Below are 46,567 nucleotides of genomic sequence, written 5' to 3'. Positions count from 1 at the left end.
CTATCATTAATATTGCGGAAAATCGGAAAAAGCCTCCTAAAATAATTAAAAAAATTAAAAATACTTTTTTGAGTTAATTTTACAATTTCATTATAACTCAAATGCGTCCTTTTATCAATCTGATTTCCCTGTTTTTGCCGTCTGAATTTCCACTCCAATCTTCATGAAAATCAAAACTCTTCCCGCCTTGTTTTAGTCTGAAACTTTACAAATTAAGCCAAAAAAAGGCGTTGTGTGTTAAGCACAAACGCCTGCTTATAAATATCAAAAATGAACTAATTCAATATTTCGCACCTGCAGCGCTTCTTTCAGTCTGAGATCGCAAAGTCCGGCCAGTTCCTGAACTCGTTCCAAACTATACGAGCTTTTCTGATAAAGTTCTAAATCGCACCATCCCGGATGAACCATAAACTCCAGTTTTTCGGCATCGGCGTGCTCGTCCAGCATTTTTATGAAATGCTCAGGCGTTGCCTGTTCGCCATGGTAAGAGCTCAGCCACAGGTATTCGCAATGACGCCGCAGCGGAAGGTGATATTCTTTAGCCAGATCCAGCGTCACGGCCAGAATTTCCTCGGTATTGTGTTCCTCGCCGATGCCTCCGACACGGGCCATTGTCAATGTCTGTCCGTCATAGCAGCCCTGATGGCAATCCAGATGCGTCGGCTGGCGGCCAAATAACTCCATAAACTTCTCAATCTGGGCCCGAAATTCGGCTTCCACCTCAGCGGGATCGACATAAACTTTATAAAACTGCGTGTTTTTCAGGAAATCACCATGCTGATCCGTCAACGTTTTCGCTCTCGTCAGCGGACGGCCGCAGGTCAGCGTTAAATGAACGCCGGTTCCAAGACCCGGAACTGATCGTAATCGTTGAGCTGCCTGCGCAGCATTCGGCATATTGCACATGACGGTGGTTGAAGTAACGATTCCTTTTTCATATCCTTCGATAATTCCTTCTGTTACGCCGCAGGTATACCCCATGTCATCAGCGTTGACGATAATTTTCATTTTAAGGCACCAAAATGCCAAGGAAGGAACAGAGAATGGCAAGCGCCATAATCATCAGGATCAGCCGTGAAGATTTCATCCCGATCTTGCCTAAAATCCAATAGCACAAAGCGACAACCAGCACTGCGCCGAACTTCGGCATGATCGCATCGAATAATTTAGTTTGCAGATCAAATTCCGTCCCCATGATCGTCAAGGTACCAAATTTGACTTTTACTAAGGAAGCGACCATCGAGCCGACTACCATAATTCCCAAAACGCTGGCAGCCTGCGTAATCTGATTCAATTTTCCACTGAGCGTTGTGACCAGCTTAATGCCTTGCGTATAACCCAGCTGCATCAGATAAGGCCGTAACCCGAACATCACGAAGAATAACCAGATCTCCCACAATACAATTCCAAAATAGCTGCCGTCCAGAGCGGTCGTAACCGCGATTGAACCGAAGATTGTCGCTAAGACGCTGGTAAACAACGTATCTCCGATCCCCGCAAACGGCCCCATTAAGCTGGCTTTAATCCCCGCGACAGTTTCCAGCCCTTCCGCGCCCATTTCTTCTTCGATTGCGATATCCATTCCCAGAATGATATTGGTCAGATTAGGTTCGCAGTTGAAGAACACACTGTGCGTTTCAAAGGCTTTCTTCCGGCCTTCCGGATCATCCTGATATAGCTTGTCAATAACCGGAAGCATCGTCGTCATATAGCCGGCTGTCATCATTTTTTCATAGTTCCAGGCTAATGAACGATTCCATGACCAGCGATAGGATAACCTGCGGATTTCTTTTTTTGTGAACTGCTTACTCATCGACTTCACCCCCTGCATTGGATTTATCGGTCTTTCCCGTCTGATAATAAACAGCGATCGCGGCCGCTGCGCCAAACGTCGCTACGGCCAGCGTCGGCATTCCCGCCCACGCCGTTAACGCAAAGCCCAGGATCAGGAAATGAAGATTAGAGCGAATCGGCAGGTATTTCAATAAGATTGCGAATCCGACAGCCGGGAACATACCCGCGGCGATCGACAGCCCGGAGCTGAGCCATGGCGGCATGATCGCATTTAACATATCGACGAAAGTTGGACCTAAGCACAAGGCGACAAAGACCGGAATCATTCGCGATAAAGACCAGCTTAAAACACCCAAATAATTACTGTATGCGACTTGCCGGGAATTTCCCAGCGCTGCGTATTTATCCGCGCGGTGTTGAAAGAATGTGTTTAAGAAACGTCCGAAAACGTCAATTTGAACCGTCAGCGTCGCGACTGGAATGCCGATCAAAGCGATCGTTGCCGGCACATCCGCCGCCGAAGCTGATAAAGCAACAACGATAATCGCCGTAACCGGGTAATTCGGTATGGAAGCACCGCCGAACATCCCCAAGCCCAAGGCATAGGATTGCAGCGTGCCGCCGACAAGCAGCCCCAATTCTGGTTTTCCAACCACAAGTCCGGTAAAAATTGCCGTCGGGATAATACCGCTGGGCAGCAGATTGAACGTCATCTGATCAACCTGCGATAAGCCTGCCCACAGAGTAAGTAACAAAATCTGGAAGATTGTCATAAGTCTGCCCCTTTCATTATGATGGATTGCTTCTTGTCGTAATACTGAACAGCCCCGATCCTCCTTTCTATTTATTAACGTCCTGTTTTCTCGATGAAGTATTATTCATTAAAAAATGATTACTTTTCCTTACTTCATCAGGTTTGTTATGATTTCATTATAAATAAAATTTGCAGTTATGCAATACATTTTTATAAACTTGTATATATTTTTATTCCATTTTAAAATGCAGTGGTATATAATTTGTTTATCAGATAAGCAGTCAAGTGCTGAGCTCTTCGCCTCAGCAGAAAGGAGAATCGTTCATGACCTTTATCAGCAGTCAGCGCGTCTGGATTGACGAGCAATTTATTCCTGCCACCTTAAAACTGGAAGATGGAAAAATCACAGAAATTCACAATGGCATCCTGGAAAATTCTCAATTCTATGAGAATGCCCGGATTATCCCCGGTTTAATTGATGTGCATACCCACGGTTACGCGGGCGGCGACGCTTCTGACGGAGACCCGGAAACCCTTCGGGTCTGGCAGCGATATTTGCCGCAGGAAGGGGTTACTTCTTTTCTGCCAGGTACAGTAACCCGTTCAGAACCTCGAATTATTCAGGCGCTTCAGGCCATCCGCACCGTCATTGAGGAAAAAAATGAAGACGGCGCTCACATCCCGGGTATTTTCCTGCAGGGTCCCTATACCTCTCACGAATATCCCGGCGCCTATGATAAATACTTGATCCAAAAACCGGAGATTGCACAATTTGACCGTTTCATGGAAGCCTCCGGCGGCCACATTCTCCGCGTGGGCCTCGCTGTGGAAAAAGATGAAGGGCATCAGGTATTAAAACATTGCGCAGAGCTTGGTCTGGAAGTTGCGGTTGGCTTCTCCGGCGTCAGCTATGAGGAAATGATGCAGGCCGTCGAGGAGGGCGCCTCGTCTGTCGTCCATTGCTTCAACAGTATGAATCCGCTGCATCATCGCAAACCGGGATTGCCGGGAGCCGCATTATCCTGCGATGCTTTGTACTCTGAGGTCATCGCCGACGGCATTCACGTCCATCCCTCCGTTATCAATATCATTGGCCGATGCAAAGGCAGTGACCGTCTGGTTGTCATTACTGATTCCTCTCGTTATAAAGGATTAAAACCGGGCTATTATGAGTCCGTCGACCGCAAGGTCACAATCGGAGAAGACGGCGTCGGTCGGCTTTCAGACGGCCGGCTGGCCGGTTCCTGCATCACGATGATTCAGTCGGTCCGCAATCTTCAAACTCTGGGAAAGCTCAGCGAAGCCTGCGCCATCAACGCGGCGACGATCAATCCGGCGCGGATGTTAAAGCTGGACGATCATTTAGGTCTGATCAAAACCGGTTATCAGGCGGATCTTACGGTTTATGACGAGGATTATCAGATTCTTCAGACATTTGTTTCCGGTATTCCCATGTTGAAGCAGGAGGAAATACGATGACCGAGATTACGATGTACGATTATATTCTGGAAGAAAAAGACGTGTTATTGAATATTCTCCAGAAACGAAAAACGATCACCCGTCCATTCTGCACAATGCTTCATGAAAAAAACGTGGATGAGCTTGTTCTGTGCGGATCAGGAACTTCTTATCACGCGGCGCTGGCAGCCCGGCGGGTTATGGAAAATCTGCTTCAGATCCGGGTTCGGGCAGAATTGCCTTCTCTATTTACAACCCAGCAGAAGATCTATTCAAAAAATACGCTGGTTCTGGGAATTTCCCAGGGTGGAAACAGCTACTCTACCGCCGACGCCCTGGAAAAAGCGAAGACACATCAATGCATGACCGCCGGTTTAAGCGAAAATCCCAAAAGTCTGATCTTCCAGCTTTCCGATGTGCATCTGCTTATGGAATGCGGCGCGGAGCTGAGCATCGCCAAAACCAAGGGATATACCGCTACTGTTTTAATTTTATGGCTGCTTGGAATTGAAGGTGCGTTGTGCTTGAACCGGATCAGCCACGCGGAAGTCAATGATCTGCTCACACGGCTGAAAACTGTGATTGTAAATTATGACGCAATTATCCCGGCAGCGACCGCCTGGGTAGATGCAATTCAGGAAGAATTGATTGAAGGCCGGCGAATCCTGGTTTTAGGTTATGGAAATAACTATGCCAATGTTTTAGAAGGCGCGCTGAAAATGTTGGAAACTCTCCGCTTCGGGATTGTCGGCTATGAACTGGAAGAGTTCTGTCATGGGATTTATAATTCCGTTCAGAAAGAGACCCGCCTGATCTATCTGGCCAGTCCGGATCCTTATGAAAAAGACAGACTGGTCCAAATCCATTCTGTGATCCGGGAAACGACTTCCCATCAATTTATCATCGGTCCTGACCAGCACTCGTCGATGACAACGGAAAAAGACTGTCTGCTGCCAATGATTGACGATCCGGACTTTCATGTTCTGGAGTATATCCTGCCGCTGCAGATTATTTCATCACGAATTCCCTACCGGCTGGGCATCAATCCCTTCCTCGCCGCAGATCCGCTTTTCCATAAAAAAGCAGGAAGCAAATTCGTCGCTTCGTAATTGTGCGGAAGAATGATGATTTGCTGGATATTTATGGTAAAATAATTTCAAATAGAGAGTTGAGGGACACCATGGCGAAAAAACAGCTTCAATATCAGAAGATCGAAGATTATATCATAAAACAGATTAAACACGGAAAAGTGCATCGTGGAGATAAGCTTCCTTCTGAAAACGAGCTGTGCGCCCAGTTTAACGTCAGCCGCATGACCGTGAATAAAGCGCTGACTCACCTTTCCGATCAGGAATACATTGAACGAATTCCAGGCAAGGGGAGTTTTGTACGAGGACCGCGGATCGAGCGGAAAATTCCGGAGATGCTTTCCTTTTCTGAAGAACATCGGCGTGTCGGTATTAAAACGGAAGCAAAATTGCTTCATTATTCCGTGATCTGCGCTAAAGAGGTTCCCGAGATCATGGAGAAGCTTGGTCTGAAAGAGAATGATTTTATCCATTATTTTATTCGATTGCGCTTAGGAGATGGCAAGCCGATGGCCGTCAGCTACAATTACATTTCTGTTCTTAAAGTGCCCTATCTGGATATTACCTATCTGGAAAAATCACTTTATCAGTATCTGGAAGAAAAATTAAATTTACAGCTGGCTTATAATGATACGACAATCAGCGTCGTCATGCCAAGCAGGGAAATTCAAAAAGCTCTGGAAATGGCTGAAAAGCGGGACGTAGTCCTGAGCACGCATATTTCCTATCTGACGGACAACACCCCGTTTGAATATACGGAAACCTATTATCATGCGGATCAGTATTCATTCCGCTATCAGTGTTACCGTCAGGAAAAATAAAAAAAGGCCAAAAAAATCGGGAACTTCTTCATTCCCGATTTTTTAATGATTACACTTCAAAGGACTTCAGTCCAGCCAGTCTGTTTCTGTTTTTCGATTTCTCCCTTAATCAATTCCGATAGACCTGCCGCGCGTCGATCAGCTGATTATTGAGCCGGTAGTACACATGCCACGTCCCATCCAGCCCTTCCGCGCTGATCGTCTGAATTAACGTTGAGACATCCGGCGATTTCGGCTGGTTGAAAACCGCCACGCACATTCCCGGCTGGGTGTCCGTCTGTACCGGATAAATCCTCAGCCCTTCCTCATTCGCTAAAATGAGATCAAGATTATCATGTTTATTTAACGTCGCCGTCACCATCAGGCGGTCTTGTTCATGTGTCAGCGTCAGCTTTTCCGCCAGTTTCTCATCAATCGGCCGAGCTTCGCTGAATTTCAGTCTGGCATCCAGATCATCTTCCGTTTGATATGCCGTGACACCCAGACTTCCTAATAATCTTCCGGATTCCAGCGGTGTCATCGTCGTCTTGGAAACGTCGATCATCTCAGCCCGGTAGATATTCGCCGGGATTTTCATCTCAAACTGTTCCTGATCTCCGTCGATCACGGTTACATACGCCTCCATCTGATCGAAAGCTGTCAATGATCCCGGCATATTGTTGATCTTGCCATCCAGCCAGGAAATTCCGCCCGAAGTCACCAGCCACCGGTCATTTCCCAGGAAATCAACGTCGCTGATATAGGGGGAATAATAAGCATATCCCCGCTCCTTGCCATATTCCCTGACCTGCCGGATCGTCTTGCCTTCCAGATCCACCGCATAAACGACCAGCCGGGAATAATTATCCTCCGCTTTGACCGCGTTCTCTTCGGTCTTCGACCGGTACATCCCGTTGTCAAACATCATAATGTGCTGATCGTCCAGCCAGGTCGCGGCATGCTGCGCCCACTGCCATTCAAAGTCCCCGCCTTCCGGCGTCAGAAAATAATCCTGCATTTCTTCCGACCATCCCTCTGGCGAGCCGATGATCGCGATCAATTTCTGAGTGTCGTAGTCGATCACAGCCACAGCGTCCTGATGCCTGCCGGACACCGTCAGCGTATTCTGCGCCGGGTTATAATCGACGCTGTTATTGTGGAACCAGTCCTTTGCCGTCCAGTTCAAGCTCTTTCCCTGATCCTGCGGCAGAATTGTTTTCAAATCAAAGGATTTCACTACGGCCCCAGTTTGCCGATCAATCTCAACGATCACATCCTCCACGGTCGATCCGCTGAAGTCATCGGAAGCGATCAGGAAATTACCGTCAGGCAGCTGATCCAGATCATGATGATACCCGCCCGGCACACTGTATTCCGCGTCGATATGCCCCAGCAAATCCATCGTCAGAAATCCTGTCGTGTAATATGGACTGTCCAGCAGGCGGTTGGTGCTCAGCGTAATCCGGCCGTCTTCCAGTAAATTCAGATCCCATAACATCATCACATTTAAAATCCAGCGGATCTCGCCCTGACTGTCATACCCGGTGGCATAACCGGTGCTGGAAGGGGTTGTAAAGATCAGCTGATTCGGCTGCGGGTTCTGATCGGCAACCGTCACCTCCGCCCTGAAAGCATCCTCCGGCAGCGCCTGACCTTCAATCTCCAGCTCCTTCACCTGATCATCGACGATCAGCTGAACCGTCGTTTTCTGCTGCGGATACAAACCGATGATCGGCAGGCAATGCGCGGTTGATGGTTCATAAGTCCAGCTCAGATCCGCCTGCGCCTGTTTGCCTTTGACAATGACCGTGACCGGTTCCGCGGTTTCGGTATCGAATTGAATCAACGCGCTCAGCGGACTTAATCCATAGGGATTGACGAGAACAACAGGATTGTCCAGAGTTCCGCCCACCGCCTGCGCGGCGATTTGTTCGGTCTGTTGGTTCTGAGTTTCCAACAATGTTTCCTGATAAGCGACGGCGCTCTTCCCGTCTTCGCTGAATGTTCGTTTTTCCGCAGCCGGCGTACAGCCGGCGCATAGCAGCAGCCCGCAGGCCAAGATGAATGATAATCCTTTTCGCATAGTTGTCCTCCTTTTTGATGGTCGCCGCAGAGAATGAGAATGGTTTTCTTGTGAAATGAAGCCAAAGACGTTCTAAATCCTCAGGCATGGCCCCGGCATCTTCAATAAAAAGAAAACCTCTGAGTTTATGATACCACAACTCAGAGGGATTGTTTATTTTGCGGAACACTTTTTTATTTCTTTGCCAGCATGCTTTCGTTCCAGCCTTCCGGAACTTCCAGACCCATCAGCTCGACTGCCGTTGCCGCAACGTTGCTTAAGCCGAACTCGCCGTCTTTCAATTCGACGTCCGCCCCGCGGATGATGAACGGAACCGGATTGAGCGTATGCGAAGTCTTCGGTTTCGCCTTGTCTTCCGGATTCTTCTTCTTTTCTTCCATCTCGTCGGCATTGCCGTGGTCGGCGGTAACGATCATGATCGCCCCGGCTTTATCGCAGGCATCCATCAGCCGCTTCAGGCACAGATCGACGGTTTCCATACCGATGATCGTCGCTTCATAGTTGCCCGTATGCCCTACCATGTCGCCGTTCGGATAATTAACGCGGTAGAAGTCATAGTCGCCGGATTCAATCGCTTTGATCAATTCGTCACTGATTTCCGCGCCCTTCATCCAAGGCCGCTGCTCAAATGGAACGACGTCGGAAGGGATTTCAACCCAGGTTTCCAGCTTTTCATCGAATTTCTCAGAACGGTTGCCATTCCAGAAATACGTGACGTGACCGAATTTCTGCGTTTCCGAGATCGCGTAGGAACGAATGCCTTTCTTTACCAGATATTCAGATAACGTGTTGGTGATGTGCGGCGGGGTAACCAGGAATTTTTCCGGGATGTGCAGATCGCCGTCATACTGAAGCATGCCTGCGTAAACCACCTTCGGGAAGCGCACGCGGTCAAACGCGTCGAAGTTCGCCATTTCAAACGCTTTGGAGATTTCAATCGCACGGTCGCCGCGGAAGTTGAACAGGATCACGCTGTCGCCATCTTCGATTGTACCGACCGGCTGGCCATTTTCTGCGATGACAAAGCCCGGCAGATCCTGATCGGAACAATGCAGCTCATCGCGATAGGTTTCAATCGCTTCCTTGGTCGAAGCAAACTGACGGCCTTCGCCCAGGACATGGATATGCCAGCCCTTTTCGACCATATTCCAGTTGGCTTCGTAACGGTCCATCGTAATGACCATGCGTCCGCCGCCGCTGGCAATCTTCGCATCGAAGGTGCCGTCGCTCAGCTCCGCCAACAGGTTTTCAATTTCTTCAACATAGATTAACGCCGAGGTTTCCGGAACATCGCGGCCGTCCAGCAGGACGTGCAGGCGGACCCGTTCCACGCCTTCCTTCTTCGCTTCGCGGATCATCGCCTTCAGATGATCAATATGCGAATGGACGTTGCCGTCCGACAACAGACCTAAGAAATGCAGCGTGTGACCCTTGGCGTTGGCGATCAGTTCTTTCCAGGTATCCGAAGTATAGATCGCGCCGGTTTCAATCGACTCGTTGACCAGCTTCGCGCCCTGGCTGTAAATCTGGCCGCAGCCTAACGCGTTATGACCGACTTCAGAGTTTCCCATATCGGCGTCGCTCGGCAGACCGACCGCGGTCCCGTGCGCTTTGATTTTCGTATTTGGGCAGGTTGCCATCAAGGCGTCCAGGTTTGGAGTGTAGGCATGCTTGACCGCATTGCCGTTGTCCTTATCGGTTAATCCGACGCCGTCCATGACAACAAGAACTAAAGGTTTTCTGTTCATGATATTTCCTCCTGTTTTCACATCAATAATATACCACGAAGCGGACGCAAAAGCATTAAAATGTCTTGTGATTTCCTGGATTATTCATGATTTCAGCCGGAGCTTCTTTGGTCCTTGCGAAAAAACGGATAGAAAAAGGCAAGGCCCGGTTATTTCCCCGTTCCTTGCCAGCAGCCCCATTTCTGATTGTGACAAAACGCGGCTCAGCGCAGCAGCGGCAGATCGCCCGTCAGCTTGTTGACGCGTTTTTTCGAACCGTAAATTCCGATGCCAAAGTATGTGATCTCTTCTTCGGTTACCGCCGCGGCCTTTTCAATGTATTCCGGATAGTTCTTGCAGCTCTGGGCGACGTCGGAGAAATCGACGACGATCAGGTCGGAGAACTCCGGCTGATACAGCTGTTCACGAATCATTTTCAGCTTCTCCCTGGATACGCTGAGAATCGGAATCGGGATTGCGACGACGCCCCGATGGGAATTTCCGCTTTGATCGACAACATCTTCGCCGACGATCTGCGGCGCCAGCTTGCCTAAGGTGACGCCTAAAATTCCGGCAGTGTTTGCGATTAAGCCCAAGGGCAATTCTGCATTGATCACCATCACGCATTTTTCATTCGAGTGTTCCATAGTTTTCTTCTTTCTCCTTTTCCTGATTGGTATTCTGCGACAGCACCAGGCCGCCCAGCGTTAAAGCCAGCCCCAGGATCACCTTCGCCGTCAGCGGTTCATGAAGAACCAGAGCCGAAGCCACCGCGGTGATCACCGGGACGATATAAATGGTAACGCTGGTCTTCACCGAGCCCAAAATCCCGACTGCCAGATTCCAGGTGACAAAGCACAGCGCGGAAGCGCCCAGCCCTAAAAAGACTAAATTGAACAGGACCTCCGGGCTGAGAATCGTCTGGATCCGGATTGGGAATTGTGTGTAAACTAACGGAAGCATGAAGAGTAAGCCATAAAAAAAGGTTCTTCGCGTCGCTAACAGCACGTTATAGCCCAGCTCGGAAATTCGCCGGCTTAACAAGCAATAGACCGCCCAGATCATCGCGGCGATCACCGCCAGCCCATCGCCTAAAGGATGAAGCTCAACCGCATCCTGATGGAAGCTGATCAACATGATGCCCGCCATCGCGATCACAAAGCCCAGAAAAAACCGCAGGCCCGGCCGTTTCTCTTTTAAGAAAGCACTGCTGAACAGAACGGTGAAGAAGGGTGCGATGGAAATGATCACGCCGACGTTCGATGCCCGGGTTGCGCTCAGCGCCAGATTTTCAAAGCCATAATACAAGGTAACGCCGCACAGTCCAGCCAATGCGAATAAGCCTTCCTGCCGCCCCTCTGTTAACCGCAGCCTTCGCGGAGCGGCCAGCCACAAAGCCAGATAGCCGATGCCAAACCGTAAAAACAGAATTTCCACCGGGGAGAGCGTGTTCAGCAGGACCTTAGTGGAAATGAACGTCGTGCCCCAGATTAAAATTGTCACCAGCGCCGCAGCCTGACCTGACCGCAGCGATTTGTTATTCCTCATCCGTTTTTGCGCTTTCCTGCGGCGGGGTAAAAATCCGCTGATACTGCTTCGGTGTCAGACCGATAAACTCTTTAAAATAATTAGTGAAGTGACTCTGGTCCGCAAATCCCGTCATTCCTGCCGCCTCCACCGGCGCTGCGCCTTGTTCCAACAGTTTCTTTGCCCGATCAATCCGGATGGTCTGCAAATAGCGGTACGGAGACACGCCAATCTGCTGGGTAAAACAGCGCAGCAGATACGACTTGCCAAACCCGGCCCGAGCGGCCAGTTCTTCCAGTGTGATATTCTCCGCAAAGTGTTCCTCAATATATTGGCATAACGCCTGAATCAGCGGATTGGGCTGCGGAATTGGACTTTGATCATAATCCACCGCACACTCCTGCAGCACCTGTTCGATCAGAAAGTAAAAAGCTTCGGCTTTTTTCAGCTTCGGCGCACGGCTTAAGATTGCGTCGTACAAATCCCCGATCAGTGCGGCGATTTCACTTTGCGGCACGACATTCCGCGTAAACCGCGGCAGCTGATCGTGTCCGGTAATTTCCCTGACGGCTTTGCGCATAACGTCCGGATTGATGTTCACTGCCCGGTAATCCAGAATCTCGCCGTTGATCGGCGCGCAGTAATGGTTATCCCGCGGATTGAACAGAATCAGATCCCCGGCACTCACGTCATATTCCTCGCCCCGGCACCACAGATGCCGTTTTCCCCCTTCGATAAAACCAAGGACATAAAATTCATGAAAATGATTGGGAAACTTCTGAACAATCCCGCCCAGATTGTACGCTTCGATTTCCAAATCGCGGTCATAGTAGACATGCCGCTGTTCCTGTGTCGATGGCATGGACTTCCCCCTTTTTTCTTCTGGCTTTATTGTACGCCGTTTCCTTCCTTTTTTCTTGTAGGATCTGACACTTGCGAACAGGAAAAGTTAAGATTAACGCCGCTAACCTCATCCCGCCTCCGCCGAATTCTAAAAGCCAGGAAAAAAGGCGGGCTGTTTTGTTACAGACCGCGCCTTCCATATTTTTCTCTGATTTTCCTTTTTTCTTCTAGAATTCTTCTTCAATTCCTTTGCCTGTCAAGTCAGTCGGAACCGGGATCGGTTTAGAAAGGGAGGTTCATTCGCCGATCCCGGATTGACCGCTTGATCGTTCCCTTCAGGAACCGGATGTCAGCAGTTTCCGGGTTTTCCACTTCCCGCTGCAGTAATAGCCGATACAGATCAGACATGGAATAATCCGCGAACAGGCGACGCCCCACCACAAGCCCTGATAATCCATCTGGAAGAGATTGACGAAGATCAGGCTGAGACCGATCTTGCAGACAACGCCGTCAAGGATACCGATCGCAAATCCCAGCTCGACGAAACCGCAGCCGGTAACCATGGCCTGAAACGCTCCGATCACCGCGGAAACGAAGAAATGCAGGATGAAGATGCGTAAGAAGGTCACGCCCAGATCCAGCACTAGCGGATCCTTAGTAAACAGACCGAAGATCACCTTTGGACAGAACAGGCATAACAGACTGGTCACCGTCGCGCAGACTAACGTGCAGCCCAGCGTATAGATCGTCGTTTTGCCAGCCCTTTCCACCTGATGCGCCCCCAGATTCTGCCCCACCATTGAAGCGGATGCGGTATCGACGCCCTGAACGAAGACTTCCAGGAACTTCTGCAGCTTGTTGCCGATGGAGTTAGTGCTGGAAACGATGACGCCGTAGGAATTGGCCGTCGAATTGACCCACAACATGGAGAACCGGACTAACAGACTGCGCACTACTTGCGGAATACCGAGCTTAATAATAATTTTCATGACTTCGCCATCCAGTTTAAAATAGGACAGCTTGGCTTCAAAATCAAACTTTTCCCGGTTTCTGAGCATGAAAATCAACGCCGCGCCGAACGATCCGATCTGGGCTAGCACGGTCGCGATGGCCGTCCCGGCCGCTTCCATGTGGAAGCCCGCGACCAGTACAAGATCCAGAATGATATTGATCGCCGCCGCTACGATAATGAAAATCAGCGGACGCTTGGATTCACCCATCCCCCGCAAGATTCCGCAGACGGCATAATAACCGAAGATAAACGGAAATCCGATTGCCGTGATCACCATGTAGGCGCTCGCCTGATCCATCGCTTCCTTCGGACAGTTGATCAGATTCAGAATCGGTGTATGAAAGAAAATCGCCACGATTGCCAGCACGATTGAAATGAGAATCATGAAGCTCAGCAACGTACCGACGGTTTTCTTGATCTTCCCCTCTTCCCCAGCCCCGAACAGCTGGGAAATGTAAATCTGCCCCGCTGTGGAAAACCCCATCGCAACCGGCGCAACCAGATCGGCGATCTCGCCGCCGGTATTGACGCCGATCGTTCCCAGCGTGCCGACATACTGACCGATGACCGCCAGATCGACCATCGAATACAGCTGCTGGACCAGATTGGTCAGCACGATCGGAATCGCAAAAATCAACAGGCAGCGCAGAATGGAACCTTCCGTCAGGTTCATTCCGACTTGGCCTTTTTTTATCACTTGTGTCACAAATGAAACACCTCCCATAAACAGGCTTATTTTAACAAGGATCTGTTCGACTAAAATTTCAATAAGTAATTCATCATGACCATGAAATTAGAAATTTTCATCATCCCCTGAAAGGAATCGAAGGGGAGTACGGCATTTTCCTGATTTGATTTCAACGATGTTCGTTTTCAGAACTCATCCATTCGTTAGAAAGTCCGCCGAAATCTGGCGTTTTCATCCGATACTCCTTCCCATTTCAGAACAAGACCATCGCTTCAGGTCCGTAAGCTTCTGGAATTAAAGTGTATTTCATCCGATTTTTAAAATGCTTATAATTTGGATAACAAACAGGATTAAAACAGAAGCTGCAGCGCCGCTGTTTTGCCTGGTTAAAGGAGGAAAAGAAATGCAGATCAGCAGCAGCCGCACCCGCATCACGCCGGAAGGTCCGTTTTTCCCATGTTATCTTCTCGGCCATGCGATCCGAACAGAAAAAGCCACCGGCGTCGCGGACGATCTCTGGGCTACCGCCCTCGTCTTAAAGATCGAAGAAACGACCCTGATCTGGGTCACCGTCGATCTGGCCGGCTTCAGCAAAACCGCCAGTGATCACCTTCGCGCCGAGCTTTCCCATCAGTATTCCGTGGCGAAAGAAGCGATCACGATCAGCTTCACCCACACCCATTCCGGACCGGAATATGATTCGGTCTCCCCGTTTTTCGGAACGGAAAAAGCCGGGATTCCCGGATATATGGAATTCGTCCAGTCTCAGATTCTCAAAGCAGTTGCCCAATGCTTTGAAAAGGGCTTTGAGGAAGTTCAGGCTTATGCGTCCACCCTCCAGATTGAAGGGTGTTACGGCAACCGCAACGGTAAGGACAAGCCGGCGGATAAAAACCTGACGACGATTGAATTCCGATCTGGCGAGCGGATTGTCGGCGGCATTCTCAGCTTCACCTGCCATCCGACGGTGTTAGGACCGCAGAATTGTTTTGTCAGCGGCGATCTGGCCGGCAGTCTGGCGCGTTCTCTGCAGCAGCGCTGGGGCGTGTATCCTTTAGTGATGCAGGGCGCGGCCGGCGATATGTCCAACCGGTTATACCGCCAGGGTAACGATTTTCATGAATTGCAGCGAATCAGCGAGGCGATCATGGCGCAATGGGACGCCCATCCGGAGCGAACGTCGCTGAACCTCGCGCCGGTAACGATGCGAACTGGGCGATTCCAACGCACGTTCAGAAAAGATCCGCAGAAGCAGAAAGCCTTGATCGCGGAGGTGGAAAAAAGAATTGCCGAAGCGAAGACCTTCGATGAAAAGAAAGTTTATACCTCCAGTCTGGCGGTTCTTTGCCATCAGACAGGGGAAGAGGAAACGGATTTCGACTTGGAATACACGTTATATAAAATGAATGATTTATTTATCCTGACGATCCCGGCCGAGCTGTTTTCTCGCTTCGGTTTGGAAATGAAACAGGCGATGGCCGCCGTGTGTCCGATCGTCTGGGGATATTCCAATTATTCCGTCGGTTATCTGGTCGACCGCGCCGAATATGGGCGATCATTTGAAAGCGCTGCGGGATCCATCCCGGAAGGCACAACTGAGGAAATCGTCGCTGAAATTCTCAATGAAATCGCGGCCCTGCGCTGATCGCTGCGCCTTCATACCATTATTTCTTACAAAACAGAAATGTTCCGCAATCCTTCAGCTCTGTTGAGAAGCCCTTCGCTGACGCTCCCGATAAGAATTGATTCATAAAATCCCGGTTATAAAAAATAATTGCCCCTGATCGGCAGAGTTACGATTGACCGGCGAAGTCATCATCAGAGTTCCAATCAGAAAAACCAACGGAGATCTCCGTTAGTTCAAGGAGGAAAAAAAATCATGTTAGAAGTCGCAAAAAGTTCCCGCGCCATCACCCCTGCCGGCTCTGTGCCAATCGCCGGCCACGCAATGCGGACGGAAAGTTCCACCGGCGTCCACGATGAATTGGAAGTTCATGTCCTGCTTCTCAATCTTGAAGATACAAAATGTTGCTTCATCAATGCCGATGTGATCGGCGTCGGCTTTGACTTTGCCCGCCGTGTTCAGGCGACCGTCCATGAATTATTGGGTATTGATCCGGCCCTGACCATCTTCAGCGTCACCCATACCCACACTGGGCCTTATTTCGGACTTTCCGCAATGACGGGAACCAAAACCGAAGCGGAAGCTCAATATGAAGACGAAGTGCTGGATAAAACGATTGAAGCGGTGCTGGACGCCGCGAAACACTTCGTGCCCTTTAGCGATGTCGTCGTGCGTCAGGGTGAAGTTAAAGGATTCTATGGCAACCGCAACGGGTTGGATAAACCGGGCGACGAAGTCATCACCGTTCTGGAATTCCGCGATGAAAACGGCAAGACCGTCGCGGCCTTCGTCAACATGTCGTGCCACTCCACCATCATGAATCCGCTGGAAACCCGATTAAGCGCCGATATGCTGGGGAATGTCCGGCGGGAATTAGCGCCGTATCTGGGCGTCGTTCCGCTCATGAGCAACGGCAATGCGGGCGATCTGTCCAACCGGCTGTACCGGCATGGCAATGATTTTAACGAACTGAAGCGCGTGACCTCCGGGATTGCGGCGCATATCGCTGGTTTCCATGACGGCGCCTCCCTGTGCCTGACGCCGGTCCGATACCATGAAGTCGGCTTTGAAGTCGACTATGATACTGATAAAGAAGCGCTGACGGAGGCGCTGGCAAAGCTTGAGCGGCAGCTTTCTTTCGCCACGGAATTCGACGCCCGCAAATGGCTGCTTTCGGAAATTTCCGGTACCCGGCGCAAGTTGGCTCAGGATCATGTGCACGTCTGCCTCAACAGTACAATCCTGCGGTTAGGTGATCTGGAGCTGGTGATCGTTCCCTGTGAGCTGGCCAGCGCCTTCGGCCGTCAGATCAAGCGCAGCTCCAACGCCAAACTCTGCTTAGTCTGGGGTTACGCCAATGGCTGCAGCACCTATGTCGTTGAAGCGAGCGAGTTTAACGGTGGTCACGACGGCATCTCCACCCGACTTCTGCGCGGACAGGCCGAGGAATACGTCGCCAGACTGATCCAGAATCTGTTCTGATTTCTTTTTCCCTGACGCTTCCTGACAATCAAGTTCTGAAAGGATCCCATCCCGGTGTCCTTCCGGAACTTTTTTGTTCTGGATCTTGCCGTTTTCGTTGATCCCGATTCCATTCCTGCGCCTTTTTAGTGTCTTTGTAAGTCTCTTTGTAAGTCTCTTTATAAGTCTCTTTGTAAGAGTCTCTTTGTAAGTCTCTTCCAAAGACTAGCCCGTTTGATCGCCGCCGTCATCCTTTTTGAAACACTGCTGGAGGGATTTCCCCTTGTGCTTCTGACCCTGTTATCCATGAAACCGAATCGACCGCGCAGTGCTGCCGTGAGCTTGTTTCTGCCGCAAAATCGCAGTCTTCCGCCTTTGCAGCTTCTTGCGGCTTGCGATGAACGGATAGCGCATGGATATCCCGATACGCTCACCCTCAGATTTTCATGGTCTCTGAACATCCATGACAAAGTGCGCGGACTGACTTTCCCGACAACTTCGACAAAAAGGAACGATATCCCGCTTCCCCCTTTTCAGGGAAACGACACATTCCGCCATCCGTTTTCCCGCAATTTGCCGCTTGATCAGTCCAAGATCACAACGGTGCGGAACTTTTCTGTCCGAATGGAAATGTTTTCCATTATTTGGCATCAGACGCTTAAAAACAAGCTTGGAAAAGGCTAAATCCTAGTGGAACTTGATATCCTATAATTAGAAAATGTAAGCGTTTATAATTAACCTATCAGATAAATATGCATATTTGATTGATACGAAAGGAGATTATTTATGAACGAATATCTACAGAGCAGCGGTATTGTAGACGTCCGTGTCGACGACCGGATGGTTCACGGTATCGTCGCTACCATGTGGATTCCAGAGAATCACTGCACCCGGGTCATGGTTGTGAATGAAGATGCTTCCAACAATCAGGTGATTCGCAGCACGCTGAAAATGTCCGTGCCGGCCGGCGTCAGCCTGTCGGTCTTAGCTCCGGAAAAAGCCGCGGGCAACATTAAAAACGGCAATTACGCCGATCAGCGCGTGTTTATTGTCGGTCGTGAAATTCAGGATGTTTACGCCTTATATAAGGCCGGCGTCCAATTTGCCCGGGTCAATCTCGGCAACGTCACCCAGAATACCGGGGAAACATTGATCCTTGACAAAACCGTGCGGGTCAACGCCGAAGAAAAAGCGATGCTTCGCGAAATGCGCGATGCCGGAATTCAGATCACCTGTCAATTCCGCACCGACGATCCGGTAAAAGTCTGCAAGGAAGTTCTGGACTCTTAGCTTCAATTTATCTCGGTTTCATTTACAACTCAATCAATAAACTGGATTAAGAAAGGATGAGAGAAATGTTTACTCCAATTCAAATCATTCTGGTCTGCGCGTGGATGTGGGGATTCACCGTGATCGGAATGAGCGTTCAGCTTTTCAGCTACGGCGTGGCGGTTCTGCATGGCTTCGTTACCGGCTTGATCATGGGCGACGTTGCGACCGGCCTGACCGTCGGCGGCACGTTATGCTTAATGGGTCTGGGGGTCGGCGGTTACGGCGGATCCTCCGTTCCGGATTACGCGATGGGTACTGTCGTCGGTACCGTCTTCGCGATTGCGACCGGCGGCGGGGTCGAAGCGGGCCTGGCGACCGGAATTCCGGTTGCGACCTTAGGCACGCAGTTTGATATCCTTGCGAAAATGTGCGGTTCCTTCTTCATTCACAAACAGATGGACTGCGTTGAAAAACACCAGTTCGATAAAATGGGTATCTGGGCGCACGGCTGGAATATTTTCCGCGCTACGCTCTACACGCTGCCGATCTTACTGGTTATGACCGTCGGCTCCGGGATTATTACCACCCTGTTGGCGAACATGCCAGTCTGGCTGACCAAGGGCCTGAATACCGCCGCCGGGATGCTTCCGGCCGTGGGCTTCGCGATCCTGATGAAATATCTGCCGATCCGCGAATACGGCGTCTTTATGATCTTCGGCTTCGCCGCCGCCTCCTACCTGGGACTGTCGATGGTCGCGATTTCAATGTTCGCGTTCGTCGCCGCCTACATGGTCTATAAAGGCTTGGAAAAGGGCAATACCGCCGCAGCGGCCGGAAACGGAGGGAACTACGATGAGTAATGTATTAACCAAAAAAGATCTCCGGCGCTGCTTAAACCGTTATATTTTCACACGTCAGTCGCCGTTTAACTATGAAACGATGCAGTCGGGCGGCTGGGTCTACTCCATCCATCCGGCGATGGAAAAGATCTATGACGGCGACGCCGATCTGTTAGCGGAAAAGTACAAGGATCATTTCAAATTCTATAATACACATCCGTGGATGGGCAACATCATCCTCGGCGCATGCATCGCGATCGAATCCACGAAGGATCCGGACGCAACCAAACAGGCCGTTGAAATGCGGACCGCGCTGATGGGACCGCTGGCCGGCATCGGCGATGCGATCATCTGGATCATGTTTATGACAATCCTGGGCGCGATTGCCGCGTATATGGCGTTGGAAGGCAGCATTGTCGGCTGGGTCATCGCCGAAGTGATTCAGCTGGTCATCTGGTTTGCCTTCTACAAATTGTTCTTCGTCGCCTATGAACAAGGCGTTACCTTCGTCACCACCCGCAGCGCGCAGCTGCAGCACATCACGGAAGCGGCGTCTGTACTCGGCCTGTCCGTTGTCGGCGCGCTGGTCGCTTCGACCGTCAACGTCAAATTCGGCATTACGATGAGCTATGGCGAAGTCGTCCAGCCGGTCAACGATCTGTTGGATTCGATCATTCCGCATTTCGGCAACGTGGTCACCGTCGCCCTGATCTACTGGGGGTTAGGCCGCAAGAGCATGACGTCCGGCAAGATGATCGTCATCGTGCTGGTGGCCGCCATCGTTCTTTCGGCGATCGGCATTCTTGCCTGAGCCGCAAAATCAGGATGAACAGGAAGCACGCAGGACTCTTGCGTGCTTCCTTTCTTAAAGGAGAACCCGATGATTCGATTAAAAGAAAACGTTGCACAATTTATGGACGAATTCGTCCAGAAGCATGACCGCTTTGAACGCCTGATCGGCCAGGGGCGATTTGAAGAGGTGAACCCGGAGCTGCTGCAAATGATGGAACGGGTGCTGCCCGGCTTTGCATTCCGATTGTTCCAACCGCAGAACAGCCGGGAAATTCATCTGGAACTGACAACGACGCTGGATCCGGTGCGCAGGATTCTGGCCTATTATTTTTGTTCCCGGCTGCCTGACAGTCTGAAATCCCGCTGGTGTTTCGACGCCAGCCACCCGGCGCTCAAAGGCAATTTCACATACAACGGCCGGACCTGGAGACCAGAAGAAATTCAGGTTATCCCCACGCTGGACAACAAGCGTCACCGGCTGAACCTCAAAGTCGAAAAACATCCGAAATTTAAAGACCTCCGTGAGGAAGACTGCTTCATGATATTATATATGATGCTTTCTGACGCGTTGGGGGAAATTGCGGTCGAAGCTTATCTTGGCTCCCTTCAGTTTCTGAACGGGGTCGGGAAGCTGACAAGCCGGGGGAAAAAACGGGTGTCGCTGCTCGAATTGGAAGCCGTGCTGCATGAAGAATGGGAAAAACGTGGCTGGATTGATCCTCGCGATATCGTCTTTATCGCTGAGAATTACACCCGCCGGACAAAGAAGCTGCAGCTGCGGCAGGATATCATCGAAGGCATCAGCTTCTGCCTGCCGCTGTTAAACGAAGAAGGCGAAGCGACTGAAAAACAAGAATCAACAAACCTTGTCCGGGCGTGTCAGGCAGGCTATTGCAGCGTTGTCGTCAACGAGGCGCCTGCGCTGGCGAAAAAGGAAAAGATCGCGCATCGGGAACAGGTGGAAAAAGAAGTCAGCCGGATATTGAGCGAGGGACAAAGCGGGATGTTGATCAACGCCGCGCTGGGCAACGCGCATAGTTACGTTGATTTTCTGGTCTATGATCCCCCGGCCCTGGATGCCATAAAGACCTGGGCCGCGGCGCATGCGCAGCTGGAAGTCCTTGAACTGGATTGATTGAACAACAGGAGGTGAACGGATGAAGGAAAAACTGCTTCCGATTCAAATACAGCTGCTCGACCGGCTGAACCGGACTAAGGAACCCGTCAGTTCCCAATTTCTTGCCAACAGTCTGGGCGTTTCCAGCAAGACAATCCGTAAAAACCTCAGCCAGCTGAATCTTGCGCTGAGCGATCAGGGTGCGGCGATCGCCTCCAAAACGGGCAGCGGGTACTGGCTGATCATTGAAGATCGGGAACGCTTCGAGCAGTTTATGCAGAACACATCCGTTCGCCCTTCGCAGCATATCCTCAATCCGATTCAGGTTGACCGCGCGCATTTCATTATCCGCACGCTGCTCTGCCGGCAGGATTACACCCGCATTGAGGAGCTGGAAGATCTGCTTTTCATGAACCTGACCAGTGTCAAACAGATTCTGAACCGGGCTCGTGAAATTCTGAAGCTGTTCGATTTAAAGATCGTTTCCAAAAGCCGCCACGGAATGAAAATCAGCGGCCGGGAACATGATCTCCGGCTGTGCCTGAATTATGAATACGGCAATTATTCCACGACCTCACTGCACCTGGCCCAACCGGAAGAATATGGCCGGCTTTACCGATTTGATCCGCAGATTCAGCAGCGGATTGAGCGGATCATCCGGTCGCTGCAGGAAATGTTCATCAGCTACAACCTGTCGGTCTCCAGTCTGGCTTCCCTGAGCCGGCTGATTCTGATCTCCGCCGTCCGCAGCAAGAACGGTCATCCGCTGGACTATCCCGAATCGACCATTATCCGGTTCACGAACCGGAATTCGTATTACGTCGCCAAGCTGGTGCTGAACCAGTGCGCCGAATTACTTCAATGCACCTTTATCCGCGAAGATATCATTTTACTGGCAATCGGTTTCGTCGGTTTCCGGATCGCGCTGAGTCCGGACGAAATGTTTCGCGACGGGTTTCTGGAAAGCAAGGATATCGCATTCGATCTCGTTCAGCATCTGGCGCAGACCAATCAGTTCAGCTCGATTAACAAGGATATCAAACTGGTCGACGACATCGCGCTGCACCTTGACGGTTTGTTTACCCGTTCCCGCTATCATCTGCGCACGACGCAGTTTGCCAGCGAGGTGCAGGTGGAAAGCTCGCTGATGTCGCGGAAAATGGCGATGCAGGCGATGGTGTATCTGCATGAGAAATATGAAATCGAAATCAGCGCGGAGGAAATCACGCGGCTGGCGCTGGTAATCCACCCGGTCTTCGGCCGCTTCCCATGGAAGTTTAAAAAGATCCGCGCCTGCTGCGTATCCAACATCGACAAAAGCGTCGGCCGCGGAATCGCGGAACGATTGATGCGCAATTTCGGCCGGTTCATGGAACAGATCGACGTTTTGGAATTGTATGAATTAAAAGACGCTGACTTAAGCCTGTATGAATTGTTATTTACCTCGTACAACCCTGAAGAATTAACGTTTCTTCCCAAGTCGCTGACGGTTTTCCAGCTGGATCTGTTCTTTGATGAAAGCACCAAGCGCAAGATCCGTTCCTTATTCGTCAACGGCAATCATCACAGCAATTTCAAGATTCGCAGTGATCTGCGGCCGGAGTTGATCTTTACCGGGGTAGAGGCGGCCAGCGAGGACGCCTGTCTGAAAAGAATCAGTGAATCGCTGAAGCCGGTTCTGTTGGACAGCCCTCAGGCGTTAGAAGAGGACTTGCGTACCTGCGAGGAAATCATGGCGTCACAGCCACGGGATAACGTCGTCATTCTCAGCGGCCTGCATTCTCACACCGCCAACGTCATCATCGGCGTCTTTGTCCTGAAACGGCCGATCCCTTGGAATCACAGCCTGCATAAAGCGCAGATCATCGTGTATTGGGATCGCGGACAGGTCGCGAAGGATGCGGAACGGTTTGAAAATGAATACGTGCCGCATCTGTTGGAAACGGTGTTTCACGACCGGCTTGTGATCGACGAACTGGTTAAAAATCCGGATTATGAGCATCTGATGGATGTAATTCTGGAATATCATTTCGCGGTGCTGACGCTGGGAAGCAGCTTCCGGTAAATGATTTCCATTCATTTCCGATCATCGGTCTTCATCGGATCCAGACCCCAAACCGGCATCGGCGAGCTGCGGCTGCGCGGCCTTGCGGGCTTCAGCTCACAAAACTGAAAAAATGAAAGAAAGAAGGAAGAATGATGCGTAAAATTGTACTCTTAAGTCACGGCGGGATGGCGAAGGGCCTCCTGAACACCTTAAGTATTTTCACAGCCAATATCGACCAGATCACAGCGATCAGTGCTTATGTTGACGATTGTGATCCCAAAGCGGAACTGGAATCGTTCTGGGCAAGTGTTAACGATGACGATCAGGTCATCCTGTGCACCGATATTCTGGGCGGCAGCGTCAATCAGCTGGCTCTGCCCTACCTTTCCCGGCCGAACACTTATCTGTTTACCGGAATGAATTTTCCCATGTTGCTGCAGCTGACCTGCCTGGATGAAAATGCAACGGAGGCTGAGATCAAAGCGCTGGCCGACGTCGGCAGAGAAGCGGTCGTCTGCATGAATGATTATCAGTTCCCGCAGTTTGACGACGAAGACGAATAAGCTGCATACTGAAGCGGAAACGGCGACGGATAAGCGGAAATCTCAACTTCCGTTCAGGCCCGATTTCAGAGTAAAATAAGAAGCAAAGAGAAAAAAAACAGGGGGGGGAGAAGGAGCGATTATGATTAAATGGATTGTCAGCGATCTTGACGGCACATTATTTGAAGGGCATGGAGAAACGGTCTTTGATTTATGTCCGGCCAATGAAGCGGCGCTGAAAGCACTTCAGCGTCAGGGGATCGAGTTTTGCGTTGCCAGCGGACGGATGATCGGCTACGGTATTCATTTGTTAGAAAAATATGGGTTTCGCGCCATCCGGGCCGCGGGATTTAACGGCGCCGTTTGTTATGATCAGGGACAGTTCGTCGTCACTGATCCGCTGCAGGTCCGCCAGCTTCGCGAAATCGTCGCCATCCTTGACGGCGAGTTTCCGCAATGGACTATGATTCAGGTTCAGGGCATGAATTCCGAACGGATCTTTGCGGATCCTCTTCATCCAACGGCGCAGCGTTACCGAAAGGAATGCGCTGAGCTTGGAATCGGTCAGGTCATGGATTTTACACTGGATGAGTTCCTCAACGATGACCGCGGGATTCTCGCCGGCAAGCTGTCGCTGACGCTGCCTTCGCCGGAAGTCTGTCTTGCGGCCCTTCTGCGGCTGCGTGAACGGCTGCAGGGACAATGCTTTGTCACTCAGAGCGGAAAACAGCTTCTGGAAATTGGAAACGGAGCGGCGCATAAAGGTGTCTTTATCGACTATCTGAAGACCGCATATAAGCTGAAAGCGGAGGAAATCGCGGTGATCGGCGACGCTCAGAACGATGCGGAAATGTTTGCCGGGGCGGGACATACCTTCGCGATGCAAAGCGGCAGTCCCAAGCTGCAGCGCATCGCCGGGCACATCGTAGAATCCGCAGCGGATGCGATCAACTGGTGTCTTGATTATAATGCAAAGCATGCCTGAACTGAATTCGTAAAGCGCAAAGCCATAAACGGCGGCGCTTTTTTTATGGGATCCGGATAAGCGTTCATGTTTGGGTTTCTGCTAAAACATCCGGAAACTGATTTCCACTGAACTCAATTTTAAAACGTTCCTTTTGCTTTTCCGACTCAACAATGAGCTGAGCTTTGAACTAGAAAAGACCTCCGGAACACTGAGCGCTTCGCCGCATTCTTTTCCATAAAAAACAGCGAATGAATTGATTCGCTGCAGTCCGTCAGCTTCAAATTGATTATGTTTTTGAAACCAACGTATTGAGAAGGATGAAATCCGGGCAAAGCTTTTATTCATAGAGCTTTCCCATATAGAGAATTTTAGCCAAAACCTGAAAATCCACTTCCGCCCAGACTATATTCTTGGTGGGACTGGCTGAATCGTCTTCTATCCAGCTTGCCATTTGTTGCAAATAGTCAGGGATTGTCGTATTTTCCCATGCTTCAAGATGTTGTTGATAATCTAAAGACAGGTCTTCAAGAAATTGAATGAAAGCTTCTTTTCCTGAGATCTTGTTAATTTTCTCAACCCATCCGGATTCTTCTTCAGTCTTCATCGAATTCCATTCCTTTCTATGCCGTAGTGTAGCAGTTACCTTGCTTTTAGAGAGCCCGGTTCTCTTTTCTGAGGTTTGCTTACCCACGCTTCATATTTTTTTCAAACTTTGTGATATAAGCCGATTTAATTCTTCCGAAGAGATACCATAACATCGAAGAACATCGTTAAAATCCATCAAAACCTCGGCAAGTTCTTCAATCAGATCTTTTCTTCATCCTTTCATTCTGACTGGCCGCTTACCCAAATAATTCCTTACGCAGATTTTCGCAGTCGCGAGCTATTTCCTTCATTTCTTCCTCTGGAACCATTTCATAGAGATCATGAGCCAGCGGGTCCTTCGACAAATCAGCCAGTGTTTTGTTCATACAAGCTTTTTCCTTGGAAGTGGAAATAATTCGAATTGTACAGTCATCCGCATTGTTTTGAATTAGCCCTAAAGGCACATTGCCATTAACCTGACACTCCAACAAAAGAGCGGCCAGATCGGTTATAAGGCTGATCGAAAAATCAAATTCATGTTCCAGACCGTCTTCGTCTTTCAATTCAAGCGGCCATTCCGTAATTTGGAAGTTCCAATTCAGCTAATCCAGACCTGTATCCGCCAAGATTTCACTTAATGAAATTTCATCTTTCTGCTTTCCAATGAGATAATCCAGCAAAGTCAAACTGTCGTCTGTGCCGCCGATATAATTGCCCCATACTTTTCGACAGCCTTTTCATCTGCCTCTTTTCCATTTATATTTCAATTCCCAGATGCAGGGCTGGTCCAACTGAACCGAAATCATCTGCCTTTGCGAATATCAAGCAAATGAAATATATCGGCATACATTTTTGATTTCTCCTCTAAATCGATCATCAGCCATTTTTGTCCATTCCCCATTTGCGTCTGATAATAAAGCTCTCTTAATTCTGCGGTACATTCTTCCAGAACAGCCTCAACCGCTTCTTTCTCTTTTTGTCCAATAACGATTAAAACGGAAAAATATCCTTTTTCAGGATAGATCGTACATAGATTCTTTCCCGCCTTTCTCCACTTAACATTCCAACCGAATTTCCAACTGCAGGAACTAAATTCTATTTTTTCTTTGCCCTTATATCTGTTTTTAATGTCTTCGCAAAATTGAATAAATAGGGGATTCTTGACGTACTCTCCAATTTCTTCCAAAGTTGGACAAGCGGTTCTGTCCCGGATATCAATCATCAGCTGTTTCTCCCATGCCCAGATTCTTCATCTAAACTTATTATAACTTCCTTGATCTCCCTGCACAATCCGTTATTTAGCGCTTTAAGCACAGCCTCGAAAATCATTTTCCTCACTTGGACCTATGATTTTTGTTTTATTTTAAGTCCCTGCTTTCTTCCTGACTTTCCTCTGCCAAACTCATCCGGAATGTGTTATAGTAACATGCCTCGGGGAAAACAATGTTATAACAATCAGAAGATAAAATCTTACAACACCTCTTCTTTTGCGGCAATGATGCCAGCGGTGAGTGAAAGGAAGTAAGATCTGCAATGTTTCTTCGATGGGCGCAGTAAAATTTTACGGCGTTGTTTGTAAAAAGACTATTTTGCTTCATTGTCTAAATGGCTTAGATCCATCCTTGTCAGACTTTACAGCAGCAGGATCAAATTGAAGTTTGAGAAAAAGCGCAGCGCTCCGGACATGAATCCATTTGCGATATGCCTCGTCATTTTTATTTTGCAGAGCCTGCAGCTGTTCAAAAATTCACTTCCTGATCCCTGCGTTCTTGGAAATACGATCAGGAGAATCGGAAACAAACGAAACCACGAAACGGCCATAATAACCCGTCTGCTCACCATGCACATGCAATAATCCTGAAAATCCTTTATAATGAAGTTCAGGAGAAATAATGATGCTAAACGAACTTGGAAAAACACTTTTGCAGCAAATCGCGGCCTGTCATGATTACATCAGCAGCGAAGAACTCAGTAAAATATGCAACGTTTCGATCAACACGATCCGCAAGGAAATTGATTTGATCAACGATTATCTCCGCGGACATGGCTGCTTCATCGACACCAAGATTGCCTCCGGTTATTGTTTAACGATGGTCCGGCCGGAACAGGCACAGCCATTTTTAGCGCAGATCCTGAAAGAATTCCGCCAGTTTCGCTACTTGAACTACTCTGAATTTTCTACCGCATATACGATTGCGATGAAGCTGTTAACAGCTTCATCCTATACGACGATTGACTCACTGATGAACAGTTTATATTGTTCCAAAAGCACCGTGCTGCGCACGCTGGATTCGACACAGCTGATCCTCGATCAATTCCATCTCGACTTGAAAAACAAACGCAATTACGGGTTATATATTGAAGGTACCGAATGGTCGAAACGAATCTGCCTGATTTTTATGCATAAGGTCTTCGTTCATGAAAATCCGCAGCTTGTCCGCACCAGTATTTTCAACGCGCTGTTTCTCAATCATACCGACTATCCCACGGCAGTCCGCGATTGCGTGCTGCGTTATTTCAGCGCTCAACAGGCGATCACCATTCCAAACATCCACTTTATCAAACTGGCGCAGTATCTTCTGCTTGCCAGAACCCGCTCCCCTTTCAGCAAAGATCTTCACTTGACCCCCCTCCCAGATCCAGCGGCTGCATTCGCTGCCGGTTTATCCAGCTGCCCAGGCAATCTACGCTCAGCTTCCAGTTTATTTTCAGGAAGGCGTAAGCGAAACTGACATTTTATCTTTTGCCGCGCTGATCGCCTGTTGTATGACGATAAGACAGCCGGATTGGATTCCTGACGCAGACCGGCACGCAATTCAGGAGGAAGTCCAGGAGGTTGTCGATTTTATTGCCAAATATTACGAAGTCGACGGCATATTCGACACGATTTTTTATCGGGATTTTGCCTGTTATCTGTACGGCTTGAATTTGAAAAAAGAGTTTGATTTCACTTCCGATTCCGAGAAGCTTCCCGGTTCGACAAAAATCGGCCTGTTATCCGCGGATATCAGCTCGCTGTTCGCTTTGTTTTACAAGGTGAAACACGGCGTGTATCTGCAGGAGGTCGATTTAGTGGATGCCTATTACATCTTCAATTCCGCGCTATTTAAAAATAACACTTATTATAACAAAATGAAATTTGCGGTCGTTTCCCGGCATGGTCGGTATTACAGCGAAAATCTGTCCGATCGAATACGCATGCAGTATGGGCGCTATATCCAATCCATTGACGTGTTGGAATATACGGAATTGTTCAATCATGAGCTTGACGCTTATGACGCGCTGCTTACAGACGTCAACAGACACATCCTGCCGGAGAATTACGCCGGAGCCTTGATCGACTGCAACCTGAATCACATCCAGTCGGATCTCAATTCTCTTTCCACATTTCTGATTCAGCGCTTCAACGCGAAAGCGCGGACCTTGTTCCGTGAAAAGAACTTCCACAAATGCAGCTTCACCTCGCAGATGCAGGTCTATGACGCAATCTACAAGCTGTATCAGAATGAAATAGGCGATTATGAACATTTCATCCATGATTTAAAGATGCGCAGCAGCTTCATCAGCTATGAGAAGGAAAAGAATATCATCCTGATCACGCCGCTGGCGCTGCGGATCGCGCAGCCGGTCTTCGAGGTGTTCGTCAACAAGAAGCCGATGCTGTGGGAACGGGCGAAAGCGAGCGTCTACATCTTTTATCAACAGGGCAATGGAAGCAAAGAGAACGTTCAGATCATTTCCTACCTGCTGAAGCAGTTCATCCATCAGAACGAGCTGTTTATCAACACTCTGTATGACCGCTCCTATAAGGATGTCGTCGGGATTTTCCATGTGCTTTAAAAAAGGCTGTCACGGGTTGGAATTTGCGTGACAGCCTTTGGTTTTTTAGAGGATGCCGAAGAAAGCGAGCACGACGCAGGCGCCCATGATCATGAAGATCAATTTCGTCGGCGACCAGCCCTTCTGGACCTGGGAGAAGCTCCAGCCCCACAATAACAGGGAGAGCAGGCCCGGCATAATCGAGTCCAGCATGCCCTGGAAGTCGATCGTCGCACCGCCGATCACCGGCTGCAGCGCAATTTTGATCGAAACGTTCTGCGCGATCAGCGCGCCGACCATGATCGCACCCAGGATGCCCGCTGCTTCCGTAATTAACGGAACGATGCCGCGTTCAAAGGCTTCCGTGATCAGGCTGGTGCCGTAGCGGTAGCCGGCCGTTAAGAAGATATATTTGTAGACCAGCAGCAGGCAGCCGTACAACAGGACGAACAGAATGACGCCCAGCAGACTGCCGTTGGCGGATAATCCAATACACAGACCGGCGATGATGACGCGGTAGCAGTTGAAGAAGAAGCTGTCGCCGATGCCGGCAGTCGGTCCCATCAGGGACGCTTTCAGCGTGGAAATGGTTTCCGTAATATCGTCTTCCGGATGTTCAGCCTGCTGCTTTTCCATCGCCAGCGCGATGCCGACCAACAAACCCAAGAATACCTGATGGGTATTGAAGAATTCGCCGGCGTGGCGGTAGAAAGCCTTACGGCGGTCTTCGGGATCGTCATAGAACATTTCCAATCCCGGCGCCATCGCCATCGCGAAGCACTTGGACTGCTGGGAAACCTTACTGCTTGCCATATTGGTGCCTAAGGAGAAGTAGAACGATTTATTCAACATTTTCCGTTCTTCCGGAGTCAGTTTCGGCGCCTTATTCATAGAAATCATCCCCTTCCTGAGCATTCGTGCCAATCGCCGCGGCAGAGCGGCTCTGCGCTAATTTATAGCTGTTCTGGAAATGCGCGAAGGCAATGACGATGCCGATCAACGCCAGCGGCAGCGTGCCCAGCGCCAGATATTTGACGGCGACAAAACCGAGAATGACATACATGACGGTTGTTGTTCCATTCCAGATCGCCTGCGTCGTCAAGCATAAGCCGACGACTACCAGCATGTTCGCGGAAGCGTTGAGACCATTGATGATAAAGGCCGGGCAGATCGAGATAAACGTCTGCAAACCCGCTTCGCCGCCCAACGCGACCAAGAAGACGACGATCGTGTTCAGCAGCTGAGAAACGAAGATGACCTGCATCCACATGGCGATGCGGAATTTCTTAACATTGCCGGTTTCCGCAATTTTCATAAACCACGGATGTAGCGCTAAGGCAATGGCCTGCGTGAACGGCTTCACGGCGTTGATCAGCGTGCCGACGGTAACAGCCAGCGCCAAGCCGACGCCCTGATCCGCACCGGACAGAACAACAAAGCCGACAGCCAGAACGGAAGCGGCCTGATAGTTGGACGGTGCTTCGCCGCCAATGGCGGAGACGCCCATGTAAACAGCTTCCAGTTCAGCGCCAATGATGACGCCGGTGGTGATATCGCCGCACATTAAACCGGTTAATGTACATAAAACTAACGGACGGGTAAACGTTTGCCATCCCAGCCAGTTGTCAGCAACCTGCCATAAGAGATAGGCGAACGCGATCAATAATGCGTTGGTCATGAGGAACCCCCTTTTTCTTTAAAGTTTGGAAACGATCTCGGCGAAGTTTTCAATCGGATTGGATGGAATCAGCTGTGAGAATACATGCCCGCCGATCTGGGCCAGTTCTTTGAAATAGACCAGATCTTCCGGATCGGAATTGACTCCCCTTGTCAGATTGACCTTGTTGGCGGATTTTTTCTTGACGTAGTTGGCGACGTTGACCTCCGTGATCGGCAGGGCTTTGACCAAAGCGACCGCGTCTTTCGGATTGTCGACAATGATCAGCACGCGCACCGTGTCCACGCGCGGATCGGACAGCAGCTTAATCGCGTCGGGAATCGTCTTCACCGCGACCTTTTTGCCTGCAGGCGCCGACATCAGCAACGTCTGGGTGGTCAGCGGATCCTTAGCCAGCTTATCGCTCGCGACGACAATCCGGCTGACATCGAGATAGCGTGACCAGGCAGTGGTAATCTGTCCATGGATCAGACGTTCGTCGATTCTAAGTTGAACAATCATTCTTCCTTTCCTCCTCTTTTTTCATCAGCGGTGATTTCCGTTGATTTCAACATCATCATTATACTTAAAGCGCTTTCACCTAAAATTTCAAAAAGTAATAATTAATGGACGCTTTTTGTGAACTTTTCATTCTGAGATCTTAGTTGTGACTTGAATCAAGCTTTCTGATTTACGGCATCAACCCCAAGGTGAAGAAAGAAGCTGAGAAATTTTGATCTTCCTGTTCAGCCTGATCTGGATTTCTGATTTCCAATGCCCAAAACCACAAAAAACCCAGCCTCGGGTAGTTTCCAATAAGACAGTATGAGAACATTACTGACATAGGGTAGCTGCCGTACAGGAGTGCGACAAGAAAAATTGGCGATACTTGGTTTTCACAACCAGGTATCGCCTTTTTCTATCGTTAACAGAATGTTTGAATCTTATTGGAGGTACATATGATGCAGGAACTCAACTATATCCGTTGCGGTGATTACTATATTCCCGATATTCGTTTACCGGAGGAAAATAGACCTATTGGTCGGTGGGGACGTATGCACAGAGATTATATCAAGGAGCACAACCCTATCCGCATCAACGATCTTTGTCTCAGCGGCGAATTGTGGACGTACTTGGCTGACTTGAACGAACAGGCACAAAACCGCCTTGAACTTATCATTGAGCAAATAAAAGACTCTGAGGGCATGACAGAGCGCATGAAGCAGCACGATCAGATGGCGTGGGTTGGAGCCATGAATAGCATCCGCAACCGAGCCGAGGAAATTGTTCTGCGTGAGATGATCTATGAGGAGGATGCGGTATGAGAATCCTCGAAGAATTTTGGCACGGCAACATCGAGCCAACCGAATATGACACGTCCTCTTACAAGGAATATAAAAAGCTGCTGGAGCTGATTTGCAGGAATGAAGAAAAGCTCAAAGCCACTATGACGGACGAGCAGAAAGAACTGTTTGAGAAATATACCGATTGTGTGCGAGAGCATCAAACCAATACAGACTGTTTGATTTTCCAGAATGGCTTTAAGCTGGGCGCAAGAATGATGTTGGAAGTCATGGAAGAACTCTAATTTCACAAGTTGACGAAGCCGCTCTATGTTGCTTTTATGGGTAGCATAGAGCGGCTTTTTTCTGCGTTTTCCTCAGTTCTATTGACTTTTTCACTAAAATATGATATCATTATATCGAGATATAATGATATCATTTGGAGGTGGCAAGTGATGCAGAAAACAGATCTGAAATCGGATCGTGATAAGCAGGTACAGGTGCGTTTACCTGCGTCACTACACAAGCAGTTGAAATTGGCACTAATACAGGATGATAGCTCACTTGCTGATTTTTTCAATGAAGCGGCAGAAGCCTATCTGAAAAATCCTGACAAATACAGAAAAACAGTTGGAAACATAAACGGAGGAAAGAGCAATGGCTGACATTAGAAAAGATCAAGAAAGAGATGAACTCCATCGTGCAATATGGGCGATTGCTGACGGCCTGCGTGGAAGCGTAGACGGATGGGACTTCAAGTCCTATGTGCTGGGCATGATGTTCTATCGCTATATCTCTGAGAATCTGACCAACTATATTAACGAGGGTGAGATTGAAGCCGGCAATGAGGGCTTTGATTATGCCTTACTGTCTGACGAAGATGCAGAACAGGCTCGTGAAGACATGGTCAAGACAAAGGGCTTTTTCATTCTCCCCTCCGAACTTTTCTGCAACCTCAGAAAAAAGGCTGCGGGCGATGAAAACCTGAATATGACGTTGGAAACGATCTTCAAAAACATTGAGGACTCCGCCAAAGGCAGCGAGAGCGAAGATAATTTCGCAGGCCTGTTTGATGACATTGATGTCAACAGCAATAAACTGGGTGCCACCGTTGCCAAGCGTAATGCCAATCTCGTCAAGTTAATTGAGGGCGTTGCGGACATGAAGCTGGGCAACTACAAGGACAACTCCATTGATGCTTTTGGTGATGCTTACGAATACCTGATGAGCATGTACGCATCCAACGCAGGAAAGAGCGGCGGCGAATTCTTCACCCCGCAGGAAGTTTCCGAACTGTTGACCCGCATTGCTGTTGTAGGAAAGACTGAAGTAAACAAAGTCTACGACCCCGCCTGCGGCTCTGGTTCGCTTCTTTTGAAAGCAGCGAAGATCCTTGGCAAAGAGAATGTTCGTCAAGGTTTCTATGGTCAGGAGATCAACCTCACCACCTATAACCTTTGCCGTATCAATATGTTCCTGCACGATATTGACTACGACAAGTTTGATATTGCACATGAGGATACTCTGCTCAATCCGCAGCATTGGGACGATGAACCCTTTGAAGTCATCGTTTCCAATCCGCCCTACTCCATCAAATGGGAAGGCGATGATAACCCTGTTTTGATTAACGATCCCCGCTTCTCTCCTGCCGGTGTACTTGCACCTAAGTCCAAAGCTGACCTTGCGTTTATTATGCACTCTTTGTCTTGGCTTGCTACTAACGGCACGGCTGCGATTGTTTGTTTCCCTGGTATCATGTACCGTGGTGGTGCTGAAAAGAAAATCCGCCAGTATCTGATCGACAACAACTTTATCGACTGTATCATCCAGTTGCCGAGCAATCTGTTCTTTGGAACTACTATCGCTACCTGTATTATGGTTTTGAAGCGCAGCAAGGCTGACAACCGAACCCTGTTCATTGATGCTACTAACGAGTGCGTAAAGGTAACGAACAACAACAAACTAACCGACGGCCCTGACGGAAATATCGCACATATCGTTGATGCTTTCGTTTCTCGTGCGGATAAGGAGCATTTTGCACGCTGTGTTCCTTACGAAGAAATCGTGGAACAGGACTATAACCTTTCTGTCAGCTCCTATGTTGAGCAAGAGGATACCAGAGAAGAAATTGATATCGTAAAGCTCAATAAGGAGATTGAAGAAATTGTTGCAAGGGAGCAGGTGCTGAGAGCAGAAATTGCAAAAATCATTGCAGAATTAGAGGGATAATTTATGAGACTCAGCAGTAGATTATCTGATAAAAGTAAAAACCACGGTGAAATCGAATCTTTCATTGATTGGGAAAAGTACACGATTTCTCCTGAAGAATCGGAAGATCTTCAATTGATCTCTGCCGGTGATTTCATTGATATTCAGATTGGTAAAATCACCTTGCCGTTTTACTCAACCAAATGCAATGATAGTGTTTCTTTTGTATCTCCCAAAAATCTGCATTGCCTGATAATCAGTGAGAAAATGATCAGCATTGATTGCCAGTTGCAGTGCATGGATTATGATGATAGTAATCAAGCGTGCAAAGAGTGCAGCCACTGCATCCAAGCATGGTTTTTGGTAGGAGCAGACGATATTTTTTCGGCAACGCCCAACGTCTATCTGATCAAGCAGAATTTCAAGCTACCTGCAAACATAAAGCTGCCAGTTGAAACAGAAGACAAATTTACTGAGTGGTTGGCAAAAGCGGAAATTGCGCACAAAGAAAGACTTGGTGCCGGTTCAGTTATTTATCTAAGATCTATCTTGGAACAGATTACAATAAAAGTGGGCAATGATGCAGGCGTTGATATTTATCAACCTAACGGTCGTACCAAACCTTTTAATCAGGTGTTACAGGCCGTAGATGCCCAATGCTCTATCATCCCAACGATTTATTCAGATAACGGTTATAAACTCTTTCAAAAGCTGAGTGAAATTGCTCACGGTAACTCTGATGAGGAAACTGCTTTGAAAGAGTATGAACCTTTGCGCAGATTGGTTGTTGGCGTGATTGAGAACGTTAGAAAAAACGAGGAAGAAATTAAACGAAATGCCGAAATCAAGAAGGCATTGGCGGCAATAGGATTTAGCAATGGGGGTGAGCAAAGTGAATAAATTAAAGGACTTGATACATGAGCTTTGCCCTAATGGTGTTGAGTACAAAAAACTCGCAGATTGCTGTGTGTTGGAAAAGGGAAACACGCCCATTCAGAAAGCAATACCTGGAGAATTTCCTTTAGTTGTGACAACCGATGAACGCAAGTCTTGCAATACATATCAGTTTGACAAACCAACTGTTTGTATCCCGTTGGTTTCGTCCAGAGGTCACGGTGTTGCGTCTTTGAATAGCTTGTATTATCAGGAGGGGAAGTTTGCTCTCGGTAATATCCTTTGTGGTGTTACTCCTGTTAATAGTGATGAGCTGTCTGCAAAATTCCTGTTCTATTACTTGAATCATAAAAAGGATACTCTTATTGTTCCGCTCATGCGAGGAGGAGCAAATGTATCTCTTACAGTTGATTCTTTGAAAAGAGTCAAAGTTCCGGTCCCTCCGATATCTGTCCAACGCGAGATTGTTCGTATTTTCGATAAGTTTGAATCTCTTGGTAATAACCTTGGACTTGAACTTATTGCAAGGAAAAAGCAGTATGAACATTATGCGGATTACCTGTTCGTATCTGATATTCCCCCAAACGAGTGGATGGCCGTTGGAGAAATAATTATTTCTCTCAAGACTGGACTCAATCCTCGACAGAACTTCAAATTGAATGTAGGCGGTGATAAACCATACATCACAGGAAAAGACATATATAACAATTCGATCAATGTTTCTGATAAAACAGATCTCATTACAGATGATGTTGTTTTACTAATTAACCGCAGAGCATGCTTGGCAACTAACGACGTCCTTTTTGCGAGTACGGGTACTGGAACTGTTGGAAGAATGGCCGTGGTAGACAACTACGACAATACATGGGCTGTAAGTGAAACCATGTTTTGCCTAAAACCCAAAGTGGATGTTATTAACCCATACTATTTGATGTACGCATTGTATACACAAAGTGCCAAAAGACAATTCGAACCCAAAATATCCAAAGGTTCAGTTCCGCATCTGAAAGTAAAAGACTTGCTTGATGTAAAAATTCCCGTACCAAACCTAACAGAGCAAGAACGAGTTGTCGATTTGGTGAGAAAATTTGATGCATTATGTAATAATGTTTCCACCGGTTTGCCTGCAGAAATCGAAATGAGGCAAAAACAATATGCGTATTATCGAGACAAGCTTCTAACTTTCAAGCAGATTCCTTGAGAAAGGAAATACAAATGGACAAAACACTTACTGCAAAATTGCTTCCTGCAGCACTGATCTGCAAAGGCTACATAACCGGAATGGCAGATTGCGATTATGAAATTTATCTGCGTGAAATAGTCAATGCATCTGCGTATTTCAAAAGCAAGTCCAACGGATTGGTGTATACAGCGCCACCGGACGAATCTCATGGTGAATGGGATTGCATTTCTGAAAACTATTCCCTTGATTTCAAGTTAATTGCCAGCGAAACTTCGCTGCGGGCCAGAAATTTGTTTTCGGGCAGAATTTATCAAATGGCAGAAGGTGTTACTGCTTATTGCGGTCCTAAAATAGAGGCCGATAATCCCAAGTACAAACCTATTCAGGCAACACGCATCTTTGCGGCATTGAGATCAATTGATCTTGCTGAATTGAAGTCAATTCGAAACAGTAAGGAGAAAAAGCAAGGAATCGAAACTGATATCAAAGCCTTATTGGATACACTTGAAACTCAAAAACACATTTTAATGTTCTTTCCGTATGAGTTTTTTACGGAAACCAATAATGACTTTTCTGCCGTGGTAGCAGATATTATCGAGGCCTTGACACAAGATTTCTCCGAAGTATTCAAATATCGTAAGGATGTTGCCGCACAATTCGATGTGTACTTCACATTCATATATGCAGGACATTTCGTGCTTGCTGAGGTATGCGGAAACGAACTAAAGCTTGTGGAAACCATAAAGGAAACATCCAGCCCGACTTACATGAAGATTAAATCCTATACAGAATGGGGGTAAGGAAATAATACGATGAGTACATATAACATTGTGCTTTCAACCAATGAAAGTACCGTTGTAACTGAATATGAGCCGCAAGCGAAACGTTCCGATGCGTATCAGAGTGAAGCTGCTTTGGAGGCAGCCTTCATCAAAATGCTTGGCGAACAAGGTTATGAGTACGTGTCCATTCACAACGAAGAAGATCTCGTGCTTAACCTTCGCAAGCAGCTTGAGCGCCTTAACCAGTACAGCTTCACCGACAAAGAATGGGAGACATTCTTCAAATCTAAGATTGCCAATGCCAACGAAGGTATCGTAGAAAAGACTCGTAAGATTCAGGAAGATTATGTACAGAACCTGACTTGCGAAGATGGCAAAACTCAAAACATCTATCTGATTGATAAAAAGAATATCCATAACAACCGTTTGCAGGTCATCAATCAGTATGAAGAAGGTGCCGGCAATCACGACACCCGATATGATGTGACGATTCTTGTGAACGGTCTGCCGTTGGTTCATGTGGAGCTGAAACGCCGTGGTGTTGCGATCAAGGAAGCATTTAACCAGATCAACCGCTATCAGAGAGACAGCTTTTGGGCAGGCTCCGGGCTTTACGAGTATGTGCAGATTTTTGTCATTTCCAACGGCACATTCACGAAATATTATTCCAATACCACGAGAGCAAGCCATATCAAGGAGAATGACGGCAGCAGCAAAAAACACAGCAAGAAAACTTCCAATAGTTTTGAGTTCACTTCCTATTGGGCAGATGGTAACAACAGAGTCATTGCAGACCTTGTTGACTTTACAAAAACGTTCTTTGCCAAGCATACTCTGCTGAATATTCTAACAAAGTACTGCGTGTTTACATCTGAGGAATTGCTGCTTGTCATGCGTCCTTATCAGATCGTTGCAACAGAACGCATCTTGAACAGAATCGAGACATCCTCCAACAGCAAGAAAACCGGAAAGATCGAAGCAGGCGGATACATTTGGCATACTACGGGCAGCGGTAAAACCCTCACCTCTTTCAAAACGGCACAACTCGCTACCAACTTGCCGTACATTGACAAGGTACTCTTTGTTGTTGACCGCAAGGACTTAGACTATCAGACCATCAAAGAGTATGACCGATTTGAAAAAGGTGCTGCCAACAGCAATAAGAGCACAGCGATTCTGCAAAAGCAGCTTGAGGACTCTACTTCTCGAATTATTGTAACTACAATTCAGAAGTTGGATGTCTTTATTCAGAAGAACCCCATGCATCCCATTAGGGATAAGCATATTGTTTTGGTGTTTGATGAATGCCATAGAAGCCAGTTCGGTGATATGCATACGAGAATTGTGGGCGGTCAGATCAAAAAAGGTGAAAAGGTTGTTAAAGTACACAGATACTTTAGAAACTATCACATCTTTGGTTTTACGGGCACTCCGATTTTCTCGGTCAATGCAGGTACTGGCGGAAATCCAAATCTGAAAACTACTGAGCAGGCATTTGGTGATAAACTCCATACCTACACCATCGTTGACGCCATCAATGACGGAAATGTTTTGCCGTTCCGCATTGACTATATCAATACGGTAAAGCAAAAGGACGGAAAACAGGATAAGCAAGTTGCTGCTATTGATACCGAGGAAGCCCTTGCTTCTCAGGAACGTATATCCGAAGTTGTGAAGTACATTCTGGAACACTTTGACCAAAAGACTATGCGAAACTCCTATTACAGTCTTAAGGGTCAGCGTGTGAATGGTTTCAACTCCATGCTTGCAGTCAGCTCCATCTCCGTTTGCCAAAAATACTATCTGGAACTGAAAAAGCAGATTGCAGAACAGCATCGTGATCTGACGATTGCCACCATCTTCTCGTTTGCCCCCAACGAAGCAGATAGCGCAGATGGCATCTTGGATGATGAAAGTTTTGATACCGATGGACTTGACCAGAGTTCTCGTGATTTTCTGGACATGGCGATTGACGAGTACAACAAGACTTTCAAGACCAACTTTGACACATCCAGCAAGGGCTTCCAGGACTATTACAAAGACCTCTCTGACAAAGTGAAAAAGCGTGAAGTTGATTTGCTTATCGTGGTCAATATGTTCTTGACGGGCTTTGATGCAACGACACTCAACACCCTTTGGGTAGACAAAAACTTGAAAATGCATGGTCTGATTCAGGCGTTTTCAAGAACCAACCGCATCCTGAACTCCGTTAAGACCTTTGGTAATATTGTCTGTTTCCGTGATCTTGAAAAAGAGACAAACGAAGCCATCGCCTTATTCGGCGACAAAGAAGCCAATGGCATTGTTCTTCTGAAATCCTACGAAGACTATTACTATGGCTGTGTTGACGACAAGGGACGTGAGCAGAAAGGCTACGAAGAGCGTATCGCAGAGCTACTGCAGAAATACCCATTGGGGCAGCCTATCATCGGCGAGCAGAATAAAAAAGATTTTATTGTTCTGTTCGGTAATATTCTCCGTCTGAGAAATATCCTGTCAGCTTTTGACCGCTTTGCCGGAAACGAAATTTTGTCTCCTATCGATTTCCAAGACTACACTGGTACATACCACGATGTGTACGATGAGATCAAGCCGAAGCCGGGAAGCAAAGACAGCATCATGGATGATGTTGTCTTTGAAATGGAACTTGTCAAACAGGTTGAAGTCAACATCGACTATATTCTGATGCTGGTTGCGAAATACCATGACGGCAACTGCGAAGACAAAGAAATCCTCGTTGCGATTGATAAGGCGATTAAGTCGAGTTTGCAGCTCAGATCGAAAAAAGAGCTGATCGAGAACTTTATTGCTACTATCAACACCAAAACCGATGTCAATGCAGATTGGCAGCGTTTTGTAAAAGAACAGCGTGAAACCGATATTCAGGCCTTGATCGCAGAAGAAAAGTTGAAGCCTGAAGAAACCAGAAAGTTTGTTGAAAACGCTTTTCGTGATGGCGTACTCAAAACAACAGGCACAGATGTTGACCGTCTGATGCCGCCCGTCTCCCGTTTTGGTGGCGGTGGTTCACGTGATAAAAAGAAGCAGACAGTTATTGAAAAACTGAAAGCATTCTTTGAAAAGTATTTCGGGCTGGTCAACGCTGGGGAATCTTTTGCGGAAGACAGTAACAAGTAAGCACAATTCACAAAAGGCACTAACTGATGCGGTTAGTGCCTTTCTTCTTTTGCGAATATTTAACTTCGACACAACCTGTGTCGAAGTTGCAATTTTCACTTCTCCGCAAGTTACGGCGAAGTGATTTTTAACTTCTGCCCAAGTTGGGCAGAAGTTGGATTTTGGACTTCCGACCAACTTGGTTGGAGGTTGGGTTTTTCTTCCCGACAAGTTGTCGGGAAGTTGATTTTGAAAATTCTGTCCAACTTGGGCAGAATTATTTTTTTGGAATTTTTTCTTGAAATGATTCTAAAAATGCCTTTCTCGTCGGCTACCACTGGGAGAGATTTTTTCTGTGGGCACTCCCCAAAACGCAAATCCCGTCGGCTACCACTTGAAGAAACATTTTGAAAAATTGCAAACGACGCACGCATAAAAAGTTTGGTTTCCCCGGCTACCATTTGAAAACAACTATGGACAAAAAGCGTTTCTCACCGGCTCCACTTGAAAGTAAATTCTTCTGTGCAAGGTGCGAATGTGAAAGTTTTTTCTGGAGGTATATGAAGAAAGGCTTTCAAAAACCGTTGATAATTCGCTCCTAAATATCCTAACCAGTAGAGGGATCTTTTTTTCGATCCCGTTGAAAACTGCTCTTTGAAATTCTGAATATAGTGAGAGACATTCAGAAACTTGACGGTCAAGTGATGTATCTGTATAATGGTGGCACAGCGGTGATCCGCTACATAAACAACTGAATACCAATGTTCCACCATAAGTCGGTTTCACCCGACACGGTATCGGCACACCGGAAGTGCCGAACTGCTCCACCACGCCTTTGGTTTTGTTGGCAGGAGCTGTAGAAAGCAGAACCCGACTTTGAATTTTCAGAGCCGATTACATAGAACATCACTTTGAAGCGAGAGCTATGCTCCCGCCGATTCTTGGTGCTCTGTGTAATCGGCTCTTTTTGTTTTCTTCTACATCCAACAACTAAATGACCGTCCGAATGGGATATGACTTTGCGATGACATGAGCGAAGCAACGCTGGGGTGAGACTCCCGGGCAGGAACGACATTCGGGTAGAACGGCGAAAGCGATTTTAACCCTTAGTTTACTAAGGGCGCACTTCTATACGGGTGTGTTCCACACCTCGTATGTGCGCTCTGCGAGGCTGACAGACAACAACTCCGAAGTTGTATCTGTCCTTCCGTCACTTTGTTCCGAACAAGGGGCTGCACCCCTTGCGCTGCTATGCAGCTATCCCAGCGCCCTTATGAGTACGAAACGATTTTTCAAATCATTCCGTACCCACAAGGCTGAAAATAACAACACTCAAAGGAGGTTCTATGGAATACACATCTAACCCCGAGCTTGAAAAGCTCCGAGCTGAAAAAGAGAAAAACGAAAAGGAGATTGAACAGCTCACCCACAAAATCACTCGGCTGGAAAATCGCCAGAAGTATTTTGTGGACGGCGAACGCAAGCGCCGCACTCACAGACTTTGCACCATCGCAGGAACTTTGGAAAGTATCGCACCGGAGATCAAGGAACTGGACATCACCGAGGTGATGGAGCTTCTGGAATATATCTTCCACAAGGAAGAAATACAGAAGTTGGTGCACCGCATGAAGATCAACCACGACTCAAAAGTTAGACGAGCAAAGGAGGGGTAAGTATCGCTTTATATCATTTCCATGTAGATCAGATCAAACGCAGCGAGGGGCAATCGGTTGTGGCATCCGCTGCCTACCGGGCAGACGAAAAACTGCACAGCGATTATTACGGTGAGGACAGCGATTACACCAATAAGGGCGGCGTGATTTATACAGAAATCTTTCTGCCACCCCATGCGCCACGAGAGTATGCAGACCGGGAAACTTTATGGAACGCAGTTGAGAAAGCAGAGAAAGGAAAGAAAGCGCAGCTTGCCTACAGCTTCGATATTTCCTTTCAGAATGAATTTAGCCAGGAAGAAAATATCGCCCTTGCCAGACAATTCCTCACCGAGCATTTTGTCAGCCGTGGCATGGTGGTGGACTTTGCCGTTCACGAACCGGAGCGAGAAGAAGGTGGTATCAATAATCCGCACTTCCACTTCCTCTGTCCAATCCGTCCTATCGAGCAAAACGGCAAATGGGGTTTGAAGCAAAGACGAGAGTATGTGCTTGATGAAAACGGCAACCGCATCCCCGATGGCAAAGGTGATTATGTGTTCAACGCCGTTCCCACTACCGATTGGGGCTCTGCTGAAACTTTGGAGTTCTGGCGTGAGCAATGGGCAGTGATGTGCAACGCCAAGTTTGAAGAAAAGGGCTTGGATGTTCGCATCGACCATCGCAGCTATGAACGCCAAGGCGTAGAGCTGCTACCCACACGACACGAAGGCTCCACCGTCCGAGCCATGGAGAAGAAAGGAATTAAAACTGAAAAGGGCGAGTTTAATCGTTGGATCAGAGCCACCAATGCCTTTATTCGCAATCTCCGTAAGAATCTGTCGGCGCTCCTTGAAGCCATCAAGGAGATCAAGGCTGAGCTGGATAAGCCGCAATCCGATCCCGTCATCATTCCGCTGCAGAGATATTTTGATATGCGTAACGCAAAGGCTTATTCCCAGACAGCCAGGGTCAACAATCTGAAAGAACTGAACCTGATGGCAAACTATCTCAAAGCCCATGAGATTTACACCATCGAGGATTTGGAAAGCCGTGTGTCTGATTTGAAGAACACCGTGGATGAATTGAAAGTCACCATGGATAAGGAAGTCACCCGTATGAAAGAAATTCGCAAGGTTCCCGAATACCTTTCCGTTCTGAGAGATCTGAAACCGATTGTGGACGGCTTGCAGAAAATCAAGTTCGATAAGGCGAAGGCGAAGTACAAGGCAGAACACGAAAAGGAATTGAAGCAGTACTACGCCGTAAGGCGAAAGCTCTTGGAGGCATGCCCCGACGGCAAGCACGACCAAAAGCTTTTAGACAAGGAGTATACAGCGCTTGAAAAGGCTCATGCAGAAACCTATGCAAAATTCAAAGCTATCCGTGAAGAACACCAGAAGATTTATCACATTCACGCCTGCGTGGAAAAAGGATGCCATGCCGAGCAGAGCAACCAGAAAAAAGATCATCGAAAGCAAGAGGAACGCTGATTCATTCCTTTCCTTTCGATTCCATTCCATTCCAAAACAAGAAAGGACGATTAAATGAACGAACAGAAAAGCAGAAATTACACCATCAACGAAAACGGCAGTATTGTCGTTCACAACTATTGTGCGGCTGAACTGCCGCAGATCACCGTGACCATCCGTTCCGGGCAGACTACTTATAGATTTGGCGGAAGCTACGATGGCACAAGAAGTCTTTCCGGTAAATTACTCAACCACATGGCAAAGGAGGGGGCCGACGAATGACAAAGGAGACAAGTTTGCAGGGGTATGATATAATGGATACAAGCAATCCTGTATTGGCAGACTGCCCGCCGATTAAGGAGGAACAAGACATGAACAGGCAGTCTGACAAAATTACTGCGATCTACTGTAGATTGAGTCGTGATGACGAACTCACAGGAGAGAGCAACAGCATTGTCAATCAAAAGGCGATTCTCAAAAAATACGCACAAGAACAAAGTTTCCGCAACATCCAGTTTTTCGTGGACGATGGTTACTCCGGTGCCAACTTCAACAGACCCGATTGGAAACGAATGATTGAGTTGGTCGAGAACGATAAGGTTGGTATCATCATTGCCAAAGATATGAGCCGTATCGGCAGAAACTATCTGGAAGTTGGTCTTTACACCGAAATGCTTTTCCCCGAACACAATGTCCGCTTCATCGCTGTAAACAGCGGTGTGGACAGCGCCAATCAGCAGGACAACGACTTTACTCCGTTCTTGAATATCATCAACGAGTTCTATGTCAAGGACAGCAGCAAAAAGGTCAAAGCGTCCATGAAGCAGAAAGGCGAATCCGGTGAGTATCTGACCACCAACCCGCCCTATGGCTACACGAAAGACCCCGACAATCCAAAGAAACATTGGATTGTGGACGATGAAGCCGCAGCCGTTGTTCGTCAGATCTTCGCATGGTGCATGGAGGGCTACGGCCCCTCTCAGATCGCTAAGAAGCTGAAGAAAGCAAAGGTGGAGTGTCCTACGGTTCATTGGATGAAGATGGGACGAAATGCTCCTGCAAAGACACCGGACAATCCTTACGATTGGGCACCACGCACCATCACCGGCATACTGGAAAAGCAGGAATACCTTGGGCACATGGTCAACTTCAAGACACGCAAGCAGTCGTACAGGAGCAAAAAGAAACTCGAAAATCCTCCCGATCAATGGAAGATTTTCGAGAACACTCATGAAGCCATTATTGACGAAGAAACCTTTGCCCGTGTACAGGAACTTCGCAAGAACAAACGCAGACCTGCCAGAACAGGCAAGACCAATATGTTCTCCGGTCTCGTCCGCTGTGCCGATTGTGGTGAAAAATTGTACTACTGTACCAGCAACAGTTTTGAAACCAGACAAGATCACTTCGTATGCTCCACTTCCCGTAAAAAGGGCAAGGAAGTCTGCGACACCCACTTCATCCGTGCCGTGGTACTGGAAGAAGGTACGCTCCAACACCTGAGATTGGTTATCCAATGCGTTGCCGATTACGAGGATGCGTTCCGCCGAGCGTTGGGCGCAAAGCGAAGTGACGAAGCAAAGAAAGAGCTTTCTGCCAAGAAACGAACCTTGCAGAAATCCGAAAACCGTCTGGTAGAACTGGACAGATTGTTCAAGCGTATTTACGAGGACATGGTAAACGGAAAGCTGTCCGAAGCTCGCTTTCAGATGTTATCTGATGATTATGAGCAGGAGCAGGCAGACCTGAGAGCTAAGATTGAAATGCTTGAAAACGAAATACAGAATCAAGAAGATCAAGCGGAGAATGTTGATAGGTTTATCCGACAGGCAAAGAAGTACTTGTACTTGGAGAAGCTGACACCCACTATTCTGAACGATATGGTCAACGCCGTATATGTTCATGCACCGGATAAGTCCAGCGGACACCGAGTGCAGGATGTGACGATCAGCTACAACTATATCGGCATACTCCCCGCCGATTTGCTCTATGACGTTATAAACGGAAAAGCGGCATGATTACTCATGCCGCTTCCCGAAAACATTATTATACTGTTTTATTGGACCGCCCCATCAGCCAGGGTTTTTGTAAAATATAAATCTTCAGTCTTATCGTAATCGTCCGATTTTAAAAGAAATCGTCGTCGCTCTGCGACTGTGCGACTTCCCACAGCCGAATTCCATCTTTCCCAGTCTGCATCACCGTGCTCAGATCCAGATCACCAGCTTCCCGCAAACCCAGCAGTTCTAAAAACAAAGGCAGGTTAACACCGCAGATCACATCGACCTGCCCCGGCTTTAAATAGCGCGTAGTCTTGTGCGCCGGTGTTCCCGCAAACAGATCCGTCAGCACCAGCACGCCGTCGCCGCTGTCCAGTTCCGCGATCGCCTTACCAATCCTTTCCTCAAACGCCTCGCTGTCATCAGTCATCTGATAGCCTAAAGCCTGCACCTGCGGCAAATTCTCACCGAAAAAAATTGAAGATGACTGCAGCATGCCTTTCGCCATATCGCCATGGCTTAACAATAAAATTCCCTTCATGGTCTGCTCCTCTCATGGAACCTCCGTCTAAATTAACCAGAGATTATCGTTAAAATTAAGATTTCCACATTGATCATTATACTGGTTTCTGCTCTTTCTTCTTTTCAAAATTTGATCGGTTCATAGATTGAATCCTGAACGTAATTTTATGGTCATGACACTTTATTTGTCGGTTAACCAAAAGACAATTTTATTTTAGTCTGTTTGAAGAATTACAGATTTTATTCTTAACCGTTAATTTTTGACGGAGTGAGTTTTCTAAGCTGATCATGGAAATCGACCAGCGTATTCATCTTTTATGAAACTAAGATTATCCGATCGACATCCTTCTCCTTTAATTTATCTAAACAGGCTTCATCCGTTTCCGTTAACGCTCATCTCTGATTCAGTCTGTCCTTCAGGGTTAATTTTCCCTTTCACCCTGTGCTATTCTTTATTCTATGCCTTTTTTTATCTGCTACATGTTCATTTCATCCTGTTTGATACGCATCTTGACGATTACATCACTGGTGTCCTTTAAATAGTCCATTTGCTTTTCTCCCTTGGCTTCTCTCCTTCAATTAGTCATGAGAAAATGAAAATTGAGCATGACTCTCCGCTTGATGCTTTGAACCGGAAAGCTTTTTCAGTTGATCATGAAGATCTTTTGGGGTATTTATTCTATTTAAAACTTGGACGATCTGATTCACTTCTTCTTCATTTAAACTGTCCAAATCTTTCTCATCACTTTCCGTTAATTCCCATTTCTGCCGCAGTAACTCCTTCAGCAAGGAAACTTTCCCTTTTACGATTCCTTGAACCATCCCTTGTTCCATCCCTTGTTCCAATCCTTGTTTCATCCCTTGTTTCACGCCTTTCTTTACACCTTTCCGCATCCCTTTTTTTATGCCTTTTTTATACACCGTCTTCTCATCCATCTCGTCGTATTTCATCCGCATC

Annotated in this window: 42 protein-coding genes and 2 pseudogenes; 27 read left to right on the top strand and 17 right to left on the bottom strand. The window is 47.9% G+C overall.

The features are described from left to right. Positions 1-264: 264 nt before the first annotated feature. From I2G61_RS12495 to I2G61_RS12485, 3 genes are read right to left on the bottom strand one after another with little or no spacing between them, the layout of a single operon-like run. Entirely contained in the window at positions 265-1,008 is a 744-nt protein-coding gene (locus I2G61_RS12495; protein WP_072685262.1) for a carbohydrate deacetylase, read from the bottom strand. 1 nt (position 1,009) lies between these two features. Continuing rightward, entirely contained in the window at positions 1,010-1,813 is an 804-nt protein-coding gene (locus I2G61_RS12490; protein WP_072685261.1) for a PTS system mannose/fructose/sorbose family transporter subunit IID, read from the bottom strand. After that, positions 1,806-2,567 carry a PTS sugar transporter subunit IIC gene (locus I2G61_RS12485; RefSeq protein WP_072685260.1) on the bottom strand — a complete coding sequence of 254 codons (762 nt, stop codon included), beginning with the start codon at positions 2,565-2,567 and terminating at the stop codon, positions 1,806-1,808. The genes I2G61_RS12490 and I2G61_RS12485 overlap by 8 nt, the downstream gene beginning before the upstream one ends. 305 nt (positions 2,568-2,872) lie before the next feature. Between I2G61_RS12485 and nagA the strand changes: the two genes are divergently transcribed. The 3 genes from nagA to I2G61_RS12470 all read left to right on the top strand — a co-directional run bounded on the left by nagA (position 2,873) and on the right by I2G61_RS12470 (position 5,915). After that, positions 2,873-4,027, top strand: a complete 1,155-nt coding sequence (gene nagA, locus I2G61_RS12480) for an N-acetylglucosamine-6-phosphate deacetylase (protein WP_072685259.1) — start codon at positions 2,873-2,875, stop codon at positions 4,025-4,027. Continuing rightward, positions 4,024-5,115 (top strand): SIS domain-containing protein, encoded by a 1,092-nt coding sequence (locus I2G61_RS12475; protein ID WP_072685258.1) that lies wholly within the window; start codon positions 4,024-4,026, stop codon positions 5,113-5,115. Before nagA ends, I2G61_RS12475 begins: the two co-directional genes overlap by 4 nt. A gap of 71 nt (positions 5,116-5,186) precedes the next feature. After that, on the top strand, positions 5,187-5,915 hold the full coding sequence (locus I2G61_RS12470; RefSeq protein WP_072685257.1) for a GntR family transcriptional regulator: 729 nt from the start codon (positions 5,187-5,189) through the stop codon (positions 5,913-5,915). A gap of 109 nt (positions 5,916-6,024) precedes the next feature. On the opposite strand, the gene I2G61_RS12465 is transcribed toward I2G61_RS12470, so the two are convergent. From I2G61_RS12465 to I2G61_RS12440, 6 genes are all read right to left on the bottom strand, one after another. Beyond that, positions 6,025-7,977, bottom strand: coding sequence for an aryl-sulfate sulfotransferase (locus I2G61_RS12465; RefSeq protein ID WP_072685256.1), 1,953 nt, complete (start codon positions 7,975-7,977; stop codon positions 6,025-6,027). Between the two features lie 173 nt (positions 7,978-8,150). Continuing rightward, on the bottom strand, positions 8,151-9,725 hold the full coding sequence (gene gpmI, locus I2G61_RS12460) for a 2,3-bisphosphoglycerate-independent phosphoglycerate mutase (RefSeq protein ID WP_072685255.1): 1,575 nt from the start codon (positions 9,723-9,725) through the stop codon (positions 8,151-8,153). Positions 9,726-9,928: 203 nt separating this feature from the next. Continuing rightward, positions 9,929-10,351, bottom strand: a complete 423-nt coding sequence (locus tag I2G61_RS12455) for a DUF2000 domain-containing protein (protein WP_072685254.1) — start codon at positions 10,349-10,351, stop codon at positions 9,929-9,931. After that, complete coding sequence (locus I2G61_RS12450) at positions 10,335-11,252, bottom strand: DMT family transporter (protein ID WP_072685253.1); 918 nt, start codon at positions 11,250-11,252, stop codon at positions 10,335-10,337. The genes I2G61_RS12455 and I2G61_RS12450 overlap by 17 nt, the downstream gene beginning before the upstream one ends. Further along, positions 11,242-12,093 (bottom strand): AraC family transcriptional regulator, encoded by an 852-nt coding sequence (locus I2G61_RS12445; protein WP_072685252.1) that lies wholly within the window; start codon positions 12,091-12,093, stop codon positions 11,242-11,244. Before I2G61_RS12445 ends, I2G61_RS12450 begins: the two co-directional genes overlap by 11 nt. A 316-nt stretch (positions 12,094-12,409) precedes the next feature. Continuing rightward, positions 12,410-13,792 carry an MATE family efflux transporter gene (locus I2G61_RS12440; RefSeq protein WP_072685251.1) on the bottom strand — a complete coding sequence of 461 codons (1,383 nt, stop codon included), beginning with the start codon at positions 13,790-13,792 and terminating at the stop codon, positions 12,410-12,412. Between the two features lie 385 nt (positions 13,793-14,177). Here I2G61_RS12440 and I2G61_RS12435 point away from each other — a divergent pair, with 385 nt between their 5' ends. The 10 genes from I2G61_RS12435 (at position 14,178) to I2G61_RS12390 (ending at position 24,453) form a co-directional block, all read left to right on the top strand. Continuing rightward, complete coding sequence (locus I2G61_RS12435; protein ID WP_072685250.1) at positions 14,178-15,419, top strand: neutral/alkaline non-lysosomal ceramidase N-terminal domain-containing protein; 1,242 nt, start codon at positions 14,178-14,180, stop codon at positions 15,417-15,419. Between the two features lie 234 nt (positions 15,420-15,653). Continuing rightward, the gene (locus tag I2G61_RS12430) at positions 15,654-16,880 is read left to right on the top strand and encodes a hypothetical protein (RefSeq protein ID WP_072685249.1); all 1,227 of its coding nucleotides are present in this window, start codon (positions 15,654-15,656) and stop codon (positions 16,878-16,880) included. A gap of 213 nt (positions 16,881-17,093) precedes the next feature. Further along, positions 17,094-17,543: a hypothetical protein gene (locus I2G61_RS12425; protein ID WP_072685248.1), complete on the top strand. Its 450-nt coding sequence runs from the start codon at positions 17,094-17,096 to the stop codon at positions 17,541-17,543. A gap of 102 nt (positions 17,544-17,645) precedes the next feature. Then, positions 17,646-18,149, top strand: a complete 504-nt coding sequence (locus I2G61_RS12420; RefSeq protein WP_072685247.1) for a PTS sugar transporter subunit IIB — start codon at positions 17,646-17,648, stop codon at positions 18,147-18,149. Positions 18,150-18,214: 65 nt separating this feature from the next. Next, positions 18,215-18,991, top strand: coding sequence for a PTS sugar transporter subunit IIC (locus I2G61_RS12415; protein ID WP_072685246.1), 777 nt, complete (start codon positions 18,215-18,217; stop codon positions 18,989-18,991). Next, complete coding sequence (locus I2G61_RS12410; RefSeq protein ID WP_072685245.1) at positions 18,984-19,781, top strand: PTS system mannose/fructose/sorbose family transporter subunit IID; 798 nt, start codon at positions 18,984-18,986, stop codon at positions 19,779-19,781. The genes I2G61_RS12415 and I2G61_RS12410 overlap by 8 nt, the downstream gene beginning before the upstream one ends. Before the next feature lie 69 nt (positions 19,782-19,850). Beyond that, the gene (locus I2G61_RS12405; RefSeq protein WP_195397494.1) at positions 19,851-20,897 is read left to right on the top strand and encodes a hypothetical protein; all 1,047 of its coding nucleotides are present in this window, start codon (positions 19,851-19,853) and stop codon (positions 20,895-20,897) included. A 22-nt stretch (positions 20,898-20,919) separates the two neighbouring features. Then, the gene (locus I2G61_RS12400) at positions 20,920-22,944 is read left to right on the top strand and encodes an HTH domain-containing protein (protein ID WP_195397495.1); all 2,025 of its coding nucleotides are present in this window, start codon (positions 20,920-20,922) and stop codon (positions 22,942-22,944) included. 134 nt (positions 22,945-23,078) lie between these two features. Beyond that, on the top strand, positions 23,079-23,489 hold the full coding sequence (locus I2G61_RS12395) for a PTS sugar transporter subunit IIA (RefSeq protein ID WP_195548309.1): 411 nt from the start codon (positions 23,079-23,081) through the stop codon (positions 23,487-23,489). Between the two features lie 121 nt (positions 23,490-23,610). After that, positions 23,611-24,453: an HAD hydrolase family protein gene (locus I2G61_RS12390; protein WP_072685241.1), complete on the top strand. Its 843-nt coding sequence runs from the start codon at positions 23,611-23,613 to the stop codon at positions 24,451-24,453. 319 nt (positions 24,454-24,772) lie between these two features. Here the strand turns inward: I2G61_RS12390 and I2G61_RS12385 are convergent, their stop codons facing one another. The 3 genes and pseudogenes from I2G61_RS12385 to I2G61_RS12375 form a co-directional block, all read right to left on the bottom strand. Then, positions 24,773-25,039, bottom strand: coding sequence for a hypothetical protein (locus tag I2G61_RS12385; protein WP_083538611.1), 267 nt, complete (start codon positions 25,037-25,039; stop codon positions 24,773-24,775). A 238-nt stretch (positions 25,040-25,277) separates the two neighbouring features. Further along, positions 25,278-25,733, bottom strand: a pseudogene (locus I2G61_RS12380) (imm68 putative immunity domain-containing protein); the annotation flags it as partial. 89 nt (positions 25,734-25,822) lie between these two features. Beyond that, positions 25,823-26,242: a DUF3788 domain-containing protein gene (locus I2G61_RS12375; RefSeq protein WP_072685240.1), complete on the bottom strand. Its 420-nt coding sequence runs from the start codon at positions 26,240-26,242 to the stop codon at positions 25,823-25,825. 673 nt (positions 26,243-26,915) lie between these two features. On the opposite strand from I2G61_RS12375, the gene I2G61_RS16520 reads away from it, so the two are divergent. After that, on the top strand, positions 26,916-27,752 hold the full coding sequence (locus I2G61_RS16520; RefSeq protein WP_072685239.1) for a helix-turn-helix domain-containing protein: 837 nt from the start codon (positions 26,916-26,918) through the stop codon (positions 27,750-27,752). Between the two features lie 34 nt (positions 27,753-27,786). Then, positions 27,787-28,860, top strand: a complete 1,074-nt coding sequence (locus I2G61_RS16515; RefSeq protein WP_072685238.1) for a hypothetical protein — start codon at positions 27,787-27,789, stop codon at positions 28,858-28,860. A gap of 45 nt (positions 28,861-28,905) precedes the next feature. Here the strand turns inward: I2G61_RS16515 and I2G61_RS12365 are convergent, their stop codons facing one another. From I2G61_RS12365 to I2G61_RS12355, 3 genes are read right to left on the bottom strand one after another with little or no spacing between them, the layout of a single operon-like run. Continuing rightward, positions 28,906-29,730: a PTS system mannose/fructose/sorbose family transporter subunit IID gene (locus tag I2G61_RS12365; protein ID WP_072685237.1), complete on the bottom strand. Its 825-nt coding sequence runs from the start codon at positions 29,728-29,730 to the stop codon at positions 28,906-28,908. Further along, positions 29,723-30,517 carry a PTS sugar transporter subunit IIC gene (locus I2G61_RS12360; RefSeq protein WP_072685236.1) on the bottom strand — a complete coding sequence of 265 codons (795 nt, stop codon included), beginning with the start codon at positions 30,515-30,517 and terminating at the stop codon, positions 29,723-29,725. The genes I2G61_RS12365 and I2G61_RS12360 overlap by 8 nt, the downstream gene beginning before the upstream one ends. Positions 30,518-30,535: 18 nt before the next feature. Then, on the bottom strand, positions 30,536-31,018 hold the full coding sequence (locus I2G61_RS12355) for a PTS sugar transporter subunit IIB (RefSeq protein ID WP_006057784.1): 483 nt from the start codon (positions 31,016-31,018) through the stop codon (positions 30,536-30,538). A 437-nt stretch (positions 31,019-31,455) separates the two neighbouring features. Between I2G61_RS12355 and I2G61_RS12350 the strand changes: the two genes are divergently transcribed. From I2G61_RS12350 to I2G61_RS12295, 12 genes are all read left to right on the top strand, one after another. Beyond that, positions 31,456-31,821, top strand: coding sequence for a TnpV protein (locus I2G61_RS12350; protein ID WP_072685235.1), 366 nt, complete (start codon positions 31,456-31,458; stop codon positions 31,819-31,821). After that, a complete protein-coding gene (locus I2G61_RS12345) occupies positions 31,818-32,084 on the top strand; it encodes a DUF6809 family protein (protein ID WP_072685234.1) in 267 nt (88 codons plus the stop codon). Before I2G61_RS12350 ends, I2G61_RS12345 begins: the two co-directional genes overlap by 4 nt. A gap of 150 nt (positions 32,085-32,234) precedes the next feature. Continuing rightward, the gene (locus I2G61_RS12340; protein ID WP_072685233.1) at positions 32,235-32,444 is read left to right on the top strand and encodes a hypothetical protein; all 210 of its coding nucleotides are present in this window, start codon (positions 32,235-32,237) and stop codon (positions 32,442-32,444) included. Then, positions 32,437-34,008, top strand: a complete 1,572-nt coding sequence (locus I2G61_RS12335) for a type I restriction-modification system subunit M (protein ID WP_072685232.1) — start codon at positions 32,437-32,439, stop codon at positions 34,006-34,008. The genes I2G61_RS12340 and I2G61_RS12335 overlap by 8 nt, the downstream gene beginning before the upstream one ends. Positions 34,009-34,011: 3 nt before the next feature. Further along, entirely contained in the window at positions 34,012-34,887 is an 876-nt protein-coding gene (locus I2G61_RS12330) for a hypothetical protein (RefSeq protein ID WP_072685231.1), read from the top strand. Continuing rightward, the gene (locus tag I2G61_RS12325) at positions 34,880-36,082 is read left to right on the top strand and encodes a restriction endonuclease subunit S (protein ID WP_195548308.1); all 1,203 of its coding nucleotides are present in this window, start codon (positions 34,880-34,882) and stop codon (positions 36,080-36,082) included. The genes I2G61_RS12330 and I2G61_RS12325 overlap by 8 nt, the downstream gene beginning before the upstream one ends. Positions 36,083-36,096: 14 nt before the next feature. Then, entirely contained in the window at positions 36,097-36,864 is a 768-nt protein-coding gene (locus tag I2G61_RS12320) for a hypothetical protein (RefSeq protein ID WP_072685229.1), read from the top strand. Between the two features lie 12 nt (positions 36,865-36,876). Then, positions 36,877-39,984, top strand: coding sequence for a type I restriction endonuclease subunit R (locus tag I2G61_RS12315; protein ID WP_072685228.1), 3,108 nt, complete (start codon positions 36,877-36,879; stop codon positions 39,982-39,984). A gap of 1,325 nt (positions 39,985-41,309) precedes the next feature. Then, the gene (locus I2G61_RS12310; RefSeq protein ID WP_072685227.1) at positions 41,310-41,636 is read left to right on the top strand and encodes a DUF3847 domain-containing protein; all 327 of its coding nucleotides are present in this window, start codon (positions 41,310-41,312) and stop codon (positions 41,634-41,636) included. A 2-nt stretch (positions 41,637-41,638) separates the two neighbouring features. Next, entirely contained in the window at positions 41,639-43,108 is a 1,470-nt protein-coding gene (gene mobQ, locus I2G61_RS12305) for a MobQ family relaxase (protein WP_195548311.1), read from the top strand. Between the two features lie 54 nt (positions 43,109-43,162). Next, the gene (locus tag I2G61_RS12300) at positions 43,163-43,369 is read left to right on the top strand and encodes a hypothetical protein (protein ID WP_072685225.1); all 207 of its coding nucleotides are present in this window, start codon (positions 43,163-43,165) and stop codon (positions 43,367-43,369) included. Continuing rightward, positions 43,366-45,105 carry a recombinase family protein gene (locus tag I2G61_RS12295; protein WP_229100753.1) on the top strand — a complete coding sequence of 580 codons (1,740 nt, stop codon included), beginning with the start codon at positions 43,366-43,368 and terminating at the stop codon, positions 45,103-45,105. The genes I2G61_RS12300 and I2G61_RS12295 overlap by 4 nt, the downstream gene beginning before the upstream one ends. Before the next feature lie 109 nt (positions 45,106-45,214). Here I2G61_RS12295 and I2G61_RS12290 read toward each other — a convergent pair whose 3' ends face one another. Together I2G61_RS12290 and I2G61_RS12285 are read right to left on the bottom strand one after the other, a co-directional pair. Continuing rightward, entirely contained in the window at positions 45,215-45,628 is a 414-nt protein-coding gene (locus I2G61_RS12290) for a PTS sugar transporter subunit IIA (protein ID WP_072685219.1), read from the bottom strand. Between the two features lie 560 nt (positions 45,629-46,188). After that, positions 46,189-46,567: pseudogene (locus tag I2G61_RS12285) on the bottom strand (hypothetical protein); the annotation flags it as partial.

Source organism: Holdemania sp. 1001095H_141210_F2, assembly GCF_015558105.1.
GTDB lineage: Bacteria > Bacillota_I > Bacilli_A > Erysipelotrichales > Erysipelotrichaceae > Holdemania.
The sequence above is the reverse complement of the archived record's forward strand: the minus strand, read 5'-3'. Positions and strand labels throughout refer to the sequence as shown.

What these genes read in the sequence shown, in the direction of transcription:
- I2G61_RS12415 (WP_072685246.1), top strand. Translation starts at nt 18,215, where the DNA reads ATGTTTACTCCAATTCAAATCATTCTGGTCTGCGCGTGGATGTGGGGA.
- I2G61_RS12335 (WP_072685232.1), top strand. Translation starts at nt 32,437, where the DNA reads ATGGCTGACATTAGAAAAGATCAAGAAAGAGATGAACTCCATCGTGCA.
- I2G61_RS12315 (WP_072685228.1), top strand. Translation starts at nt 36,877, where the DNA reads ATGAGTACATATAACATTGTGCTTTCAACCAATGAAAGTACCGTTGTA.
- I2G61_RS12420 (WP_072685247.1), top strand. Translation starts at nt 17,646, where the DNA reads ATGAACGAATATCTACAGAGCAGCGGTATTGTAGACGTCCGTGTCGAC.
- I2G61_RS12390 (WP_072685241.1), top strand. Translation starts at nt 23,611, where the DNA reads ATGATTAAATGGATTGTCAGCGATCTTGACGGCACATTATTTGAAGGG.
- I2G61_RS12450 (WP_072685253.1), bottom strand. Translation starts at nt 11,252, where the DNA reads ATGAGGAATAACAAATCGCTGCGGTCAGGTCAGGCTGCGGCGCTGGTG.
- I2G61_RS12300 (WP_072685225.1), top strand. Translation starts at nt 43,163, where the DNA reads ATGAACGAACAGAAAAGCAGAAATTACACCATCAACGAAAACGGCAGT.
- I2G61_RS12445 (WP_072685252.1), bottom strand. Translation starts at nt 12,093, where the DNA reads ATGCCATCGACACAGGAACAGCGGCATGTCTACTATGACCGCGATTTG.
- I2G61_RS12410 (WP_072685245.1), top strand. Translation starts at nt 18,984, where the DNA reads ATGAGTAATGTATTAACCAAAAAAGATCTCCGGCGCTGCTTAAACCGT.
- I2G61_RS16520 (WP_072685239.1), top strand. Translation starts at nt 26,916, where the DNA reads ATGCTAAACGAACTTGGAAAAACACTTTTGCAGCAAATCGCGGCCTGT.
- I2G61_RS12490 (WP_072685261.1), bottom strand. Translation starts at nt 1,813, where the DNA reads ATGAGTAAGCAGTTCACAAAAAAAGAAATCCGCAGGTTATCCTATCGC.
- I2G61_RS12295 (WP_229100753.1), top strand. Translation starts at nt 43,366, where the DNA reads ATGACAAAGGAGACAAGTTTGCAGGGGTATGATATAATGGATACAAGC.
- I2G61_RS12330 (WP_072685231.1), top strand. Translation starts at nt 34,012, where the DNA reads ATGAGACTCAGCAGTAGATTATCTGATAAAAGTAAAAACCACGGTGAA.
- I2G61_RS12310 (WP_072685227.1), top strand. Translation starts at nt 41,310, where the DNA reads ATGGAATACACATCTAACCCCGAGCTTGAAAAGCTCCGAGCTGAAAAA.
- I2G61_RS12395 (WP_195548309.1), top strand. Translation starts at nt 23,079, where the DNA reads ATGCGTAAAATTGTACTCTTAAGTCACGGCGGGATGGCGAAGGGCCTC.
- I2G61_RS12375 (WP_072685240.1), bottom strand. Translation starts at nt 26,242, where the DNA reads ATGATTGATATCCGGGACAGAACCGCTTGTCCAACTTTGGAAGAAATT.
- I2G61_RS12360 (WP_072685236.1), bottom strand. Translation starts at nt 30,517, where the DNA reads ATGACCAACGCATTATTGATCGCGTTCGCCTATCTCTTATGGCAGGTT.
- I2G61_RS12455 (WP_072685254.1), bottom strand. Translation starts at nt 10,351, where the DNA reads ATGGAACACTCGAATGAAAAATGCGTGATGGTGATCAATGCAGAATTG.
- I2G61_RS16515 (WP_072685238.1), top strand. Translation starts at nt 27,787, where the DNA reads ATGACGATAAGACAGCCGGATTGGATTCCTGACGCAGACCGGCACGCA.
- I2G61_RS12400 (WP_195397495.1), top strand. Translation starts at nt 20,920, where the DNA reads ATGAAGGAAAAACTGCTTCCGATTCAAATACAGCTGCTCGACCGGCTG.
- gpmI (WP_072685255.1), bottom strand. Translation starts at nt 9,725, where the DNA reads ATGAACAGAAAACCTTTAGTTCTTGTTGTCATGGACGGCGTCGGATTA.
- I2G61_RS12385 (WP_083538611.1), bottom strand. Translation starts at nt 25,039, where the DNA reads ATGAAGACTGAAGAAGAATCCGGATGGGTTGAGAAAATTAACAAGATC.
- I2G61_RS12495 (WP_072685262.1), bottom strand. Translation starts at nt 1,008, where the DNA reads ATGAAAATTATCGTCAACGCTGATGACATGGGGTATACCTGCGGCGTA.
- I2G61_RS12430 (WP_072685249.1), top strand. Translation starts at nt 15,654, where the DNA reads ATGTTAGAAGTCGCAAAAAGTTCCCGCGCCATCACCCCTGCCGGCTCT.
- I2G61_RS12435 (WP_072685250.1), top strand. Translation starts at nt 14,178, where the DNA reads ATGCAGATCAGCAGCAGCCGCACCCGCATCACGCCGGAAGGTCCGTTT.
- I2G61_RS12345 (WP_072685234.1), top strand. Translation starts at nt 31,818, where the DNA reads ATGAGAATCCTCGAAGAATTTTGGCACGGCAACATCGAGCCAACCGAA.
- I2G61_RS12485 (WP_072685260.1), bottom strand. Translation starts at nt 2,567, where the DNA reads ATGACAATCTTCCAGATTTTGTTACTTACTCTGTGGGCAGGCTTATCG.
- I2G61_RS12340 (WP_072685233.1), top strand. Translation starts at nt 32,235, where the DNA reads ATGCAGAAAACAGATCTGAAATCGGATCGTGATAAGCAGGTACAGGTG.
- I2G61_RS12465 (WP_072685256.1), bottom strand. Translation starts at nt 7,977, where the DNA reads ATGCGAAAAGGATTATCATTCATCTTGGCCTGCGGGCTGCTGCTATGC.
- I2G61_RS12290 (WP_072685219.1), bottom strand. Translation starts at nt 45,628, where the DNA reads ATGAAGGGAATTTTATTGTTAAGCCATGGCGATATGGCGAAAGGCATG.
- I2G61_RS12405 (WP_195397494.1), top strand. Translation starts at nt 19,851, where the DNA reads ATGATTCGATTAAAAGAAAACGTTGCACAATTTATGGACGAATTCGTC.
- I2G61_RS12350 (WP_072685235.1), top strand. Translation starts at nt 31,456, where the DNA reads ATGATGCAGGAACTCAACTATATCCGTTGCGGTGATTACTATATTCCC.
- I2G61_RS12355 (WP_006057784.1), bottom strand. Translation starts at nt 31,018, where the DNA reads ATGATTGTTCAACTTAGAATCGACGAACGTCTGATCCATGGACAGATT.
- I2G61_RS12320 (WP_072685229.1), top strand. Translation starts at nt 36,097, where the DNA reads ATGGACAAAACACTTACTGCAAAATTGCTTCCTGCAGCACTGATCTGC.
- I2G61_RS12475 (WP_072685258.1), top strand. Translation starts at nt 4,024, where the DNA reads ATGACCGAGATTACGATGTACGATTATATTCTGGAAGAAAAAGACGTG.
- nagA (WP_072685259.1), top strand. Translation starts at nt 2,873, where the DNA reads ATGACCTTTATCAGCAGTCAGCGCGTCTGGATTGACGAGCAATTTATT.
- I2G61_RS12365 (WP_072685237.1), bottom strand. Translation starts at nt 29,730, where the DNA reads ATGAATAAGGCGCCGAAACTGACTCCGGAAGAACGGAAAATGTTGAAT.
- I2G61_RS12470 (WP_072685257.1), top strand. Translation starts at nt 5,187, where the DNA reads ATGGCGAAAAAACAGCTTCAATATCAGAAGATCGAAGATTATATCATA.